Genomic DNA, 56254 nt, shown 5'->3' on the forward strand with positions numbered 1-56254 from the left:
CCCCCTAAGTGCACCCACACCCACCGGTCGTCACCCTCGGGTCTCCGCCCGAGGGCCGCCCCGTATGGGTTGCCCCTTCAGTGTACCCACACCCACTGGTCGTCACCCTCGGCCTTGAGCCGAGGGCCCTACACTTTGCCCCACCGCGCCAGCCAAAGACCCCTCGGGTCTTCGCCCGAGGGTGACGGCCGGAGGAGAAGAGTATTGCCCCGCACAGTTCCGCTCTCGGGCCCGACCCGAGAGCCACCCGCCACCCGCCCCAAAACAAAAACCCCGGCACATGGCCGGGGCTCTTTCACATCAGGGCATCTATCGCCGCTCAGTAGCCGTCGGCATTGTTGCCGACCAGAATCTCGCGCTTGCCGGCGTGGTTGGGGCCGCTGATGACCCCTTCGCGTTCCATGCGCTCGATCAGTGTCGCGGCCTTGTTGTAGCCGATGGCCAGGCGCCGCTGCACATAGGAGGTTGAAGCCTTCTTGTCGGTCATGACGATATGGACCGCCTTGTCGTAAAGCTCATCCCCCGAGCCAGCATAGCTGTCGCCGCCGGCATCGCCGCCCATCTCGCCGCCCTCTTCGTCTTCCTCGGTGATATTGTCGAGATAGTCCGGAGAGCCCTGGCTCTTGAGGTGGGCCACGACCGACTCGACTTCGTTGTCGGAGACGAAAGCGCCATGCAGGCGTTTGGTGCGGCCGCCAGAGGCCATGTAGAGCATGTCGCCATTGCCCAGGAGTTGCTCGGCGCCCTGCTCGCCCAGAATGGTGCGCGAGTCGATTTTCGAGGTCACCATGAAGGAGATGCGGGTCGGGAAGTTGGCCTTGATGGTACCTGTGATCACGTCGACAGACGGGCGCTGCGTTGCGGTGACCATATGGATGCCGGCGGCACGGGCCATCTGGGCGAGGCGCTGGATGGCGCCTTCGATGTCCTTGCCGGCCACCATCATCAGGTCGGCCATTTCGTCGACGATGATGACGATATAGGGCAAGGGCTCGAGATCGAACTCTTCGCTTTCAAAGATCGCCTCGCCGGTTTCGCGATCGAAGCCGGTCTGCACCGTGCGGGTAATGGTCTTGCCTTCGGCCGCAGCTTCGGACACGCGCTGGTTGAAGCCGTCGATGTTGCGCACACCGATCTTGCTCATCTTGCGATAGCGGTCTTCCATCTCGCGCACCGCCCATTTGAGTGCCACCACCGCCTTGTTGGGGTCGGTGACCACGGGGGTGAGCAGATGCGGGATGCCGTCATAGATCGACAGTTCCAGCATTTTGGGATCGATCATGATCATGCGGCACTGCTCGGGCGTCATCTGGTAGAGCAGGCTGAGGATGAAGGTATTGATACCGACCGACTTGCCCGAGCCCGTGGTGCCAGCGATGAGCAGGTGCGGCATGCGCGCCAGATCGGCAATCACCGGCTCGCCACCAATGGTCTTGCCCAGGCAGATCGGCAGCTTGCCCTTCATCTTCTCGAAGTCGGAGCTGGCCAGCATTTCGCGGAAGAACACGGTCTCGCGTACCTGGTTGGGCAGCTCGATACCGATGGCATTGCGGCCCGGCACCACGGCGACGCGGGCGGAGATAGCGCTCATCGAGCGGGCGATATCGTCGGCCAGCGAAATGACCCTGGACGACTTGATGCCGGGGGCCGGTTCGAGTTCGAACAGGGTGACCACCGGGCCGGGACGCACATTGATGATGTCGCCCTTGACGCCGAAATCGCCCAGCACCTCCTCGAGGCGACGCGCCATGGCTTCGAGACGCTCTGGCGCGTGCTCGGGCGAGGGCCCCTTGTGCTTGGGTTCGGCCAGGAGGCTGAGCGCCGGCAGCTCGAAACCATGCGGTTCATCCAGCAGCGAGCCCTGGGCTTCGCGGAACACGCGCTGGCCCTGGACCGGACGCGGAGCAGGTGCGGCCACGGCGACACGCGGCGCCGAATGATCGACCGGATGGAAGCGCGAATCGCCACGCATTGTCTGGGTCGGCGCCGGCATGTCGGGCACGAAGGGGATATCGTCCTCGGGCTCGTCGGGATAGTCGATTTCGGTATCGTCGTAATTGGGCTGCGCCAGGATGCGCGCGGATGGCTCGAAACTGGGTTCGAAGCTCGGTTCGATCGCCGGCTCGACCGGAGCGTGAATCCGCCGCTGCGGCGCCGCCATGATCGGCTCGCGCGGAATGGACACTTCGGGCGTTAAGGTTTCGTTCATATCGCGGTCAGACTCGGCGCCGAACTGGGGTTCAGGCGCCTCGGCCTCGCGGCGGGTCTGATACTCGGCGCGGGCGCGGCGGAAGGCGGTGCGCAGCGAATAGCCCATATGCACCACCGCGCCGATAGCCACTTCCACCAGCGGATTGGGCTCGCGCTCGTCCATGGCCTCTTCGGCTACGCCCTTGCGGCCATTGACCTTTTTCGGCACGGCCCGCACGGCGGTGCCCAGGCCCATGGCGATCCAGAACAGCGCCAGCGCCGGCGCGGCCAGAATAACGGCGAACAATGTTGCAGTCACCGGCTGCGGATCGGCCCCGACGATCATGTTCGCCAAAGTCACGAATCCCATGCCCACGATTCCCCCCAAACCGGTCGGCAAGGGCCAGGTTTCGGGCATGGGGATAAACGAAAAAACCCCGCAAAACAAAAGACTTGCGCCGATCCAGGCCAGCGCGCGCAGCGGCATGCGTGTCGGCTGGTAACGCCGGACCATGGCCCAGCCCCAGAGCGCCATCGGCACCACCATCACCAGACCGGCGAGCCCCAGGAACTGGAAAACCAGGTCGGCAATTACCGCGCCGGGATAGCCGAGCCAGTTGGCCGCGACCTTGTCGGTGGCAAAGGACAAGGACGGATCATCCACCGACCACGAGGCCATGGCCGCCAGCAAAATCGCCGAAAAGCCCAGCAAAATCAGTCCCGCAACGCGCAACGGGATGCGAATGGCGATCGCCGGCGGGGGCGTTGGCACACTGGCTTTGCTGCTCGGAGCCCGAGCACGCGGGGGCACGGGGCGGACATCGTCTAGCGTCGGAACGGGATGGCTGGGCATGGGCACGCATACTCGTTGCCGGGTCCAGGAGGAGCGGACCCGATGTGCCGCCATGCTAATTGCCTGTGGTTAATCGCAGGCTAACCAATTCCATTTGCGGTTCATTTGCCAGTTTTACCGGCAGTTGTCCGGGGTGTGCGGCCCATGCGATTTGCGAGTGGGAAGCCTCTGTGGCGGGCCAAGAGGACATGGGCCGCACGCCGCGGACAACGGGGAAGCGGCGCCGAAGCGCCACTTCCAGGATTGCATCAGTTATAGGCACGCTCGCCATGCGAGGAGAGGTCGAGGCCGTCGCTTTCGCCGGCTTCCGACACGCGCAGGCCACCGAACAGGGCCTTGACGATCAACAGCGCCACGAAGGTCACGACTGCCGACCAGACGATTGCAACGACGACGGCAAGGATCTGGGTGACCAGCTGGCCGCCCATGGCGTAACCCTCGGCACCGAAGCCACCCAGGGCCGGATCGGCGACGATGGCGGTGCCGATGGCGCCGACAATGCCGCCAATGCCATGGATGCCGAACACGTCGAGGCTGTCGTCATATTTCAGCATCGGCTTGAGGCTGACCACGGCCCAGAGACAGACCAGGCTTGCTACGGCACCGAGCACGATGGCACCGAACGTACCCGCAAAACCTGCAGCCGGGGTGATGGCGACGAGGCCGGCGACGGCGCCGGAGAAGGCACCCAGGGCCGAGGCATGGCCACGGGTGATCTTTTCGCCCAGGGCCCAGGCCAGAGCCGCGGCAGCGGGAGCAGTGATGGTATTGAGGAAGGCCTGCGAAGCGACGCCGTTGGCGGCAAGGGCAGAACCAGCATTGAACCCGAACCAACCAACCCAGAGCAGGGAGGCGCCGATAAAGACGAAGACCAGGTTATGCGGCGCAATCGGCTCCTTCATATAGCCAAGGCGCGGCCCGAGTACGATTGCGGCGACGAGAGCGGCAACACCCGAATTGATGTGCACCACGGTGCCGCCGGCAAAGTCGAGAGCGCCCATGTTGAAGAACAGGCCCGCACCCGACCAGACCATGTGGGCGATCGGCAGGTAGGAGAAGGTGAACCAGATGGCCAGGAAGGCCATTACGGCGCCGAACTTCATGCGCTCGGCGATACCGCCGACGATGAGGGTGGCGGTGATGCAGGCGAAGCTCAGCTGGAACACCACGAAGACGAGTTCCGGAATGCTGCCGGAGACCGAGTCGGGCGTCGTGGCGCCGAGCATGAAATTGGAGAAGTCGCCAATAAAGGCCGAGAGGCCACCTTCGGTTGGGCCGGCAAAGGCCAGCGAGTAGCCATAGGTGACCCAGAGCAGCGCGATAAGGGCGAAACCGGCGAAGACCTGGGTCAGCACCGACAGGATGTTCTTGGAGCGGACGAGGCCACCATAGAACAGGGCCAGGCCCGGAATGGTCATGAGGATGACGAGGATGGTCGAAACGATCATCCAGGCGGTGTCGCCGGTATCGATGGTTGCAACCTCAACCGCTTCGGCCGGCACCGCGTCCTGACCGAGAGCCGGCAGGGCCAGCAACAGGGAGGCCAGGGCGGCACTTCCCAATATCTTTGATGTCTTGCTTGACATGAGTGAGCTCCGAACAGAACGGGTTCTTAGAGGGCGGAAGCGCCGGTTTCGCCGGTGCGGATGCGGGTGACGGCCAGAAGATCGAGCACGAAGATCTTGCCATCGCCGATGCGGCCGGTCTGGGCGGCGTCGCGAATGGCGGTGCTCACGGCGTCGGCGAGCGCGTCATCGACCGCGATCTCCACCTTGAGCTTGGGCAGGAAATGCACCGCATATTCGGTGCCGCGATAAATCTCGGAATGGCCCTTCTGCCGACCATACCCCTTCACTTCGGTGACGGTCATGCCGTGCACGTCGAGCGAATTGAGCGCCTGCCGGACTTCTTCGAGCCGGGACGGCTTGATGATGGCAACCACCAGTTTCATATGACCCCCTTGGCGCCGACCTGGCGCGTGCTGGACTGCCCTCCTAGACTCAAGCCGCGTGCCAAATGCATACCCAACAAAATACTCTTTATTTTCAGCATGTTAGAAAGGAAGTGCAAAACCCGCCTCGCGATGACACAAAATTGAGCGCATTTTCTGTGCAGGCAGGGCCGTTCGTGGCTAAAAATTAATCAGCACTGATGCGGGCGAGCATTCTGCGCGATTTTCGCGCAGCGTGGGCTGTGACTTGCCCTGGAGAGCGGCAGGCGAAGGATGGCCGCGCCGAAGCGCGACCATCCGTTGTGTCACTTGAACTCTGGATAGGCCTCGACGCCGACTTCCACCACGTCGAGCCCCAGATCCTCGTCTTCCTCGCTCGGGCGCAGGCCCATTGTGGCCTTGAGGATGAGCCACACCACCAGGCTGATGACGAAGACGAAGACGCCAACGGCAAATATGGCGAGAAGCTGCACGCCGATATTGGCGTCGGGGTTGGAGAGAACCACGGCGATGGTGCCCCAGATGCCGGCGAGCAGGTGCACGGGAATGGCGCCCACCACATCATCGATCTTGAAGCGGTCGAGCAGCGGCACGGAGAAGACCACGATGGCGCCGCCGACGGCACCAATCAGTGATGCCATGCCAAGTCCCGGCGTCAACGGCTCGGCGGTAACCGAGACCAGGCCGGCCAGGGCGCCATTGATCACGAAGGTCAAGTCGACCTTCTTGTACATCACGGCGGTCAGCACCGCAGCAGCAAGAGCCCCGCCAATGGCACCGGCATTGGTATTGGCCATGACACGGCCGACATCGGCGATGTCGCCCACCGTGCCCATGGCCAGCTGGGAGGCGCCGTTAAAGCCGTACCAACCCATCCAGAGGATGAACATGCCGAGCACTGCCAGCGGCATGTTGGAGCCGGGAATGGCGCGGACAGTGCCATCCGGATTGTACTTGCCCTTGCGTGCGCCCAGAACGAGGGCGCCAGCCAGCGCCGCCCAGCCGCCGACCGAGTGAACGACGGTGGAGCCGGCAAAGTCGAGGAAGCCCATCTGGTCGAGGAAGCCACCGCCCCACTTCCATGATGCCTGGATGGGGTAGACGAGCGCAGTTAGCACCGCCACGAAGATCAGGAACGGCAGCAGCTTGATGCGTTCGGCCACGGTGCCCGAGACGATTGAGGCGGCAGTGGCGCAGAACATCACCTGGAAGAAGAAGTCCGAGCTGACCGTGGCATAGGTGAGGTCGGCGGCCTCGGCCGCAAGACCCACCGGCTCGAGAACGGCAATGCCGATAGCCCCGAACACACCATCGATCAGCCAGCCATCACCGGGATACATGATCATGTAGCCGATCAGGTAATAGGCGAAGCAGGCCAGCGAATACATGGTGATATTCTTGAGCAGCTGCATGGAGACATTCTTGGTCCGAACGAAGCCGGCTTCGAGCATGGCGAAGCCCGCCGCCATCCAGAACACCAGAATGCCGCCGAACAGCATCAGGAAGGAGTTGAGGATGTATTGGGTCTGGGCGGAGGCTTCGCCGCCAGCCGTGACCTCGACGACGGCTTCGGCCGGCGCATCCTGACCCAGGGCAGGCAGCGCTAGAAGCAGCGAGGTCAGCGCAATGCCGCCGGCGATCTTTAGGGGAGTGTTGAACCCTGTCATTGTGTTGTGTCTCCTGATGTCGGGGGCGTCAGAGCGCGGAAGCGCCGGTTTCACCGGTGCGGATGCGGGTGACGGCGAGCAGGTCGAGGATAAAAATCTTGCCGTCTCCGATGCGGCCGGTCTGGGCAGCATCGCGAATGGCCGTGCCCACCGCGTCGGCGAGCGCATCGTCCACGGCAATTTCGACTTTCAACTTGGGCAGGAAATGCACCGCATATTCGGTGCCGCGATAGATTTCGGAATGGCCCTTCTGGCGGCCATAGCCCTTCACTTCAGTGACGGTCATGCCGTGCACGTCGAGCGAGTTGAGAGCCTGCCTCACCTCTTCGAGCCGTGACGGCTTGATGATTGCAACCACCAATTTCATGGATGCCCCTTTCTGTTCCTTGCGCTTTCAACAGCCACCAAGGACTCAAGAGGTGTGCCAAACTGGCTTGGCAGCACAAAAATTGCTGAAAACTAACGGCTTTTCCGGCGAGCACGGGACAAGAACGCATTGTGGCAAGTTCGTGGCTTCACAAGAATTGTGCAATAGATGTGCAGATTTTCGCACATGCCCACCGATTGATCATAAGGGCCGCGGCATTGCCGACACTTGCAGTCGGGATTGGCGAGGCAGACAATAGAGACCCAAGGAGCCGGCCATGAACGAGCACATTCAGCATCAATTCGACATCATCATCGTGGGTGGTGGGCCGGTGGGGCTGACGCTGGGCCTGGCGCTGGCGCAATCGGCTCCAGGCATTCGGCTGGCGCTGTTGGATCGGCGCCCGCTCAGCGTGCCGCGCGACAATCGAGCTTCGGCCATCGCCGCCGGCGTGCGCCGGATTTTCGAGGCATTGGGGGTATGGGACGACATGGCCAGCCAGTCGCAGGCCATGACCGCCATGCGCATCACCGATTCGGGGACTGGCGACATTGCGAGGCCAGTCTTTCTCAACTTCGAAGGCGATGTCGCTCCGGGCGAAGCCTTTGCCCATATGGTGCCCAATCAGGCGAGCGCCGCGGCACTGATGCGGGTGGCCGAACAGATCACGATCATCGCCCCTACGGAGATTGCCGACTGGTCCGCGAACAGCGTCCATGCACAACTGACATTGGCCGACGGCCGCATTTTGCGCGCACCGCTGATCGTCGCCGCCGACGGCGCGCAGTCAGCGCTGCGGCAGCGTGCCGGCATCGGCGTCATCCAGCACGACTATCGCCAGACTGGGCTGGTGGCGACCATTGCTCACGAACTGCCCCATGACGGCGTCGCCTATGAGCACTTCCGGCCCGCCGGTCCTTTTGCCAGCCTGCCCTTGCCCGGCAATCGCTCGTCCCTGGTTTGGACGGAAAGCCCGGAGGAGGCCACGCGCCTTCTGGCGCTCGCCAATGAGGCGCTGGCACTGGAAATCGAAGCGGCGATGGGCTCGACGCTCGGGCTCGTCAGCGTCGAGGACAAGCTCATGGGCTTCCCGCTGCGTCTGCAACTGGCTCACAGCTTCATCGGCCCGCGACTGGCACTTGTCGGCGACGCCGCCCATGTGGTGCACCCGATTGCCGGCCAAGGGCTCAATCTCGGCCTCAAGGACGTGGCGGCGCTGGCCGAGGTGGTGGTGGACGCCATGCGGCTGGGGCTCGATCATGGCGGCGAGGACGTGCTGGGGCGTTACCAGGCCTGGCGACGGCTCGACACCGCCTCGATGGCGCTGGTTACCGATGGCATGAACCGGCTGTTTTCCAACGACGTCGCCCCGATCCGGGCGCTGCGCGACTTCGGCCTGGGTCTGGTGGATCGGGCCGCACCGGTCAAGTCGGCTCTGATCCGGGCCGCTTCGGGGCTCGGCAATACCGGCCCCAAGCTGCTGAGCGGGCTGCCCCTTTAGGGAAATGATCAGTCGAGGTCTGGATGGTGCCGCATCGCTTGCAGCTCCTCCGGCTCGACATTGCGGGCCTCTTCAAGGCTGAGCAGGGGCACGCCCCGCGTGATCGGAAAGGCGAGGCGCGCCGCCATGGAAATGAGCTCGCCCCGATCCGCCGACAGCACCAGCCGCGTCTTGGTCAGCGGGCAGACCAGCATTTCCAGCGCCTTGGGATCGAGCCGGTGCCGCGGGTTGGTGTCCGGCTCGACCATCAGTTGAGCGGCGCGGCGGTGCCGCCGCCCTTGGCCATTTCGTACTCGGTCATGGCGATCAGGGTTTCGGCGCGCTCATTGAGCGTCTGGGCTTCAAGCAGCACCTGCTTCTCGGCCGCACCATAGGGTGAAACCATGCAGCAGAAATTGACGAGATCGGCCGTGCCGGTGCGCTCGATTTCTTCCCAGTTGAGATCGACATTGGCGAACTCGGCATAGTCGCGCATCATCCGCACGAAGCGCACACGATCCACCTGATCCTCGCCATGGCTGCGCTCGAAATCGGCGGCAAAGCCTTCGCCGGAGATCTCGAACATGCGATAGGGCCGCTCGGTCGTCACCTCGCGCAGCGCGCGGAACCGGCACACACCCTCGAGAATGATGAAGTAGCGGCCATCGCCGTTTTCCTCGAAATGGGTGATGCGGCCCAGGCAACCCACCCTCTGCAGCGGCGCCTGCCCCTTGGGGCTTTCCTCGCTCGGGTCTTCGGGCTGAATCAGCCCGATCAACCGGTCCGCCCGCAGGGCATCGTCCACCATATCTATGTAGCGCTGCTCAAAGACATTGAGCGGGCGATGTGAGAAGGGCAGCAACAAGGCCCCGCTCAAGGGAAAGACCGGGACAGCACCGGGCAGATCTGCAGGCGCGGCAGGACGCTTGGGCATAGGCGCCGCCTCAGGAAAACAGAGCTGCGGACAAAAGCCGGCGCCCCTTGAGCGTTGCCGGTTCCTTCGGACCCCAGGCCTCGAAGAATTCGAGGAGCTTCTTGCGGGCACCATCGTCGTTCCAGGTCCGATCGCGCTTGAAAATGGCAATCAAAGCCTCGGCCGCCTCCAGACGCTTGCCCTCTGCATTGAGCACCACGGCAAGATCGAAACGCGCCTGCAGGTTGTCCGGATCGGCGGATATGGCCGCCTCGAGTGTTGCCGCTTCGGAGAGGCCCGAGGCTTCTTCGCGCAGGCGGATCGAATTGATGAGTGCGCTATAGTCTTCGCCGCTGCGCTGGTCTTCGGCCAGCATGTCGAGCGTCGCCTTGGCCTGCTCGACTTCATCGGCAGACAGATAGATGCCGGCAAGACCGATCAGGGCTTCGGCATTGTCGGGGGCATGCTGGAGAATCATGCCAAAAATCTGCGCGCCCTGCCCAAGATCACCAGCGGCAACCGCAGCTTTGGCCGCTTCAAGGGCGGCCGAGATCTGGGCTTCGAGCGAATCGGGAGCCGGACCCGATTCCGGACCGGCGGCGATGACGCGCTCGGCAAAGCGGCGCACTTCGCCCTCAGGCATGGCCCCCATGAAGCCGTCGATCGGCCGCCCGCCGGCAAAGGCGAACACTGCGGGGATGGATTGCACGCCGAGCTGCCCGGCCACCATCGGGTGCTCGTCGATATTGATTTTCACCAGGCGGATCTTGCCGGCCTTCTCGGCGATCACCTTTTCGAGCGCAGGAGTCAGCTGCCGGCAAGGGCCGCACCAGGGCGCCCAGAAATCGACCAGAACCGGCACCTCGCGGGAGGCATCGATGACGTCGGCCTTGAACGCTGCATCGCTCGATTCGCGAACAAGATCAGCGGTGGCCGGCGCAGCAGTGGGGGCACCATCAAAAGAAAGGGTCATGGATTTAAGCTCTTTGGCTCAGCGATACAGCAGCGTTCCCGGCCTTTTTGCACAAGCCGGGACCCTTGTGGCAAGTCCCGTTTCCCACAGGCTACGCACAAGTTCATCGAACTGCAAAATAGTGGGTTGCAATCGGTCATGTCATTGGGCATATAGGCGCTCGTCGACGCGCTGCAAGGCGCCGGCGACACGGAGCGCGGGTGTAGCTCAGGGGTAGAGCATAACCTTGCCAAGGTTAGGGTCGTGGGTTCGAATCCCATCGCCCGCTCCAGTTTCCCGAAAGGGAAAAGCAGAAAAGCGGTCCTTCGGGGCCGCTTTTGCTTTTTCAGGCTTTTGCATCTCCAGGCGTCACTCCACACCACGGGACTACGGGCAGCCGAGTGTCCTCGCCTGCCCGCTGGATCGATCAATAGGCGTAGTGAACCTGAGTCTTGCTCAGGCTGGGCTTTTCGATCTCGTCGACGATCGCCAGGGCAAAGTCGGCACCGCTGATGGCGGATTTGCCGGCCGCATCGAACAAAGCCACATCCTTGCCGACGCGATAGGTGCCGAGCGCTTCGCCGGGAGCATAGGCGCCGAATTCGCCACCCGGGCTGACGAAAAGCCAGTCGGCCGTCGTGGCACCGGCCTCGAGCTGTTCGAGAATCGCATTCATTTCCTTGGCCTCGGCGGCATAGGCTTCCGGAATGCCATCGCCTTCAGCAAAGCGGGGTGCGTCCGGCGCCGGGCGCGTGGAGCTGAAGCCGCCCACGGCGATAAAGCGTGCGCCGGCAGCAGCAGACTGATCGGCCAGCTGCAGGTAGATCGGCCCGAGCGTGCCAGCACTGTCACCGCGCGGCGAAAGCGTTGCGACCACCACGTCGGCGCCCTTGATGGCGTCGGCAGCCTGATCGGCGGGGGCGGAAACATAGCGGACCCCCTCAATGGGGGCTGCGGGCTTGTTGCGGCTGACCACGGTCACTTCATGGCCGCGCGACTGGGCCTGGTGGGCGATAGCCGCCCCAGCGTAGCCGGTGCCACCAAATACGGTAATCTTTGCCATGTCGTTCTCCTGTCCAGTTGGCGAGATGTCACGACACATAATCGCGCCGCTCACTATTGGTAAGGAGGCACCTTTTGGTGAGTACTATCGGCAGCCTGTGGCAGCGACATAGACAAGATAGACCGAGCTGGTGGCCGTGATGAACAGTCGGTTCCGACGCGGGCCGCCAAAGGTGAGGTTTGAGACGCGCTGCGGAACCCTGATCTTGCCGAGCAATTCGCCCTGCGGCGAAAACACATGCACGCCATCTCCGGCGCTCGACCAGACATTGCCATTGGTGTCGCAACGAATGCCGTCCGGGATGCCGCTGTCGAGGGTGCAGAAGACGCTGCCGCCCGAGACCGTGTCGCCATGGACATCGAAGACGCGGATCACGGAAGGCACCGTGGCGTCATGACTGCCGCCGCTCTCGGCGACATAGAGACGGCTTTCATCGGGCGAAAAACACAGACCATTCGGCTGGGTGAAGTCACTGATCACGGCGCTTAACTGGCCGCTCTGCGGATCAAGGCGGAACACATTGCGCGCCGCTTGCTCCGGCTCGGCACGAAAACCCTCATAGTCCGACAGAATCCCGTAGGTGGGGTCGGAGAACCACACCGAGCCATCGGATTTGACCACGACGTCATTGGGGGAATTGAGGCGTTTGCCCTCGAAGCTGTCGGCCAAGACGGTGACCGACCCGTCCGGCTCGGTGCGGGTCACGCGGCGCGTGCCATGTTCGCAGGATACCAGCCGACCCTGCCGATCCCTCGTATGACCATTGGCGAAATTCGAGGGCGCGCGGAAGGCACTGACCCCCTGCCCCGGGAGCCAGCGCAGGATGCGCTCGTTGGGGATGTCGGAAAAAAGCAGGAGATTATGTTCGGCGAACCAGACGGGCCCTTCGGTCCAGCGACAATTGTCAGCGATTTCCTCAAGGCCCGCCGATGTGACCACGCAATCGAGAAAACGGGGGTCACGGATGTCGTAGAGATGCTCAGCCATAGCCCAGGCTCCTGAAATTGGCGACGCGTCAAAGCTATTGAGCATTGAAATCCCGCCAAAGCAAAGGTGCGGCGGACCAAGACAGGCAATCGATTGCGGACGACGCGAACCAATTGCTGCAAAGCGCAAGCAATCCTGGGTCAGGATCGTAACCCAATATTGACGAAGCCGACCGGTCATGCGGGCGTGTCAACTTCCCATAAACAAGTCCAACCCAGATTTGAGCGAGGCGCGCCCAGCTTTAACACGATCTCAGCGCCAAAAACTGCCGATCTCGCTGCGAAAATGAGGTCGCAAACTCTCAGAAGAGGCGAGAAAAGCGATGTTTGGCAGAAAAATCTCAATCCAGACCGCGCTTATACTGATCATCATCAGCGTGTTTATACCCATTTTGGGCGTCATTGGCATGGCGATCCTCAATGCCGGAGCGTCATACCGCGAGGCGTCGACCCAGCAATTGCTGGAAACCGCGCAAGTGGTCTCGCAGGCGGTGGACAGCGAACTCGATGCCACGGCGCGGCTGATGCACGGCGTTGCCGAACTGCGCCGCCTCGAGATCGCGCAGAACCAGACCGCTGGCGACGGCGCGGCCCTGCTTGGTGGCAGTTTCGCGCTCGTCACCGTGCAAGAGGGTCAGGCTGTCGCCGCAGGCCCAGGTGAGATTGGCACTATTGCGCTGGAGGCGGCGCGAAGCGGTCAACCCAGCCTTTCCAACATCATCGCGCAGGGGCTTGATGGCGACGAAGGTCCCCATTTGGTGCTTGCCGTGCCGCACAGCTCCGGCGAAGGCCGCGAGGAGATTGCCGTATTGGTGGCGTCGCCCGCCGAATTGATCCGGTCTCTGGCCCGGACCGCCCATACGAGTGGCAATGCAATACTGGCCATTACCGATGGCAGCGGCCGGATCATCGGTCGGTCGGTGGATGGCGAGCGGTTCGTCGGCCGGCCGGTGCCGGACTGGGAAACGCTGCGCGCCCTGGGCACCGACAGGGGCTGGTTCCGGGCAACGACCATCGAGGGCAATCAGATCGTCTTCGCCTTTAGCGCAATTCCCGGCACGCCGGGCTGGATGGCGGTGGTAGGGGAGCCGGCCGCCAGCTTCGATGCCCGCTGGCAGGGCCCGATCATGACCATGGTCATCGCCTCGGCCATTACCGTGCTCCTGGCAATCGTCATGGCGATCCTGCTGGCGCGTCAGGTGCTGCGCCCCATCAGTGGCCTCGTCAAACGCGCCCAGGCCATCGTGGCCGACGACTCCGCCAATCCAGGACGGCCCGACATTGCCGTGCCACCTTCTTTCGTCAGCGAATTCGAGACCTTGCGCACCAGCCTCGATCAGGCCGATGCGGTGTTGCATCGCAGCCTTGATGAAAGCCGCGCCGCCGAACACGCTGCCCTGCAGAGTGCCCAGGCAATGCGCGAAGCCGAGCGACTGGCCCGTATCGGCAGCTGGACTCTTGATCTGGCGACCCACGAATTCGTCTGCTCGGACATGCTCTATGAGCTCAATGGTGCCGATCCCGATGGTCCCCCTCTTACGGTGGCCGATCTCCAGCGGTTCATGACGCGCGACAGCCTGCGCGACATGCAGCGCGCCATGGATCGCTGCATTGCCACGGGCGAACCCTATGGCATCGAGGTGGAGCACTTGCGCAAGGACGGGCGCCACTTCCAGGCGTTCATCCAGGGGCAGCGCATTTGCGATGAGCATGGCAAGGCCATCAAGCTGAGCGGCACGGTGCAGGACGTCAGTGAACGCAACGAGGAGCGCAAGCGGCTGGCGGCTCTGGCCGATAACCTGCCCAGCGGCGTCATCTTCCGGCTCGAGCGCGGCAGCGGCACCGCGATGCGCGCCAGCTATGTGAGTGCCGGCATCGAAGATCTGGTTGGCCTGTCTCCTGCTGAAATAGTGGACGATCTCGCGCGCTTCGTGGCCCTGGTCGATCCGGAGGACCAGCCGGGCCTCGACACGCTGTTCGACTCCAGCCTGCAGCCTGGCCAGGTGTTCGATCACGCCGTACGCGTCAACACTGGCCCACGCGGCACCATCTGGATGCATATTCGCGCCGCGCTGCGCCTGCAGGCCAATGGCAGCTTCGTCTGGGACGGTATCGCTCGCGACATCACCAGCGAGCGGGAAGTCGCCGATGCGCTGCGTGCGGCCAAGGACGCTGCGGAAGCCGCAGAGAGTGCCAAGAGCGATTTCCTCGCCACCATGAGCCATGAAATCCGCACGCCGATGAACACGGTGATCGGCATGACGCGGCTGGCGCTGCAGACCGACCTCGATGCCCGGCAACGCAACTATCTCGAGAAAATCAACGGCTCGGCCACGGCGCTGCTCGGGATCATCAACGACATTCTGGACTTCTCGAAGATCGAAGCGGGCGGGATGACGCTGGAAGGCGCAGTGTTTTCACTGGAATCGGTGCTCGAAGGCGTTTCGGCCGTGACCGCACTGCGCGCCGAGGAGAAGGGGCTGGAGCTGGCCTTCGCCGTCGACCCGTCCATACCCTCACACCTACAGGGGGATGCGCTAAGGCTCGGCCAGGTGCTGACCAATCTGGTCAGCAATGCGGTCAAATTCACCGACCAGGGCGAAATCGTCGTCTCCGTGCGCCCTGCCGGCATAATGACAGGCGACGCCATCCGACTGGAATTTTCGGTCAAGGACACCGGCATCGGACTGACCGAGCACGAAATGGCCGGACTTTTCCGTCCGTTTACCCAGGCGGCCAGCGACACCTCGCGCCGCTATGGCGGCACCGGGCTGGGGCTGGCCATCTGCCGCCGCCTGGTCGAAATGATGGATGGCGAAATCGGTGTTCAGAGCGAGCCGGGCCTCGGCAGCACGTTTAGCTTTAGCGCGCGCTTCGAGCGGGTGCGCGATGCCGAAATCCCGGCGGTGGCCATCAAGACCTCGGGCCAGATTCGCGGACGGCGGGCGCTGATCGTCGATGACAATCAGAGCGCGCGCGAAGCCTTGGCCGAAATGGTGGGCGGCTTTGGCATGTCGGTGGAGACGGTGGCCTCCGGCAAGAAGGCGATCGCCCTGTTGCGCGAGCAGGCCGCCTTGAGCACCCCTTTCGACATCGTGTTGCTGGATTGGCGCATGCCGGAGCAGGACGGTCTTGAAACCGCACGTCTCATTCGCGCCGACCAGGGCCTCCCCGATATGCCGGCGGTGCTGATGGTCACCGCTTATGGTCATGAAGTGGTGATGCAGGCGGTCGATGAAATCGGGCTGCAGGGGGTATTGCTGAAGCCGGTGACCCAGTCGCTGATGTTCAACACTATTCTGGGCGCTCTGGCGCCCGCCAAAGGCGCGCTTGAGGATGGGGCTGCCCGATCGCGGACACCGGCCAATAGTGGGGCGGACCTGGCGGCGCTGGCCGGACGGCGGGTGCTGGTGGTGGATGACAATGCGCTCAACCGCGAAGTGGCTACCGATTTCCTCGAACTGGTTGGCGTCAAGGTGGAGACGGCCGTCAACGGCGTCGATGCTCTCGCCAAGATCGCGGCGCAGCGTTTCGACGTGGTGCTGATGGACATGCACATGCCGGTGATGAATGGGCTCGATGCGGTACGCGAAATTCGCAAGCGCCCCGAATGGGCCAACCTTCCGGTCGTCGCGCTGACGGCCCAGGCGCGGGTCGAGGACCATCGCGCCAGTATCGAAGCCGGCATGACGGCCCATCTGACCAAGCCGATCGACGAAAAGGCGCTTTATGGCACCTTGATGGAGGTGCTCGGCCTTTCAGGAGATGATGGCGCTGGCCACGAGGCCGCACCGGATATTTCGAATGAGGAGATCGACCTCGTGGCCATTCGCAGCCGGTTTGGCGGCGATGACAAGCGCACCGAGCGGGTAATGCGCGGTTTCCTGCGCGACTTTTCGGCCGCGCCGACGCAGCTGGAGAGCCTGCTGGCAACCCAAGATTGGGAGGGCCTCGCTGAGCTCGTGCACCAGATCAAGGGTGGGGCAGGCTATGTCGCCTCCGCAGGGCTGGTCGACAGTGCCGAAGCGCTGGAGCGCGCGGCACGGCGCCATGACATGGCGAGCGTTTTGCCGCTAGCGGCCCCATTCATCGCCAACCTGCGCAAAAGTCTCGCCGCTCTCGAAAACGCCCTTGCCGCAGTCGCGACGCCCACCGCAACGCCCGGCACGGCGTTTGACAGCCTTGCGGCGCTGGATCTGGTCGAGCGGGCCCTGCCGCTGGTGCAGAAGGGCGAATTCGCCGCCAACGCCTTGCTCGAACAGCTCAGCCGCACTTTGGGTGCAAACGCTCTTCAGGCCGACAGCGTCCATATCCAGGACCTGTTCGACGAGCTCGAAATCGAGGCGGCGGTGTCGGCCTTGCGCGCATTGCGCGCGCAGCTTGCAGAATCGGCGCCGGAAAGGGAGGCAGCCCGATGAGCCAGCAACCCACGGTCCTGATCGTTGATGATGACCGGCTCAACCGCGCACTATTGGCCGAATTGCTCAAGGACGATTGCCGACTGCTGCTGGCCAAGGACGGTTTGTCGGGCCTCGACATCGCCCAGCGCGAGGATGTGAGCCTCATCCTGCTGGACGTGTCCATGCCCGGCATGGATGGCTACGAGGTCATGCGCCGCCTGCGCGCCAATCCCGAGACTGCCGATATCGGTGTCATCTTCATCACCGGCATGGCCGAGGAAGAGGACGAGGAAAAGGGCCTGATGCTGGGCGCGGCCGATTATGTGCAAAAGCCGATCCGCCCTGCCATCGTCAAGGCACGGGTCAAGGTCCATCTCAAGCTCGCGGCGCAACGCCGGGAATTGGAGCGGCTGTCCCTTCAGGACGGGCTGACCGGCATCGCCAATCGCCGCTATTTCGACGACGCCTTCGAGCGCTGCCTGCGACGCGCCGCCCGGCAAGGCGAAGCCATGGGCGTGGCCATTTTCGATGTCGACCACTTCAAGCAGTACAACGACTTTTACGGCCACGGCGCCGGCGATGAGGCGCTGCGTCAGGTCGCGGCGGTGTTCAGCCACTTCACTCGCAGACCGGGCGATGTGGCCGCACGCTATGGCGGCGAAGAATTTGTGCTGCTGATGCCCCAGGCGAGCAATTTCGCCGATATTGCCGAGGAGTTGCGCCAGGCCATCGTCGCGCGGAGCATCGCCCATGCACGCTCGCCGACATCAGCCGTCCTGACGCTCAGCGGCGGCGGCGTTATTGTCACCCAGTCGCAGGGACTGACCACGACGCAATTGCTCGCCCAGGCCGACACCTTGCTCTACCGCTCCAAAAACGAGGGGCGAAACCGGGTCTTTATCGACCATTTTTCCGCCTAGGGCGGCCTTGTCCTGCCGGAAACGGCCGAGGACGGGATTTATATTCGCTCATTGTAATATGTCTGGTTTGGTGGCAGGACAGTCGCGGTCTTGTGACCTCGACATCTCCCCATTCCCGGACTCCGATATGAGCCAGCCGATCACGCGCAACAAGAATGTCATGGTGCTGACCGCGGCGCAGGCATTGGGCGGTGCCAGCCCGCCGATCGTGATCGCGCTGGGCGGCCTGGTAGGGCAGCAGCTCTCATCCGATCCGGCTCTGGTGACGCTGCCGGTCAGCATGCTGAATTTGGGGCTGGCCCTGGGCACGCTGCCATCGGCCTATGTCACGCGACGCTTTGGGCGGCGGCGGGGTTATGTGTTCGGTGCCAGCATCGGCGTCGTTGCCGGCATCGTTGCGGCTTTCGGCATCTACCTGGCATCGTTTGCTGTTTTTTGCGCCGGCACACTGATCGCGGGCTTCTATGCGGCCTATGTACAGAGCTATCGCTTTGCTGCGGCGGACGCGGTCGAAGGGCCGGACAAGGCCAGGGCCATTTCCTGGGTGATGATTGGTGGCCTCGTGGCTGCGATCATCGGCCCGCAACTGGTCATCTGGACGCGCGACCTGTTTCCCGGCACGCCTTTTGTCGGCAGCTTCCTGAGCCAGGCCGTCCTGGCGCTGCTGGCCATTCCGGTGCTGCTGCTGCTCGCGGCCAAGCCTGCCAACACCAAGGCCCAAAGCAGTGCCGCGCCCACCCGCACACTCATGCAGATCATGCTGATGCCGCGCTACATGCTGGCCGTGGCCGCAGGGACCGTGTCCTACGGGCTCATGGTCTTCGTCATGACTGCCGCGCCTATCGCCATGGTTGGGCACGGTCACTCGGTGGACCATGCAGCGCTCGGCATTCAATGGCACGTGCTGGCCATGTTCGCGCCGAGCTTTTTCACCGGCAGGCTGATGGCCCGGTTCGGCAAGGAACGCGTGACGGCCGTGGGCCTCCTGCTCATCGGCATTTCGGCCGGCTTTGCCCTGGCGGGTCTGGAGCTGTTCAATTTCTGGGTGTCACTGATCCTGCTGGGGATCGGCTGGAATTTCGGTTTCATTGGCGCCACAGCCATGGTCACCGATTGCCATACGCCCGAAGAGCGCGGCATGGCCCAGGGCGCCAATGATTTCCTGGTGTTCGGCACCGTCGCTGTCGCCTCGTTCTTCGCCGGGGCGCTGTTGCACGCCTCGGGCTGGCAGACCATCAATTGGCTGGTTTTTCCGGCGGTGGCATTGGTGCTGGTGCCACTGGTCTGGCAGGCTGGTCGCAAGGGCTGACCGGGCGCCTCAGCAGGCGCAGTAGATATTGTAGAGAGTGGAGAGAACTTGGCGCACCTCGCTCGAGGCCAACGAGTAGTTGATCTGCGGACCATCGCGACGAGTCTTTACCAGCCCCCAGGCGCGCAGCTTCGACAGATGCTGGGACAGCGGTGATTGTCCCAGCTCGACACGCTCGGCCAGCTGCCCGACATTGAGCTCCTGGTCGAGCAGATTGCACAGGATCAACAGGCGCTTGGGGTTGGCCATGGCCGTCAGGAGCTCGGATGCCTTCTCGGCATTCTGCTCCATCTTCTCCAGTTCCATATTGATCATATTAGAAATCTCGTATATGAGAATAATCGTTAGTTCACTATCGCTGTTTCGGAACCGGTTTTCAAGGAGTTTGGAGATGTCCGTCAATGTCGGCCCTGCCGATCGTCTGATCCGCCTCATCGCCGGCGTCGTGCTGGTTGCGCTGGCGCTTACCGGCCTGTTGCCGCACCCCGCCCTGTTCTGGATCAGCCTGGTCGCGGGCGTGATCATGATCGCTACCGCGGCTTTGCGTTTTTGCCCCCTTTATCGGCTTATCGGCCTCTCTACCTCCAAGGTTTCCAACCCATGACTGAATTTACGCCCGTGGCGTCGCTGCTTGGCGGCGCGCTGATTGGCCTGTCGGCCGTGTTGCTCATGGCGTTTCATGGCCGCATTGCCGGCATGACGGGAATTCTCTCAGGGCTCTTGCCGCCCTTCTCGAGCGATTGGGCCTGGCGCGCAGCGTTTATCGCCGGCGCCATCGTCGCCCCGCTGCTGGTCATGGCCGTGTCCGGCTTCACCGTCGATTATTCCAGCCCGGTGCCAATGCCGTGGATCATTGCCAGCGGACTCGTCGTCGGGGTCGGGGTGTATTTCGGCTCGGGCTGCACCTCGGGTCATGGGGTGTGCGGCATCGCGCGGCTTTCCCCACGCTCCATCGTCGCCACCGCGGTTTTCCTCGGCGTTGCCATGCTGACCGTCTTCGTCATTCGTCACGTGCTGGGAGGCTTCTGATGCAGCGCACCATTCTTGCGGGCCTGATCGGCATCGTCTTCGGTACCGGCATTGCCGTTTCCGGCATGGCCAACCCGGCCAAGGTGCTTAATTTCTTCGACGTGGCCGGCACTTGGGACCCGTCGCTGCTGCTGGTCATGGCCTCAGCCCTCCTGGTCACGTCCATCGGTTATCGTTTCGTGCTGAGGCGGCCCAAGCCGGTGCTCGAAGCCAGGTTCCACCTGCCCACCAACCGCCGGATCGACATGCCATTGATCGCCGGCGCGGCCGTGTTCGGGATCGGCTGGGGCATATCCGGGTTCTGCCCGGGTGGCGCCATTCCAGCCCTCGGCCTGGGGGAAGTAACGGCCTGGGCCTTTGTGGGCGCAATGATGGCCGGCATCTTCGCCGCTCGCACCCTGCGCCAATCGCTCGCCCAGCGCGCCACGCAATCCGCCTGACCCTTACCAAAGGAGCTTTTCATGGCCAGTCTTGCTTTCACCCCCGACCTTTCGGTGAAGCCGGAAGTGACCGCTTTCTTCGACGCGCCAACCAACACCATTTCCTATGTGGTCAAGGACCCGAACTCCGAGGCCTGCGCGGTGATCGATTCGGTGATGGATATCGACTATGCCGCCGGGCGTATCACCTATGACGGCGCCGACCGGATCATCGCCTTCATTCGTGACAACGGGCTCAAGGTGGAATGGCTGATCGAGACGCATGTGCATGCCGATCACCTTTCGGGCGCGCCCTATATCCAGTCCAAAACCGGCGGCAAGCTGGCGATCGGGGAGAACATCACCATCGTCCAGGACACGTTTGGCAAGATCTTCAACGAAGGCACCGAATTTCAGCGCGATGGCTCGCAATTCGACCGCCTGCTCAAGGATGGCGACAGCTACCAGATTGGCTCACTGACCGCCCATACCATGCACACGCCTGGCCATACCCCCGCCTGCATGACCCATGTCATCGGTGACGCCGCCTTTGTCGGGGACACGCTATTCATGCCCGATGGCGGCTCGGCCCGCGCCGACTTTCCCGGTGGGGATGCGCGCACGCTTTACCGCTCCATCCAACGGGTCCTTCAACTGCCGCGGCAGATGCGGCTCTTCATGTGCCACGACTACGGTCCAAACGGCCGTGATATCCAGTGGGAAACCACGGTCGGCGACGAAATCGACCACAATATCCATGTCGGCAAAGGCACCAGCGAGGACAGCTTTGTCAGCATGCGCGAAGCGCGCGACGCGACACTGGCCATGCCCAAGCTGATCATCCCGTCACTGCAGGTCAATATGCGCGCCGGTCAGCTGCCGCCCAAGGACAAGGATGGCAAGACCTTCCTCAAGGTGCCGGTCAACGGCCTCTAGCACGCGACCGCCCAAACCATGTTCTCCTTCTTCAAGCCCAAGAGCAAATCGATGACTATCCGCAAGATCAGCGACGACTTCTCGGCCACCGGCCAGATCACGCCCGACCAGGTCAAGGCCACGGCCGAAGCCGGCTTCAAATCCATCCTCTGTGCCCGCCCTGATGACGAAGAACCCGGCCAGCCCAGTTTCGCCGACGTGGCCAAGGCGGCCGAGGAGCAAGGGATCGCCATCGTGCATGTCCCGGTCTCGGGCATGCTGGGCGAAGGCCAGATCATCCGCTTCCATGATGCCTGGGCGAGCATGCCCAAGCCGATGCTGGGCTATTGCCGCTCCGGTGCCCGGGCCGGCAGCCTCTATGCCACACTGAACCAATAGCCCCATGCCCGACCACAGGCCCATTGTGGTGCACAGACAGAGTATCGAGCGGTGCGCTTGCAGTCCTATTTCCCCATCCTTACTTGGGGCCGCAGCTATAACAGGCAGACGCTGACCAGCGATCTGATAGCGGCGGTGATCGTCACCATCATGCTGATCCCGCAATCGCTGGCCTATGCGCTGCTGGCCGGCCTGCCGCCGGAAGTGGGTTTATACGCCTCGATCCTGCCGCTGCTGGCCTATGCGGTTTTCGGCACGTCGTCGGCACTCGCAGTGGGTCCGGTGGCGGTGGTATCGCTGATGACCGCCAGCGCGGTCGGCCGCATCGCCGCAGAAGGCAGCGTGGATTATGCCAGCGCCGCCATCATGCTGGCCCTGCTCTCTGGGGTCATGCTGACCATGATGGGCCTGTTCAGGCTCGGCTTTGTCGCCAATTTTCTATCCCATCCGGTGATCTCCGGCTTCATCACCGCATCGGGCATCATCATCGCCACCAGCCAGATAGGAGGCCTCTTCGGTATCAAGACCGAGGGCCACACCCTCCCCGAGCTTGTCATCTCCATCTGGACCAATCTGGGCGCTATAAATCTCTGGACCCTGGCCGTGGGCGCCGTCGCGCTGGCACTGCTGCTATGGATCCGGCTCGATCTCAAGAACTGGCTGGCTCGCCTGGGCATTCCCAAAAGTGTCGCGACCGTCCTGGTGCGCGCCGGGCCAGTCCTGGTGGTTTTTCTCACCATGGCCTGGTCGGTTGGCATGGATCTGGGCGCAAAGGGTGTGGCGCTGGTGGGCGATGTCCCGCAGGGTCTGCCGATGCTGAGCATGCCCAACCTTGATCTCGGCGTGATCAACCAGCTCGCACTGCCCGCACTCATCATTTCCATCGTCGGCTTTGTCGAATCCATCTCCGTGGCGCAGACGCTCGCCGCCAAGCGGCGGGAGCGCATAGCGCCCAATCAGGAACTGATCGGCCTCGGCGCCTCCAATATCGCCGCAGCACTTGGTGGCGGCTATCCGGTGACCGGCGGCTTCGCGCGCTCGGTGGTCAATTTCGACGCCGGCGCCGCGACGCCGGCGGCCGGCGCCTTCACCGCCATCGGCATTGCCTTGGCCACCCTGCTGTTGACGCCGTTCCTCGCCATCCTGCCCAAGGCGACCCTGGCCGCAACCATCGTCATTGCGGTTTTGACGTTAGTGGATTTCTCTATCCTCAAGCGCGCCTGGACCTATTCGCGCGCGGACTTTGCCGCTGTCGCCATCACCATGGTCGGCACACTGCTGCTGGGCGTAGAAACCGGCATCGCTTTGGGCGTTGGCGCCTCGATCCTGGTGTTTCTCTACCGTTCCTCGGTGCCGCATGCCGCCATTGTCGGGCAGGTGCCGGGAACCGAGCACTATCGCAACGTCAAGCGCCACAAGGTGGACACCGTCCCCGGCGTCATTTCCATTCGCGTCGACGAAAGCCTCTACTTCGCCAATGCCCGCTATCTGGAGGATCTGGTGCTGCAACAGGTTGCGGACCATCCCGGCATCACCGACATTGTGCTGATGTGCTCGGCGGTGAACACTATCGACATGTCGGCACTCGAAAGCCTCGAGGCCATCGCGCATCGGCTGCACGACATCGGCATTGCACTGCACCTGTCGGAAGTGAAGGGGCCGGTGATGGATAAGCTGGAGCGCACGGACTTTATCGCCCATCTTGCCGGGGTTCATCTCAGCCAGCATCAGGCCATGCAAGCGATTGCCGCGCACCGCCTGCGTACAACAGGTGAAGAAGGGGAAGCGGCATGACCAATATCGTCTGCTCGGCCTGTGGGGCCACCAACCGCATTGGCGTTGACAAAGCGATGGCGCGCGGCAAATGCGGGCGCTGCGGCAAGGCGCTGTTCTCGGGCACTCCGGCCGACGTGCCAGCCGCCATTCTCGAAAAGCAAATCGCCAAATCCGACATTCCAGTGGTGGTCGACGTCTGGGCGCCCTGGTGCGGACCATGCCGTGTCATGGGACCGCAATTCGAAGCGGCAGCGCGTGCGGCAGAGCCGGAGATGCGCTTCGTCAAGCTCAATTCCGACGACAATCAGGCGCTTGCAGGTCAGCTTGGTATTCGGGGCATCCCGACCATGATCCTGTTCAAGAACGGCAAGGAAGCGGGCCGCGTCTCCGGCGCCATGTCGAGCACCGACATTGTGAACTGGGCCCGCCAGACAGCGCGTTAAGGCGCTGCACCCGAGCGCCTGATCACGGCACCAACCAGGCGCATTTTTGAACTAGACTCAAAATCATTGGGTCAAACAGCAAGATATTTTTGCGCCGTATCAGGATAAGTACGTATAGCGGACAAAATCGCCGCTGACGACGCAGTTCACGACAAGCAAAGGATATGTCGACAAAACGAATTGATTTGCGCAAAAACGATGCAACATTCGATTCTCAATTTGAACAAAGCAGCCGATCCTCATGGCCTGGCCTCCCCTGAACTGCGAAGCGCCGTCCCATTTCTGTCTCATCGCATTTGGGCGTGCAGGGTCGTGACGAGGACCTGAAATGGCCATCGAAGTCACCCTATCGCCGGACCTTGAGAAGGCGACAGCCGCTATGCTGAATGCCATCGGCATGCGTATTCGTGCGGCGCGGCGGACGCGCAAGCTGACCCTGCAGGCGCTTTCGGCGACATCGGGCCTCAGCACCTCCATGCTCAGCCTCGTCGAACGCGGCCGTGCGTCCCCCTCCATTGCCTCGCTGATGGTGATCGCCAGCGCGCTCGAACTGACCGTGCCGGACCTGCTGGTGGCCGACCCGAACGGCGAGGAAACAATTGTCACACGCGCCGGCAAGGGCCGCCATGTCGAGACGCCCGAGCACATGGTCACGCAATTGCTCAAGCAGGACCGTGCCAGCGGCGTTTCGGTCTCGCTGACCCATTTTGCCGCACGCGGCGGCGGCAACGAGTCGCCAGCGTCGCATGACGGTTTTGAATATGGTTACGTGCTCGACGGCGTTCTATCCGTCGAAGTGGATGGCGCCGTTCACGACCTGGGCCCCGGTGACCTCATTGCCTATCAGGCGCGCCGGATGCACAGGATCTGGAACCCAGGCGACGTTGAAACACGCGCACTTTGGTTCAATCTCGAGCACGAATAGCGCCAGCCTCTGCCTGGCGGAGCTTTCAACCCCATCGACAGTCATGGCCCATACTAGGCTCGGTCGCGGTCAGCGCGTCGCCATAGAGCCTGGTGTTGGCCGGACGCTGCACTTGCCGCGTGGTACGGAGCCGAAAGCGTGCGCGAAACCATGGGCAAAAGGCTGAAGAACGTGCTTCGCCAGACCTTCAAAACCCTCTATCAAACACCGGCCAGCTCGGCCAAGGGAGGACAATCATGAGCAATTCCGAACGCATCGAACAGCTTCTGGCCAGCATGACGCTGGAGGAGAAGGTGTCCATCCTCTCGGGCGAAGATTTCTGGAGCGTGCCTGCCGTCGATCGATTGGGTATCGGCAAGCTGCGGGTGACCGACGGCCCCAATGGGGCGCGCGGCGGCGGCTCCCTGGTTGGCGGGGTGAAGTCCGCCAGTTTCCCGGTCGGCATCGCGCTGGGATCGACCTGGAATGTGGCGCTGCTCGAAGAGATCGGCGCCGCACTGGCCGAGGAAGTCAAATCCAAGAACGCTCATATGCTTTTGGCGCCCACCGTCAACATCCACCGTTCGGTGACCAATGGGCGCAATTTCGAATGCTATTCGGAAGACCCGTTCCTCACCGCCGAACTGGCCGTGGGCTATATCAAGGGGCTGCAGGATCGGGGAATTGGCGCCACCATCAAGCATTTTGTCGGCAATGAAAGCGAGATCGAGCGTACCACGATCTCAAGCGAAATCGACGAACGGGCGCTGCGCGAAATCTACCTTTTGCCGTTCGAGGCAGCCGTCAAGAAAGCCGGCACTTGGGGCGTCATGAGCTCTTATAACCGGCTCAACGGCACCTTCACCTCCGAGCACAACTGGCTCCTCGGCACTGTGCTGCGCGACGAATGGGGTTATGACGGCATCGTCATGTCCGATTGGTTCGGCAGCCACTCGACCGCCGAAACCGTCATTGCCGGACTCGACCTTGAAATGCCGGGGCCAACGCGTGACCGCGGGCAGAAGCTGGTCGATGCCGTCAAGGCCGGAACGGTCAACCAGGACATTCTCGATCGGCGTGTGCTGGCCATGCTGCGCCTGATGGACCGCGTCGGCTCGCTCGACGATCATCGTCCCCATGCCGAACGCGCCGACGACCGGCCGGAGACGCGCGCCTTGATCCGCCGCGCCGGTGCCGAGGCCGCCGTACTCCTCAAGAACGAGGGCGTACTGCCTCTCGCCGGCACCGGCACGATCGCGGTGATCGGCCCCAATGCCAAGACCGCACAGATCATGGGCGGCGGCAGCGCCCAACTCAATGCCCATTACCGCATCTCGCCCTGGCAGGGCCTGGTCTCGGCGGTCGGCGAAAACCGGCTCCGCTACGCGCCCGGCTGCACCAATGACCGCTTCCAGCCGGTGCTGCGCGGTCCATTTGATGCCGAGTATTTCGACAATGAGACGCTCAGCGGCACGCCTGTTTATGTCGGCACACAGGAAGACGCGCAGACCTTCTGGATCGGCCGCGTCGCCGAGGGCAAGGTAGACCCGCTGCACTTCTCGGTCCGATTGACCGGCCACTTCAAGCCCGAGCACAGCGGCGCGCACAATCTGGGCATTTATGCTGCGGGCTTTGCCAAGGCCTATGTGGACGGCAAGCTCATCGCCGATGCTTGGACCAACTGGAGCAAGGGCCGCACCTTCTTCGAGGAAGGCTGCGATGAGGTGGTCGGGTCGGTGATGCTGGAGGCCGGTCGCGCCCATGAGGTGGTGATCGAATTCGCCACCAAGGATTTCTCGACCCTTGGCCTCGCCGCATTGGCCTGTGGCATCGGCTATCCGCTGGGCGATGCGGCGATTGCCGAAGCAGTAGGGGCCGCCAGCGGTGCTGAAGTCGCCATCCTCTTTGTCGGCCGCAATGGCGAATGGGACACCGAGGGCAGCGACCTGCAGTCGATCACCCTGCCCGGGCGGCAGGATGAGCTGGTGGCGGCCGTCGCCAAGGCCAATCCCCGCACCATCGTCGTGCTGCAGACCGGTGGGCCGGTGGAAATGCCCTGGATTGGCTCGGTGGCCGCCGTGCTCGAAGCCTGGTATCCCGGCCAGGAGGCCGGCAATGCCATCGCGGACGTGCTGACCGGCGCGGCAGAGCCCAGCGGTCGCCTGCCACAGACCTTTCCGGTGCGCTGGTCCGACAATCCCGCCCATAGCCAGGACCGCGAGGTCTATCCGGGCCTCGAGGGCAAGGTGCGCTACGAAGAAGGCATTTTCGTCGGCTATCGCCATTATGACAAGCTGGGTCTGACCCCGCTCTACCCCTTCGGCTTCGGCCTCGGCTACACTCAATTCGCCCTGTCGGATCTCGTGGTCGATGACAGTGACTTCGAGAGCGACGGCGTGGTCAATGTTGCGGTCAGGCTGACCAATACCGGGGCGCGCGAGGGCTCAAGCGTGGTGCAGCTTTACGTCAGCGACGCTGAAGCCTCGGCGCCGCGTCCGGCCAAGGAGCTCAAGGCGTTTGCCAAGATCAAGCTGGAGGCCGGCGCCTCCACAACTGTCTCGCTGGCGCTCGATGCCCGCAGCTTCGCGTTCTTCGACACCCATGCCAAAGTCTGGCTGGTCGAGGCGGGTGCATTCACCATTCATGTAGGCCTGTGCTCGACCGACCTGCCATTGCAGCAGCAGATCACCCGCAAGAGCGCGCTGACACTGCCGCTCTAAAACGCGGAGAAACACAACGGCCGTGGCCTGGGATTTTCCCATGCCACGGCCACTTCATTTTCAGCTGACGGGATAAGTCCGTCAGTTTAGGCGTTGCCCGTGGGCGCTAAACAGATGCACCTCGTCGGTCGCAAAGCCGAGGGTTACCGTGCCGCCGACCTCCAGCGCGCTTTGCCCAAGCAGGGCGGCGGTGATTTCCTGGCCATCGCCCAACCGCGCGCGAATGACTGTCTCATTGCCAAGCCGCTCGACCAATTGCACCGCGCCCTTAAAGGGACCCGAAGGATCAAGATGCAGCGCATGGGGGCGCAGGCCAAGGGTGACGCTGTCACCGGCCTTGGCATCGCTACGACCGGGGACCTGCACTTCGGAACCGGCCGTCGCGAGCCGCAGGGCGCCGCCATCGGCACTGACGATTTTGGCCGGCAGCAGATTCATCTTGGGCGAGCCGATAAAGCCGGCGACGAAGAGATTGGCCGGCTTGTTGTAGAGATCGAGCGGGCTGCCCACCTGCTGCACCACACCGCCATCGAGCACCACGATCTTGTCGGCCAGGGTCATGGCCTCGACCTGATCATGGGTCACATAGATCATGGTGGCGTCGAGATCATTGTGCAGGCGCGCCAGCTCCATGCGCATGTCGCCGCGCAGCGCTGCATCGAGATTGCTCAGAGGCTCGTCGAAGAGGAACACGTCGGGCTGGCGCACAATGGCCCGTCCGATGGCAACGCGCTGACGCTGACCACCGGACAACTGGGCCGGGCGGCGATCAAGCAGATGCTCCATCTGCAAGACCTTGGCGGCGTCACGGATCTTCCTGTCGCGCACATCCTTGGGCGTGCCGGCCAACTTCAGTCCGAAACCGACATTGTCGTAGACGGTCATGTGCGGATAGAGCGCATAGGACTGGAATACCATGGCGACACCGCGATCGCGCGGCTCCACATCGTTGACCACGCGGTCGCCAATGGTGATTTCGCCATCGGTGATGTCCTCGAGGCCCGCGATCATGCGCAGCAAGGTGGACTTGCCGCAGCCCGACGGCCCGACGAAAACCACGAACTCGCCATGGGCAATGTCGAGATCGACACCCTTGATGACGGGCACTTCGCCATAATTCTTGTGAACGGAACGGAGGGTCAGCCCTGCCATTTCGGAAACTCCTGTTAGCCCTTCACCGCGCCCTGCATCAGGGCGGCGACGAATTGGCGCTGGAAGAGAAGGAAGAGTGCGATGGTGGGCGCGAGGATCAGCAGCGCGCCGGCGCAGAGCAGCGGAATGTCAGTGCCCCACTGCCCCTGGAAGGCGCCGAGGGCGCCGGCCATGGTGCGTTGCATCGGGTCCTGCACCAAGACGACGGGCAGCAGGAACTGGTTCCAGGTCCACAGGAACAGCAGGATGGTCAGCGACATGATGGCGGGACGCGCCAGCGGCACCTGCACCATCCAGAATTCCTTCCAGCGGGTGGCGCCGTCGAGCTGCGCGGCCTCGGTCAGGTCATGCGGCACGTTGAGGAAGTGGGCGCGCATCCAGTAGACACCGAAGGGCATATAGAGCCCGATCAGCGGTAGGATGATCGCGAAGCGCGTATTGAGCAGGCCCAGCGCCCGCACTTCGTAATAGAGGGGTGTGATCACAGCCTCGAAGGGCAACGTCAGCCCGAAGACAAAGAGCAGGTAGAGCCACTTGTATTTATTGGTGGTGAGCTTGGCCAGGCCATAGCCCGCCATGGTGGCGATCAGCACCGAGATCGGCACCACGCCCAGCACGATCAGCACGCTGGAGAGCAGCAGCTGGTCCATCTTGGAGACTTCGAAGGCGCGAACGAAATTGCCCCATTGCGGATCGGCGGGCCATTGCAAGCCATTGGGATAAGTCCCCTGCGGCGCCAAAGCGGCAGAGAGCATGGCGAGGAAGGGCAGCAGGGTGATGACCATCAACAGGACGATCAGCCCGCGCGCCACCAGCGTATTGGAATGCGTCGTCTTCATTTCTTTTCCCGGGCAAACCACTGGATCGGCGTGATCGAGATCAGCACCAGCACCATGAGCACAATGGCCAAGGCCGAGGCGAGGCCGACCTGGCGGTGGGCGAAGGCAAGTCTGTAGATTTCGAGCCCCGGCACGGTGGTGGTGATGCCCGGCCCGCCCAGGGTGGAGATATAGACGATGTCGAAGCTCGCCAGCGCCGAGATGACGGTCAGCGTCACGCAGACGGCGATTTCCTGGCGCAGGCCCGGCAGGGTGATGTAACGGAATTCATGCCATGGCCGCGCGCCGTCGAGACGGGCGGCCTCGTAAAGGCTCGGGTCGATCTTGGTGATGCCGGTGACCAGCAGCATGGTGCAGAGCCCGAGCAGCACCCAGGCGCCGATCATGCCGACAGCGGGCAGTGCCCAGACGAAATCGCCCAGCCAGCCGCGCGCCCAGTCGGACAGACCAATCGCGCGCAGGCCCTGATTGACGACGCCGGTCGAGGCAAACATCCAGCTCCAGGCGATGCCGGCGGCAACCAGCGGAATGACCTGGGGCAGGAACAGAATGGTGCGTGTGGCAGTGCCGAAGGCGCCTGCCATGTGGCCACGAATGACCGAGGCGACGGCAAGACCCAATACAACCGGTATGATGGTGAAATAGCCCACCAGCTGGAAGGCGTTGCCGATGATCTGCAACAGCTTGGGGTCGGTCAGGACGGTGATGTAATTGGTCAGCCCGTGGAAGCGCGCTTCCCCGATGCCGTCCCAGCGCAGGAACGAATAGTAGAAGCTCATGGCCAGAGGCACGAGCACGAAGGCAGCATAGGCGATGGCGGCGGGCGCGATGAACAGCCAGGCCGTCATGACGGCCTTGCGATTGCCCTTGGCGGGCGCCCGCCGCTTTGTGTCTTGCCGCTGCGCGGCCGGTGTCGATGTCATATGTCTTTCACCATCGCTGTGGCTCGAGTGCCCCTAGGGCCTCTGTCATAGCAAGAACTGGATCAGGCCACTCCCTGGGAGAGTGACCTGATCCGGGTCGGCAGCGGCTCGAAATCCTCAGCGGGACAACTGGGTTTCGTATTCGCGCTGCACGGCTTCGAGCAGGCCGGTGGCGTTCTGCTGACCGCCAACCATCTTCTGCAGTTCGGGGGTCCAGCCAGCGGCAAAGATGGCGCCGGTGGCGTTGGCGATAAAGTCCATGGCGCCATTGTCCTTGGCCAGGGTCGCGCCGGCAGCGAGCGACTGCTCGGTCACCGAACCCGGCTCAACGGCGGGCAGCGGCAGATCGGTCGGGCCGCCGGGGTTGGAACCTCCGACTTCCACATTGATGGCGCGAGCCTGTTCGTTGCGAGCCACCCAATCAAGGAAGAAGGCGGCGCATTCCGGATTGGCGGCCTTGGCCCCAATGCCATAGGTCAGGGGCGAGGACATGGAGGCGTGGCGACCGCCATCTTCCAGGCTCGGCATGATGAAGAAGCCGAACTTGTCCTTGGCATTGGTGTCGAGATTGCCCGACTCCCAGTCGCCGTTGAACATGAACAGACCTTCGCCGCCGATATAGCGGCTCATCATCTGGAAATATTCGATGGCATTGGCATCGGAGGGGAAATAGCCAGCCTTGATCCAGCCATCGAGATGCTCGGCAGCCTTGAGATTGTCGGGCGTGTTAATGGTGGCGCCGTCCTTCTGGAAGATCCAGTCGTTGATCGGCTCGGGCGCGCCGTAGGCACCCATCAGGTTCTGCAGCGGGAAGGCGAGGCCTGCCGTGCCCTTGTTCCACTGCATGACGGGCAGAATACCGGCTTCCTTGGCCTTGGCCATGGCGGCGTCAAGTTCGGCCAGCGACTTCGGCGGCTCGGTCATGCCGATCTTGGCGGCCAGTTCCTTGTTATAGAACACGCCGGTCATCGAGTAGTTGAGGCCCATGCCGTAGAGCGAGCCGGTACCACGCGGACGGCCGCCCTCTTCGACGCGCAGCTGCACCAGCTGGCCCGCGGGGAACTGGTCCCAGCCCAGCGCGGTGAAATCGTCGTCGAGATTGCGCAACAGGTTGTTGGCAACCAGATCGGTGATCGAGGGCACGCGGATCAGGTCCGGCGCATTGTCTTCGGACAGAATGCGCGGGGAGTTCTCCATCATATTGGCGAACTGGTCTTCCTTGATGTCGAAGGTGACATTGGGGAACTGCTTGGTGAACTCTTCGGCCAGGCGCGTGGGCAGCGGGAAGCCGGTTTCGAAATAGGAATTGAGCACGACCGGGTCGGTGCCGCAGGTGGGCGCGGCCATTGCGGTGCCGGCCGTTGCGGCCACCGACAGGGTCAGCGCGGCGATACGAAGTGCGTGGCGGGACTGATTTCTCAAGACGACCTCCTCCAGGGTAAAGGCAGTGGATATTTCCGTCTGCTAAATGGATTTAGCGCATGGAGCCGGAGGAGAGTCAATATGTCCCTCCTGCCGATGCGCAGCGACTATACCAGCTTGCGCAAAGCCTCGATGACGGTCGTTGCGCGCCGGTCTTCCGGCCCCATCATCCAGTTGGTGACGAAGCCGAAACCGATCCGGCGCCGGGGATCGGCAAAGCCGACCTGTCCACCTGCGCCGTCATGCCCGAAGCAGCCGTCGCCGAGATAGCGCCGCGCTTCGGAATCGAGCTGGAAGCCGTAGCCCCAGCGAGAAAATGGAGGCTCCCCGCCAAACACCGGCTCGCCCTGGCTTTGCGGACGCGTCGCCTCGGCGATGACCGCATCGTCGAGCAGCCGGACACCTTCTGTGGGCGTTACGACAGCCGACCAGATGGTGGCGAGAGCCTCGGCCGAGGCAATGCCGCCGGCGCCCGGGATTTCGGCGGCACGAATACGGTGCTTGTTGAAGCCGCCGGTCTCGCTGACGAGGTCGACGGGCAAGGCGTGCCCCAGCGTCATGGCCTTGTATGGCCAGTTCGGCTGCGGCTTCTTGCTTTCCTCGGCCCAAAGATCGATCAGCGGCTGGCTGACGCGGATATGGGCGGGCCGATCGGCCAGCGCATCGGGAAGGCCGATCCAGGCGTCGGCGCCCAGAGGGGCAGTGATCAGTTCACTGAAATACTGGCCCACGGACATGCCGGTGACGCGGCGGATGATTTCGCCGGCGAGCCAGCCATGGGTCAGGGCATGATATTGATAGCCCGTGCCCAGCGGCCAGAGCGGTTCCTGCGCAGCCAGAATGGCGGTGATGCGATCCCAATCGACGATATCGTCTTCGCTGAGATCGGCGCGCGGCGCGGACAGCCCCGCCTGATGCGCCAAGGCCTGGCCCACGGTGACCTTGTCCTTGCCAGCCACGGCGAATTCGGGCCAGTACTGGCTGACCGGGGCGTCGTAGTCAAGCCGACCATCCTGAACCAGGCGCGCCGCCAGAACCGAAACCAGACCCTTGGTGCAGGAAAAGACCGTGGTGGGCGTGTCCTTGGTCCAGACACGCCCGCTGCGCGCATCGGCAACCCCACCCCAGAGGTCGACGACGGTCTTGCCGTCCACGCGGACATGCAGCCCTGCGCCCATTTGCGGACGATCGGCAAAGCCAAGCGCGAAGGCGTCGGCCAGGGGTTCGAAACCGGGTTCGACCGAACCGTTGATATCCACGCTCATGCCCTAAGCCTCCACGACCAGATAATTGTCAGCTCCGACGACCAGGGGCAGCGGATCGGAAATGCCGCCGCGGAAGTCGCCGTTCTCAGTGACATTGTTGAACGCCAGCAGATGCGGCTTGCCCGCACGATCCAGGGCGACACGACCGGCATAGAGCCGCTCGTCGACCAGAAGCCGCGCCTTGGAGAAATCGACCTGACCGGGCATCTCGCCCACCGGCAGGGTCCAGACACCGCCGGTCTGCCCGGCGCGCGGGCCACAGAGTTTTGCCGTGTCGCAGCAGAAGACGATGTGGTTCTGCCCGGCGATGGCGATCAGTTGGAACACTTCGAGATGAGCAAAGCCGGAACCGGCTGCGCTGAGCGCCGGCTGCACTGTCCAATTGTTGAGATCGGATGAGGTCGCATGAGCCATGACGCCGCGATCGGGCTCGAGACCATCCTTGCCGCGGGCGGTCACCAGCATGTGCCAGAGCCCTGCGGCATCTCGGAACACCCATGGGTCGCGCCAGGCCTCTTCCGGCCAGCTCGATGTCCCCAGCGTTTCGTAGAGCGAGGGGTCAGGGACGACGACCGGGCCGGGCTGCTTGGTCCAGGCGAACAGATCCGGCGAAGTCGCCAGGCCAACGGTTTCGATATTGGCAAAGCTGTCGGGCGAGAGGAAGCGCGAGCCGGTATAGAACATGCGCCAGAGGCCGACATCGTCGCGCACGATCGAGCCGGTCCAGGTGGCGCTGCCATCAAAGCTGCCTTCGGGGCCGGCATCGAACACGAGGCCATGATCGGTCCAGGACACGAGATCGGGCGACGTGGCATGGCCGATACGGGCATTGCGATGGCGCAGGTCGGGATTGCCGAGCGCGCGCGGGGCATGCAGGTAGAATAGGTGAAACTGGGCGCCATCGTCGGCGAACCAGAAATCCCAAACCCAGTGATCGGGAAGGTTGAAAGACATGCAAGGCCCCTGCTAAAACCATTTAGCAAATGCTACGCGGCGGGAGAGTTGTCAAGCGTCCGCTGCATGGCTATCCAGTCGAAAATGCATGGCGCTGATTTCGCCGGCATCAACAGGGGCATAGGGCTTGCCGAAAAAGCGTGTGACATTGGCCGATGTGGCCCGGCTTGCCGGGCTTTCGACCACAGCGGCATCGATGATCCTGACGGGCAGGCCGGATACGCGCCTATCGGCCGACGCCCATGCCAAGGTGCATGAGGCCGCAACCACGCTCGGCTATCGTCCCAATGTTGCCGCCCGCGCGCTGCGCACCGATAAATCGCGCTCCATCGCCTTCATTTCCGACTATGTGGCGACAACGCGTTTCGCCAGCGGCCTTATTCGCGGCGCGCTGGCCGGTGCCGAGGACGCCAAGCATGTCATGCTGGTGCTCGAAACCGGCGGCGAGCCGGCGCGCGAGATTCAGGCGGTGGAAGCGGCGCTCGATCGGCAGGTCGACGGGCTGATCTTCGCCGCCATGCGGGCGCGCGAAGTGTTCGTGCCCGATATCGCCATCAATGTGCCGACGGTGATGCTCAACAGCACCAGCGCGCGCTTTCCCCTGTCGGTGCTGCCGGACGAATATGAAGGTGGCCGCACGGCGGTTAGACTTCTGGTCGAGGCAGGGGTGAGCGAGAGCGTTGTGCTTGTTGGCCACAATGCGGAAGAAGAGGCAGGGCTGTTTCGCTCGGAAAGCATTTCCCGGCGCTTTGCCGGCATTCGCGACGAGATGGGGGCGCGTGGCCTGCGGTTCGACGCCGAGCTCAGTTGCTGGAACTGGGAGCCGGACCAGGGCTACGCTCTCACTAAGGCGCAGTTGCAGAAAGGCACACCGCGCGGCCTGCTCTGCCTCAATGACCGGCTGGCCTTCGGCGCCTACCAGGCCCTGACGGAAGCCGGGCTCGCCATTCCCGACGACGTGGCGCTGGTCTCGTTCGACAATGACGAGCTCGCCTCCTATCTCCGGCCGGGTCTGACCACGATCGGCCTGCCCCACCAGGAAATGGGGCGCCGCGCGGTGAACCTGCTCTTTGCCGGTCAGAAGGCCAAGCCACAGATGGTGCCCATGCCCACGCTCATCCGCGGCTCCCTGCCCGCTGCGCACTAGCGGCAGAGGCAAGGCCTGTCCGGCCTCCATCAACCCCACGCGCTATGGGCAGGCGCGGTTCGTCAATCGGTGCATTTCGCCCCGCCGCTCCGTCTTGTTAGCGTATTGTTAACCATGACGGCAGCTGATGGGCAGCACGGGATCTCTGCTGATTTGGAGTTCGAAATGGCCCAGGGCGGCACGCATGTCATTGTGGTCGGCAACGAAAAAGGTGGCTCGGGCAAATCCACCACCGCGCTGCATCTGGCGGTCTATCTGCTGCATCTGGGGCACAGGGTCGCCACCATTGACGTCGATAGCCGCCAGCAGACCCTGACCCGCTACGTCCGCAATCGCCGCGCCTCGGCCGAGGCCAGCGGCCGCGATGTGTTGATGCCCAAGCATGTGCACCTGCCGACCGCCTGGGGCGACTCCATCCGCGAAAACCAGCAGGTCGAGTTGGGAATCTTCACGCGCGCCATGGATGGCCTGCGCGGCCAGGTGGATTTCGTCGTCATCGACACGCCCGGCTTTGACGGCAACCTCGCCAGGCTTGCCCATGGCGCGGCCGATACACTGGTCACCCCCATCAATGACAGCATGATCGATCTCGACGTGCTGGCCCGCATCGATCCCAAGACCGGTGCGCCGCTCGAGGCCAGCCCCTATTCGCGCAATGTGCAGAAGGCGCGCGCCGAGCGTCAGGCCGAGAACGGGGGCGCCATCGACTGGGTGCTGGTGCGCAATCGCATTTCCAATCTCGGCTCGCACAATGCCAGCCGCGTGCAGGAGACGGTAGAGCGCCTCGCCGAAGGATTGGGCTGCCGGGTTGCCGACGGCATTGCCGACCGCGTGATCTTCCGCTCGCTTTTCCTCACCGGCATGACCGTGTTCGACCCGCTGGAGGCCGACCTGCTCGGCGGCGCACCGACCATGTCGCATATCAACGCCCGCCACGAATATCGCTCGCTGGTGACGGCCCTGCGCCTGCCTCAAGCACAGGACCTGCGGGCCTCGGCATAGCCAGGCATTTCGCGCCGCGGGCAAAGCGTGACCGCGCCGAGCGGAACTCACCGCCCTGCCGGACATTGGCCTCCCAACCACGGAGGACCAAATGACCGACCGCTTCACCATGCAGGACCCGCGCCATCAATATCCAGCGCCGCCCTTTCCCCGCCAGCCGCAATCCCAGCCGGGCATTGTCGGCAAGATGACGCCGCCGCCGGACCACGGCGAAGAAAGCTATGCCGGTTTCGGCCGCCTTCTCGGCCGCAAGGCGTTGATCACCGGCGGCGATTCCGGCATTGGCCGCGCTGCCGCCATTGCCTTTGCGCGCGAAGGCGCCGATGTCGCCATCAACTTCCTGCCTGACGAGATCGACGACGCCAATGAGGTGATCGGCTATATCGAAAAGGCCGGGACCAGGGGCTATGCCTTGCCCGGCGATATATCCGAGGAAAAGACTTGCCGCTCTATTGTCGAGCAAGCCATCAAGCAGCTGGGTGGCCTCGACATTCTCGTCATCAATGCTGCGCGGCAGCAGGCGCGGGAATCGGTGGAAGAAGTCTCGAGCGAGGACTTCGACCGCACCATGAAAACCAATCTCTACGCGCTGCATTGGATGACGCAGGCCGCCGTGCCGCATTTGCCGCCCGGCGCGTCGATCATCACCACCGCCTCGATCCAGGCCTATGAACCCTCGGCGCATCTGCTCGACTATGCCACCACCAAGGCGGGGATCGTCGCCTATACCAAGGCCCTGGCGGAGCAGATGATCGAGCGCGGCATTCGCGTCAACGCCGTGGCGCCCGGCCCGTTCTGGACGGTGCTGCAGCCCAGCGGCGGACAATTTCCGGAGAAGGTCGAGACGTTCGGAGGGAATAGTGCCTTCGGGCGGCCGGGGCAGCCGGTGGAACTGGCGCCCATCTACGTGCTGCTCGCCTCCCAGGAGGGCAGCTATATTACCGGGGAAGTGTTCGGGGTGACCGGTGGCAAGGGCGTCGCCTGATCCCAAAAACAGAAAGGGCGGGACCCTTGGGTTCCCGCCCTCTTTCGTTTGGCCTAGAGCAAAGCCTGCTCGTTGCGTCCCATCAGCCGGAAGGCGATGTAGACGGCGATACCGCTCAGCACCAGAAGGATGGTGGACATGGCCGCTGCCGTGCCGAAATCACCGTCGAGGATCAGCAGGTAGATGCGGACCGGCATGGTGATGGTCGAGCCGACATAGAGCACCAGCGAGGAGGACAGCTCGTTGATCGCCGTGACGAAGCTCAGCATACCGCCGGCGATAATGCCGGGAACGATGAGCGGCACGGTGATGCGCAGGAAGGCCTGGAAGGGGCTGTAGCCAAGGGAAACCGCAGCCTCCTCCAGACTGGGGGATATCTGCCGCAAGGCCGATGAGGTGGTACGCACCGTATAGGGCAGGCGGCGGATAAAGATCGACAACACGATGATCGAGGCCGTGCCGGTCAGCACCAGCGGACCGGTATTGAAGGCCGCGATATAGGCGATGCCGATGACGATCCCCGGCATGACATAGGGGATCATGAAGGCGCCATCGAGCAGCGAGGTGTTGAGCGTGGTACGCCGGGCAACCAGCACGCCCACAATGGTGCCAACGATGACGATCATCACCACGGCGCTGGCCGAGAAGGTCAGCGAATTGCGCACCACGTCGCCGAGATTGAACAGAATACGCTCATAGCTCTGCAGCGCGAAGCCGTCCTGGAACACCGGCCCATTGGTGCGACGCAGCGAGTAGATAACCGAAATGATCACCGGCATGGCGCCGCACAACCCGATGAAATAGACGGCGAAATGCGCCAGCACATTGCGCCAGCCCTTGAGCTGGATCTTGGTGGGCTTGTTGATCATGTTGCCGTGGTAGACGTTCCGGCGCGACATGAAGCGCTGCATCATCACGAAGACCATGGAGACGACGATGAGCACCACGCTGATGGTGGTGGCCATCGACATGTTGGAGCCCACTTCGGCCGAATAGAGCGTATAGGCTTCGGTCGCCAGCACATTATAGCCGCGCCCGAGCAGACGGGGCGTGCCGAAGTCGGCAATGGACTGGATCAGCGCCAGAAGTCCACCAGCGGTCAGAGCCGGAAACACCATCGGGAACGAGATCTTGAAGGTACGCTGCAGCGGCGTGAGCCCCAGCCCTTCGGCCGCTTCCTCGAGTGAGCGGTTGACGTTGGAGAGCGCCCCCGAAACCATCAGATAGACGAAAGGATAGAATTTGAGCGCGAAGACGATGAGGATGCCGCCGACGCCATAGATCGGCGGCATGGTGATGCCGAAATCGCGCAGCCACGCACGAACGACGCCGCCGGCGCCGAACAGCACGATCCAGGAATAGGCGCCGATAAAGGGCGGCGACACCAGGGCCAGGATGGCGAGGAGCGAGACGAAGCGGCTGCCCTTGATCTGGAAGCGCGAAATGCAGAAGGCCATGATCGAGCCGAGCAGCAAGGCGCCGAACAGCCCGCCGAAGCCGACGACAAGCGTATTAAAGAAGGCGCGCTGGAATCGCGGCTCGCCGAAGAACCGCAGATAGTTTTCGACGGTCGCATTGCCGGCCGTGTCGAAAAAGCTCGAGAGCAGAACCGAGCCGACGGGGATGAAGAGGAGCAGGAGCAGAATGCCCCAGGTTCCCAGCATCACCAGCGTCCAGAAATCGAATTTGCGCAACATCGACTAGCCCTCCAGCGAGAGGCGCTTGCCATCGGCATCGAATGCCATCAAGGCGTTGCGCTCGAAGAGAACCGAGACCGTGTCGCCCGGATTCCGTACCGCGCCAAGGGCGGGGTTGGAGACCTGAACCACCACCGGGCCGGCCGCGGTATCGACCAGAACATGGGCCTCGCGACCCAGATAGGTGAACTTGTTGACGGTCCCCGACACCACGACTGCACCGACAGGAGCCGTTGCACCGCTTTCGACCAGTGACAGGCGTTCGGGGCGCACCGTCCAGTGCGCAGCGGCACGGCCGAGGCCGAGATCGGCGAGCAGGCGGGAGAGCCCTTCGCCTGCAACCAGCGTATTGAGCGTGCCCACGAAATTGGCGACGAACAGGGTCTGGGGATCGCCATAGATCTGCTGCGGGGTGCCGATCTGCTCGATATGGCCGGCGCTCATCACGCAGATGCGGTCGGAAATGGCCAGCGCCTCTTCCTGATCATGCGTCACATAGATGGTGGCGATATCGACGCGTTTCTGGATGTCGCGAATCTCTTCGCGCAGTTCGATGCGCAGCTTGGCGTCGAGATTGGAGAGCGGCTCGTCCATCAACAGCAATTGCGGATTGATGACCATGGCACGTGCGAGGCCGATACGCTGCTGTTGTCCGCCGGACATGGCAGCGGGGAGACGCTCGGCCAGGGCTTGCAGATGCACGGCCGACAGCGCCTCGGCGACGCGGGTCTTGATCTGTTCGGCCGGCACCTTGCGTGGCTTGAGGCCGAAAGCGACGTTGTCGAAGACGCTGAGATGGGGAAACACGGCATAGTCCTGGAAGACCATGCCGATATCGCGTTTGTGCGGCGGGATGGCGCGCAAATCCTTGCCGTCCAGCATGATGCTGCCGGAGCTGAGGTCGTTGAAGCCGGCAATGGCGCGCAGAAGCGTGGTCTTGCCGCAGCCCGACGGCCCCAGCAGCGTGAAGAACTCCCCGCGTTCCACCGCAATGGACACTCCATTCAGCGCCCGGAACGTCGCGAACTGCTTCACACCGTCATTAACAGTCAGATAGGCCATACGAGCCCTCCCTAGCCCTTAGGTCGATTTTCTAAAACGTAAACACGATTTTCGTCTTGCAACAAGTGAAATGTCGTTTCATGATCGCAACCGATCAAAAACTGATCATGGGAGTACAGGAGGAAATTATGCGTGTTGCAAAACGAACATTCATCGGCATGGCTCTCGCACTTGCCGCCACGACGGCCTTGAGCCCGGCGATCCTGGCCCAGGACGCGTCCGTGGTCATCTACACCGCCCACAAGTCCTCGATCGTCGATCGCCTGCTGCCGGTCTTCGAACAGGAAACCGGACTCAAGGCCGAAGTCGTGCAGCTTGGTTCGGGCGATGTCGCCCGCCGCGCCCGCGCCGAAGCCAATGCCCCGGCCGCCGACGTGATCTGGTCGATCTCCGGTAGCCAGCTGACCGAACTGGCCGACATTCTCGAGCCCTATAGCCCGCCCGAATTCGACCAGATCGATCCCCAGTTCGTCGCCAATGACGCCTGGACCCCCTATACCGCCGTTGTCTATGTGCTGGCGGTCAACACCGACCTGCTCTCGCTCGAAGACGCCCCCAAGAGCTGGGCCGACCTGGCCGATCCCAAGTGGCAGGGCCAGATCGCCTCGGCCCGTGCCGATGGTTCCGGTTCGGCCATGCAGCAGCTGCAGGCCGTGCTCACCCTGTTCGGTGACAAGGGCTGGGAAGAATATGCGGAGATCGCCAAGAACTTCGTGTTCACCGACAGCTCCGGCGCCGTGCCGCGCTTCGTTGCCGATGGCGAGACCTCCATGGGCCTCACCCTCGAAGACAATGCGCTCGAATATGTGCAGGGCGGCGCCCCGATCGGGGTGATCCTGCTCAGCGACGGCACCGTGGCCACGCCGGACGGTATTGGCCTGGTCAAGGGCGGACCCAATCCCGATGGCGGCAAGGCCTTCATCGATTGGGCCCTGTCCAAGTCGACCCAGGAACTGCTGGCCAATGATATCGGCCGCCGCTCGGTTCGTCTCGACGTCGCACCGCCTCCGGGCACGCCGAACCTGGCCGACGCCAATGTGCTCAAGATCAAGCCGCTGAGCGAGCTTGGCGGGGCCGAGGCCGTGCTGGCCGAGTGGCGCACGGCCATCGGCGAATAAGAACAAAACCAAGCACGTGATGACGGGACTATTCTGAATGCAGCACATGGAAGCCTTCTCGCTGGGCAAGAAGTTCAGCGCTCCAGGAGCCAATGAGGACAGTCTCGTCATCATGCCCAATCGTGGTTACGCCGTCATCGATGGCGTAACCGACCGCAATGGCACCAGCTATGACGGCATGTTGTCGGGGCAGTTCGCCTCCCGTGTCGTGCAGGGCGCCATCGAGAAATTCATTTTGGCGCAGGGCGATGCCAGCCAGCCCGAATTGCAATTCGCCGGCGGCCAGCATTTCGTAGACTATCTCGGCCGCGCCATCCGCGCCCGCTATGTGGCCAATGGCGTGCTCGACGCTGTTACCGCCGACTGGAAATTGCGCGGCGGCTGCACCGTCATGGCGACGCTGATTATCGGCGACCAGCTGGAAGTGGTCGCTGTGGGCGATAGCGGGTTGCGCATCAATGGTAACGACGTGCTGCAGGTGCTCAAGCCGCTGGACGACGTGACCGCCATCATGCGGCGCGAAACCTGGCGCTATTTCGAAGCCCTTGGCCGCAGCACCGCCGATTGCGACCGCCTCTCCGCCCTCATCACCTGGCAGGGCACGCGCCACCAACCGTCAGGCGCGGAAACAGCTGACGCCGGTGTTATTGCCGAAATCGAAAGCCGCTCGCTCGCCGCCTGCAAGGCGCATCTACCGAATGTGCCCGTCGCCGAGATCGAGACGCTCGTGCATGGCGGCATCTGCTACGGACAAGGCGACTTCCAGAACGTCACTGACAAGGTGCTCGGCTATGGCGGTCTCGACGGATTTGCCGTGCCGGAACGATATGTGGAGACCCGCTCCTACGCTCTGGCCGATATCGATACAATCGAGCTATTCTCCGATGGCTATTTCAAGCTGGGGGAAGGCTTTGGCGTCGCGGCCTGGGAACAGGGGTTCCGCGATGTCGAAGCCGAGGATTTGCACAAGATCGGCCGCTATATGAGCACCAAGGGCACCACCGATATCGCCTTGACCGACGACCGCACCTATATGGGCGTGCGCCTGAAATGAGCGGCCATGCGCGGATGGACCTACCCCGTTCCGCGCCTGATCTGGCTGGTTCCAGTCCTGCTGACTTGAACCAGCGCCAGGCCCAGATCCTGGAGGCCGTGCGCGCCAATGGCGCCGCTGCCGTTTCCGAACTGGCCGCTCAGTTCTCGGTCACCACCCAGACCATTCGCCGCGATCTCAAGGTGCTGGGTGACCGGGGCCTGTTGGTCAAGGGTTTTGGTGGCGCCTTCGCCGCGCCGGGTGTCGCCCGCTACACCTATAGCGAACGCCACAACACCGAAGTCGAAATCAAGCGGCAGCTGATCGAAGCCCTGCGTCCTTTCCTCTTCAACGGCGCCACCATTTTCGTGGGTCTGGGCACCACTTTCCATACGCTGCACACGGTCCTGGCCGAATTTCCGGGCGTATTGGTGGCCAGCCCCAATCTCGAAGTCATCTACAATTGCGCCCTGCATACCGATGCGACGGTCTATGCCTATGGCGGCTATGTGCGGAACAAGGACACCTCCATCCTCACCATCAGCGGTGCGGCCCGTCAGCAGTTCAAGTTTGACATTGCTCTGATCGGCGCCAGCGCCATTGACCGGGACGGCGCCGTGCTCGAATTCGACCCGCTCGAAGTCGAGCTGACACGCGAGATCCTGACGCAGAGCCGTCAGGTCATCCTGCTGGCCCATGAAGGCAAGTTCGAAAAGAAGGCGCCACACCTGGTGACGGAAATGTCAAAAGTCGACGTGCTGATCACCAATGGCACGCCGCACGAGCATTTCGACCAGGCCGATGCGCTTGCCGGCGTCACGCTGGTGCAGATCTAGCGCTCACCCACCCCAGACCACCGCGCTTTCATGGCGCTTGATGACGTGGCGCAAATTCTCGAACACGGTGATGAGATGCAAGGCGAACCGGTCGGCAGCCGGGACGCGCTGGGTATCGACGCGGCGCAATATGCCCAGCGATCGATCCGGCTGCGGGATGGCATAGGGCACCAGCGTCACCCGGTTCTCCTTGCGCAACGCGAACAGCACTGAAAAGGGCAGCACGGCCAGAGCGTCGGACTCGGCGAGGAAATTGACCACGCTCATCAGCGAGCCGCCGGCATAGCGGATATTGAGATCGGAAACGCCGATGCTCATCAGGATCATCTGCAGATCCGACATCAGCGGCGATCCCGGCAGCGGCGCGATCCAAGGATAGGCGGCCAGATCATTGGCCTTGGGCACGCGCCGCCGCAGGAGCGGATGCCCGACCCGGCAGGCCACCACATTGCGGCCCGGCAGCAGTTCGGTGAAGTCATAGTGCGAGCCGGGATGGGTGGAGCCGATGGGCACGATCCCGAGATCGATCAGGTGCGCATCGAGCGCCGATACCAGTTCGGGCAGGTTGCCATAGCTCTGGTGCACAGTGACCTCGGGCTCTTCGCGATGGAACTCGGCGATCATCTGGCTGACCAGCGCATCCATGAAGAAGGGCACCCCGCCCACCCGCACCACGCCGCTCGTGCCCTTGAGATGGCCCTGCACCGCATCGGTGGCGCGGCGGGAAGCGGTGAGAATGGCGCGGCCATGAATGGCCAGCTGATTGCCCAACGCCGTCGGCTGAAGAGGCCGGCGCCCGGACACGAACAGCGCCTCGCCCACCCGTGCCTCGAGCATGGACAGCGAGCGGCTGACGGCGGATTGGGTCATGCCCAGCAGCGCCGCCCCTTCCGAGACACCTCCGGCATCAATGACAGCGGCCAGCTGCATGAGATGGCGTTCGTTCAGCTTCATAGCAAACTGCTATATTATGAATACCATAACTCATCAATCCGGCGGTCGGGACATGCCAGATTATGCCTCGGGAAAGGGAGGTCCCGTCGATGGATTCTGGCCAGGGCGACATGCTGGCTGCGCGCGATACGGCGCCTGCTGACGCCTTGCTGGCGCGGCTGGCTCAGGCCGACCCGTCCCGGCTGGCCGATATGATCGCGGTCATCGGCGCGCGCCTGCATGAGCTGGTTGCCACAATCCGCCCGACCCAGTCCGAATTGCGGCTAGTACTCGATTTCCTCGCCGAGGTCGGCCACTACACCGATAGCCGCCGCCATGAATTCCTGTTGCTGGCCGATGTGCTGGGACTATCGAGTGCGGTGGACGATATCAACCTCGCCCTTCCGCCTGGGGCCACGCCCAATGCCCGGACCGGCCCGTTCTATCGGCCCGACGCGCCGCTGATCGCGATGGATGGTACGCTGTCGCGCGATGGCAAGGGGGCTCCCCTCGCCGTCTCCGGGCAAGTCCTGGGCCTCGATGGCCGCGCGGTTGGCGGAGCCGCTATCGAAATCTGGCATGCCAATCACGATGGGCTCTACGAAAACCAGGAGCCGGACCGGCAGCCCGAATTCAACCTGCGCGGCCGCATAGTGGCCGATGGTCAGGGGCGGTTCCGGTTCAGAACGATCAAGCCAGGCGGCTACCGCATTCCCAATGGCGGGCCGGTGGCCGCGCTTCTCACCCGTCTGGGCCTGTCGCTCGATCGCCCGGCCCATATCAGTTTCCGCGTCACGGCCAAGGGCTACAGGACGCTGACCACCCACATCTTCGACCGGGCTCACCCTGCCATCGGTCGGGATGCAATCTTCGGGGTCAAACCCGAACTATTGGCCGAGTTCCGCGCCGTCGCCCCCGAGAATGGGCGCGCGGGCCATGCGCTCGACTTCACGCTCGTGCTCTGCCCGGAGGAGGGCAGCACGCCACCACATCAAGGAAGGAGCATCTCACCATGAGCAAGATCAGTGGTTATCACCACCTGACGCTGTCCACCGACGGCGCGCAGGAGGATTTCGACTTCTACACCAAGACGCTGGGCCTGCATTCGGTCAAGCGCACCGTGCTGTTCGACGGCGTGATCCCGGTCTATCACCTCTATTATGGCTCGCCCAATGGCGATGCCTCCACCATCATCACCACCTTCCCGTTCCGCAAGCCCGGCGTTTATGGCCGGCGCGGCACCAACCAGTCGCGCGCCATCCTGCAGGCCATTCCAGTGGGCGCCGCCGATTTCTGGGTGGATCGTCTCAACGGTCGCGGCATCGAAGCCAAGAAAGTGACCCGCTTCGGCACCGATCGCGTGATCTTCGCCCATCCCTGCGGCATTCCCCATGAGCTCGTGGAAAGCGACAGCGACAAGCGCGAGCCGATCACCAATGCCAGCCAGGGCATCGGCAAGGATCACGGCATCAAGGGCATTTACGGCAGCGTCGTCGCGGTGACCGACAAGACCGCCATGAACGACTTCCTCACCATCGCCCTGCCGCTGGAACTCGAATCCAGCACCGATGACGGCGATGTCTATCGCGTTCCCGATTCCTCGGGCGTGATCCAGCGCGTCGAGGTGATCACCGACCGCCAGAGCCCGCAGGGCACCTGGACGCTGTCCGGCGGCACCATTCACCACCTGGCGCTCAATACCGGCGACGAGGAAAGCCAGCTGAAACTGCGCGCCCATATCGAGGGCCTCGGCTTCACCGATATTTCCGAACAGAAGGACCGCAACTACTTCAAGTCCTGCTATGTCCGCTCGCCCGGCGGCGCGCTGTTCGAACTGGCCTGGACCACGCCGGAAGGCTGGACCAAGGACGAGCCGGCCGGCTCGATCGGCAAGACGCTGGTGTTCCCGCCCTGGTTCAAGGACCGCGAAGACGAGCTGCGCGAGGGCCTCGAACAGGCGGACTTCGTCTAATGGCAGCAGCGACCGGCCTCCGGCGCGGAGCCAGTGGTTCCGCGGTCAAGGCGCTGTGCGTCTTCGTCCATGGTCGCGGCCAGTCGCCCGAGGAAATGGAAAGCCACGTTCTCAAGCGCCTCTGGGCGACGAATGTGGCCTTCACCCTGCCCCGGGCGCCACGTGGCGCCTGGTACGATGCCAAGGCGGTGGATCCCATCAGCAGCACGACACGGGCTCAGCTCGAGGAGGCGCTGGGCCTGCTCGGCGACGAGATCGCCGCCTTGCGGGCAGATTATCCGGGGCTGCCGCTCCTGTTGGCGGGCTTTTCTCAAGGCGCCTGTCTTTCGCTCGAATATGTCTGTCGCGGCCAAGACGCGCCTGACGCACTGGCTGCTTTGACGGGCTGCCGGGTGGGGACCACCAGCTGCGATCGCCCGCTGGCAGCGCCGGCCGACCTACCGGTCTATTTGAGCGGCAGCGACGCCGACCCATGGATTCCGGTCACCGCCTCTGCCGAGGCGATGCTGGAGCTCGGGCGCCAGAAGCTGCAGCTGCGCACCGACCTCTTCCCCGGCCGTGGACACGAGGTATCGCCGCCCGAAATCGCCATGCTCGAAACCATGCTGACCGATCTCGGAAATGGGCATAAACCGCGGTTCAACGCCACGCGCTGAACCCCAGATCGCAGAAAAGCCCGGCCCAACAGCCGGGCTTTTCCGTCTTTGCCGACCAAACCGGCGCGAATAGACAGAAACATGCAGTCTCCTGGCACGGAAGTGCAGGCGCGCCTTGCCCCGCTTGGGCAGGCTAGACGACACATGCGGCACAATGGCAAACAAGGCCGGGCCCGAAGGCCGACTGCGTGCAAGGGAACGGAACATGCGCAAGATATCGCTGGGACTTGGCCTGCCCATGGCCTTTCTGCTGCTCACCACGCAGGCCCATGCGCATCATGCCTTGGGTGGCAAGTTGCCGATCGGCTTCGGCGAGGGCCTGCTTTCAGGGCTGGCGCATCCGGTCATCGAAGTCGACCATCTGGCCTTCGTCCTGGCCGTGGGTGTCCTCACCGCCGTCGCCCAGGGCGGCTTCTGGCTGCCGGTGTGGTTCGTGGGTGGTACCGTATTCGGTTGCCTGCTCAATGCAGGCAGTCTGCAGTTGCAACCCGCCGAATGGATGGTGCCACTCAGCGCCCTGCTGATTGGCGGCTATCTGGCCTGGGGCAGAGACGATGCTGATGGCCGCTGGCACAAATGGCTGTTCCTCGTCGCGGGCGCCCTGCATGGCCTTGCCTATTCTCAGGCGATTATCGGCAGCGAGAACAATTCCTTGCAGGGTTATCTGCTGGGCTTTGCCATCATACAGACCATGGTCGCCTGGACGGCGATGCTGGCCGCCTATTGGTTCTGGCGCGGCGATCGGCTCTATGCCAATGCGCGGGTGTTTGGGGGTGTCCTGGCCGGGGTGGGACTGACGGCACTCTACCAGGCCGGCGTTGCGAGCCTCCTGCCTATCGTATAGGTGTGGATGTCAGGAGGGGCTGTGTCGTATGCGCCTGACCAAGCAAAGCAATTATGCAGTGCGGGCGCTGATGTATTGTGCGGCCAACCGCACTGGCCTTAGCCGCATACGCGATATCGGCGACGCCTTTGGCGTGTCCGAAATGTTCCTGTTCAAGATCCTCGTCCCCGTCGGCCGCAGCGGCCTGCTCGAAACCATTCGTGGACGCAATGGCGGTGTGCGGCTGGGTGCGCCGGCCGATAAAATCAGCATCATGGACGTCTTGCGCGTCACCGAGGAAGATTTCGACCTCACCGAATGCGGACGGGAAAAGTGCGCCCATTGTCCACTCGGCGGCACCTGCGTCTATGAGAGCGCCCTGGGCGAGGCCATGCGTGCCTTTGCGCAGGTGCTTGAAAGCTACACCATTGCCGATCTTGTCGCCGATACCGAGGGCGTCGCGACAGCGCTCGGCCTGCACAAGGTGGCCCCCCGCGCCTCCAATCCCGGCTGGACGCCCAAGCCCGCCATCTCCCGCTCGGAGAGCTGAGACAGTCCGCTCCGAATCGCAGTGGTAAAAACTGGCTGCATTTGTGCAGGATTTCGCCGTGCCCTCGGGTGTCTTGTGAGCGCGTATCACCCGGATATCGGAGGCAGGGATGTTGAGACCCCCATTGTTGTCAGCTCTCGTGGTTATTTGCCTTGGCACCGGCCTGGTGCTGGCGGAGGCGCCGAACAATGCGGTGGGCGACACCATCGCCGCGCGCCGCGGCTTGATGAACCAGCTGGCCACGCTGCAGACGCTGGTCGATGCGCGGGTGAGCAGTGGCGGCTATTCCCCCGAACTCTACGATCTCGGCCAGGCCGCTGCGGCCTCGCTCGATGCCTTCGCCGTCCTCCTGCCGCCGCAGAGCAATCTTTTGGGTGGCGCGCCTGCCATCGAGGGCGTCGATACCACGGCTGCGGCCGCGATCTGGGACGACCTTCCGGCTTTCCGGCAGCTGCTGCGCGACACCGCTGCGCATGCCCGCGCTGCCTCGGAAGCCGCTGATCTCGCGGGCTTCCAGGCCGAATGGGACAAGGTGGCGCAATCCTGCTCGTCCTGCCACGAGAGTTACGTGGTCTTCGATCCGTTCGCCGCCTTCAACTGATCGCTTCCGGCCGGCGCGCATGCCCAAATCTGCGGTAATCCTGCAAGGAACGTGCAGGATTTGGGTGCTTTTGCCGCCCATCTTCCCTGATAAGAGATCAGGCATGCCCAAGCCTGTGTCCGGGGAGGAGATCAATGAGTACCCACACGCATGCTGGCCATGCCCATGGCCACCACCATGACGATCATGACCACCACGGACATGATCACGATCATCACCATCACCACGAGCATGGTCATGACCACCCTCATGACGACGACGATCATGGGCACCACCACAGCCACGCTTTCGGCCCGACCGAGGTGTTTCGCATTGCCCTGACCGGCCTTTGCGCCCTGGCCGTGTGGCTGGGATTTCCCGATCATTCCTACATAAGCTTTGCCGACCAATTCTATCTCAACTTCTCCTGGTACGCGCTGATCGGCTTGGTCATCGGCGGCTGGCCCCTGTTCGAGGAGGCCTGGGAAAGCATCCGCAAGCGCCGCATGACCATGGAATTATCGATGGGCATTGCGGTGCTGGCGGCAGCCTATACCGGCTATTTCTTCGTCGCCTTGATCATCACCTTCTTCGTCCTGATCGCCGAAGTGCTCGAAGGCATGACGCTGGAACGCGGGCGCCGCGCCATTCGCGACCTGATGGCCCTCTTGCCCAGCGAGGTGCAGTTGCGCCGCGATGGCCAGGTGGTTACCGCAGGCATTGGCGAGGTCACACCGGGCACGCTCGTCGTCGTGGCGCCGGGGGCACGCGTGCCAGTGGACGGGCCCGTGGTTTCGGGCAATTCGTTCGTCGATGAATCCCGCATTACCGGGGAATCCATGCCGGTCGAGAAGATCGCCGGCAGCTACGCCTATGCCGGCACCGTCAACCAGTCCGGCGCCATCGAAATCCGCGCCGAACGCGTCGGCCGCGCCACCAGCTACGGACAAATTCTCGAAACGGTGGAAGAAGCAGAGCGATCGCGCGCGCCGGTGCAGCGTCTGGCGGATCGGCTGGCGGGCTATATCGTCTATGTGGCCTTGGGCTTTGCCGCCTTCGAGTACTGGATCACCGGCGGCGACGTGAACTCAACGATTGCCGTCATCGTCGTCGCCGGTGCCTGTGGCGTCGCCGCCGGTACGCCGCTGGCCATTCTGGGTGGCATTGGCAGGGCCGCGCAGATGGGTGCGATCATCAAGGGCGGGGTGCATCTCGAAACCCTGGGCAAGGTCGATACGGTTGTGCTCGACAAGACCGGCACGCTGACCTTCGGGCGCCCTGAAGTCAGCCATGTCCTTCCGGCCGAGGGCATTACCGCCGATGAGTTGCTGCGGGCCGCCGCCACCGCCGAGGCATTGTCCGAGCACCCGCTGGGCAAGGCCATCATCGCCGAGGCGGCCAGCCATGGCGTTACGCCCCTGCCCGTCAGCGGCTTCAGCTACGAGCCCGGGCGCGGTATCAAGGCCAGCGATGCGGAAGGGGCCATCTATGTCGGCAATGCCGCCTGGATGACGGCAAATGGCGTGGGCGCCGTGCCAGAGGAAGGCGCCTTTGTCGGCACACGAGTGTTTATCGCCCGCGAGGGGCGCCTGCTTGGCCATGTCGTCGTCGAAGACAAGGTCCGGCCCGAGGCCCGCCAGGCGGTGGAAAAGCTGCGTGGCATGAACATCGATGTGCAACTGCTGACCGGCGACACGGCGCAGGTGGCCCGGCGGGTCGCGGCCGATCTCGGCATCACCGCAGTCGAAGCGGGACTGTTGCCTACCGAAAAACTCCAGCGAATCAAGGCTATAAAGGCGAGCGGCCGCACCGTGGCCATGGTGGGCGATGGGGTCAACGATGCACCGGCGCTGGCGACCGCCTCGGTGGGCATCGCCATGGGTTCTGGTACCGAAGTCGCCCGCGAAAAGGCCGATATCGTGCTTTTGGGCAATGATCTCATGCGCTTTGCCGAGACGGTGCATCTGGCGCGCCGGACCCGCAAGATCATCTGGTTCAACTTCGCCGGCACTGTCACCGTGGACATTCTGGGCATTGCTGCGGCGATGGCCGGCTGGATCGGCCCGGTGGAAGCGGCGATGATCCATACCGGGTCGGAGCTGGCCTTCATTCTTAATTCGGCGCGACTGGTGCCGGGCCAGACCATGGCTAACGGCTTCAAATCCTTCGGAAAATCGATACAGGGCTGGGGCTCCGGCAGTGGCGCCGGACTGGCGTCGAAACGGCCTGCAGCCGAGCACGGACCGCATTGATGCCGGCCTGAGGGTTGCATCCTCTAGCACATGAAAAGAGCCGGCGATGCCCCAACATCGCCGGCTTATTCTTGTGGCCCCTGCCACCGGTAGAACTCCCGAGGAGAGAGAATGGGAGCGGAAAGCTGCGCTTTCCTGAGGATTACTATGCGCCCGCCCCCTTATCAAAACCTGCACCAATCGAGCAGGTTTTAACATAAACCTGCTAATCGTTGCAGGTTTTATCGGTCCACAAAATGACTCTAGGTGACCGCATTATGAACGAAGTATGAACAAAACGCCGCATGGCTGGCGGTCGTGACGACAGCCAGCCATGCCAAAAGCGATCCGCCGGTGTTTGAGGCTCAGGACGCGGCTGCGGCGGGGCGCAGGCCGAAGGTATGATCGAGCGACTTATGGGCGCCGATACGCTCGCCGGACGCATTCCATCCAGCTTCTTCGTCGGTGAGGTTGACGATCAGCTGCTCCTTGACGCCGAACACGGCATCGCTGTGCAGATAGTCGTCGCCGGCGATGAAGAGATGGGTGACGAGCGTGTCATAGCCATCCTTGCCGATCATGAAATGGATATGGGCGGGGCGATAGGGATGGCGGCCCACCGCCTCGAGCATCTTGCCGACCGGACCGTCATGGGGGATGGGGTAGAAGGTCGGGACGATCGACCAGAAGGACAGCCGGCCTTCGGCATCGGTGCGGAAGCGGGCGCGCAGGTTTTCCTCCTGCCCGGGCTTTTGCACATCGTAATAGCCGTCGTCATCGGACTGCCAGACATCGACCCAGGCATCGGCAATCGGCTTGCCGTCGGGGGTCAGCACCTGGGCACTCACATGCAGCGGCGTGCCTTGGCTGGCGCCGGCAATGTCGCTGCCATGCGGCCGTTCCTTGAGCGGCGGGACATAGAAGGGCCCCAGCACCGTCGTCTCGGTCGTGCCTTCCATGCTGCGGTGATTGATGGCATCGACCAGCATGGAAAAGCCCAGCGTGTCGGAGAGCAGGATGAATTCCTGCCGTTTGTCATCGCACATATGCCCGGTCTGGGTGAGGAAGCCGATGGCGGTTTCCCATTCGGACATGGAGAGGTTCACATCGAGGGCGAAGGCATGCAGATGGCGGACCAACGATTGCAGCACTTCGCGCAGGCGCGGATTTTCGGCATTGGCGAAGCTGGCCACGACCTCTTCGGTCAGCGCATTGGCATCGCTCTTGAGGGTCTGGGCGGTCATTTTTTCTGCTCCTTGGCAGAGCCGATATCCAGGCGTCGCCGCGTCGGGAACAGGTGGATGCCGGTAAATTGGGAGAAATTGCCCCAGATACCCTTGGGCGCGAGCAGCATCACCGCGATGCCCAGCGCACCGAGCACGATGAGATACCAGGGGCCGTAACCGGACAGGGCATTGCGCAGCAGCACGAAGAGGATGGCGCCGATGATCGGCCCTTCGATGGTGGCGAGGCCGCCGATGACAACGATGAAGATGATGTAAGCGGTCCAGTCGAGCAGCGAGAAGGCGGCGTCGGGCGAGATGCGCGAGGTCTGGAGGAAGTAGATGGCGCCGACCAGGCCGGCACAGAAGGCGGCAAAGACATAGATGGCGAACTTGATTCGCGTGGTGCTGACGCCAACGCTCTGGGCCGCCACTTCACCATCCTTGATGGCGCGCAAAGCCAGGCCCACACGCGAGCGCAAGAGGTAGTAGCAGCCGCCGACCACCAGCACGATGGTGAAGAGCGCAGCCCAATAGATGATGATCTCGCGGGCGGCGGCGCTGCGCACGCCAAACAGCTCGCTGACGAATTCGAGGCCAAACATGTCACCGGTGGCCGAGCGCGGCAACGAGGTGCCGGTGCCGCCACCCAGCTCGCGCCACTGGGCGAGCAGCAGGCGGAAGACTTCGGCCACCACCCAGGTGACCACGGCGAAATAGGCGCCCTGCATGCGGAAGACCAGCGAGCCCACCGGAATGGAGAGCAGCGCCACGATGATGGCCGCGACGGGGATGGAGAGGAGCGGATCAAAACCGCCGACAATAATCAGTGCGAAGAGCGCATAACCACCCAGACCCACAAAGGCCTGCTGGCCGACCGAGATCAGGCCGGCATAGCCGGCCATGAGGTTCCAGCACAGCGCCAGCGAGGCAAGCAGGAAAACCAGGATCAGATCCTGCAGCATCGGGCGGGAGGCGAAGGCCGGGGCAAAGACCAGCACGGCGACCAGCGCCAGGGCGATGACGGTAAAGATACGCGAGGTGCGGGTGGCGACGCGGACGGTGTAGCCGCCTGCGACGGGCTCGGGGGCGGCGGTAGGGATGGGTTGGGACATGTCTCTACTGCTTCGGGAACAGGCCACGCGGGCGGAAGATGATGAACACCAGGAAGACCAGGTGTCCGGCCAGGATCTGCCATTCGGGATTGATACGGGCGCCGATGGCCTGGGCCACGCCGAGGATGACGCCGCCGGCTAGGGTACCCCAGAGGCTGCCGAGGCCACCGATCACCACCGCCTCGAAGGCGTAGAGCAGGCGCGCCGGGCCGACGCTGGGGTCGAAATTGGAGCGGATGCCCATGAAGAAGGCGGCAATGGTCAGCACCACGAAGGAAATGCCCATGGCAATGGCGAAGACGATGCGCGGATTGACACCCATGAGCTGCACCACTTCGGTCGAGTCCGAGGTGGCGCGCAGGCGGCGGCCGAGTCCGGTGCCATAGAAGATGTAGCTGAGGACGCCGAGCACCACCACGGCGACGGCGAAGGTGATCAGCGGAACCACGCCAAGCGAAAGACCCAGAATATTGACCGACTGGGTTTCTATGGGGCCCAGCGACAGCTTGCGACTATCGGCGCTGAAGGCGACCAGAAGCCCGTTCTGAATGAGAATTTGCAGGCCGAAGGTGACCAGCAGCGGCAGGAGGATATCGTCGCCCAGGGTGCGGTTGAGCAGATAACGCTGCAGAGCCCAGCCCAGCGCGAAGGCGAAGGGCAAAAGAATGAGCAGCGCGATCGGCAGCGGCAGGCCCAAGGCGGTGACCATGGCCAGAAGCACGAAGGCGGCCAGGACGATGAGATCGCCATGGGCCAGGTTGATGAGGCGCATGACGCCGAAGATCAGGGACAGGCCCGCGGCATAGAGGGCATAGAGCCCGCCCAGCAGGACGCCTTGTACAATGGTGTTGAGGTATTCCATCCCTAACTTCCGAAATAGGCCGCGAGGATCTGCGAACGATCGAATTCATCCGCACGACCAGCCAGGCTGACCTTGCCCTCGAGGAAACAATAAATGCGGTCGGCAGCGCTCAAGGCAGCGTTGAGGTCCTGCTCGACGATGACGATGGTGGTGCCGCGCTTCTTGATCTCGGCGATGGCGGCATAGACGTCCTTGACGGCGGCGGGCGAGAGGCCAAGGCTGATCTCGTCGCACAAGAGAACGCGCGGATTGGAGATCAGCGCCCGGCCGATAGCCACCATCTGCTGCTGCCCGCCCGAAAGGGTGGGGGCCAGCTGATCGGCGCGTTCGCGCAATATGGGGAAGAGATCGCAGATGGTCTCGTAGTTCCAGCCGCGATCGCCGCTCTTGCCGTTTTCACCCATGCGCAGATTGTCGCCAACCGACATGGACGGGAAAAGCCGGCGCCCTTCGGGCACGAGGGCAATGCCGGATTTCACCATGTCGAAGGCGGGCTTGCCGCCAACCGGCTTGCCATCGAGCAGAATGCCGTCGGGCCGGCTTTTGACCAGGCCGGAAAGCGCCTTGAGGAAAGACGATTTGCCGGCGCCATTGGCACCGATAATGGCGACGGTCTCGCCTTCATTGACGTGAAAATCCACGCCGAACACGGCCTGGAAGTCGCCATAAAAGACTTCCAGGTTCTTGGTCTCGAGCAAGGCCATCATGCTGCGACCTCGTCATCGATGCCGAGATAGGACCGGCGGACCTGAGGATCGGCCATGACGGCGTGGGGCTCGCCGTCGGCGATCTTGCGGCCGAATTCCAGGACCATGAGACGGGAGACCACCGACATGAGCGCGTGCACGACGTGCTCGATCCAGACGATGGTGACGCCCTGCTGGTTGACCTGCTTGATGAACTCGACGAGTTCGTGGCACTCGGCCTCGGTGAGGCCGCCGGCGATTTCGTCGAGCAGCACGATATTGGGCTCGGTGGCCAAAGCGCGCGCCATTTCCAGACGCTTGCGGTTGAGTAGCGTGAGCTTGCCAGCCAGGGTATTGGCGTGCGGCGCAAGGCCCGTGCGCTCCAGAATGGAGCCGCAGAGTTCGTTGGCGCCGCGGTGGCCATGCTCGCGGCCATATTCGGCGGCGACCAGAAGGTTCTCGAAGACGGTCAGGCTCTCAAAAGGTCGCGGGATCTGGAAAGACCGCCCAATGCCCGCCACGCAGCGATTGCGCAGCGACACATTGGTGACGTCCTTTCCAGCCAGGGTCACCGTACCGGCATCGGGGGTGATGACGCCGGTAATGAGGTTGAACAGGCTCGACTTGCCGGCGCCATTGGCGCCGATTATGCCGAGGGCTTCTCCGTGGGCCACTTCGAGGTCGATATTATCGGCCACGACAACAGCGCCAAAGCGCTTGGATACGCCGGCAAGTCTCAGGATCATTTGACTACTCGATAGCTTCCATCTTGCCGCCCAGCGGAATTTCCGGATGGGCAGCGTTTTCGACGATCACCAGCTCGAAGCTGCCATCGTCCTGAATGCGCCACTGGCCACCGACCAGCGGGGTCTTGGAGACGTTGGCGGCAACCACGGGCGGCAGGCCTTCCTGGCCGAACTGGACATGGCCAACGATGGTGTCGAGGTTGATCGCCGCAATGGATTCAGCCAGCGAATCCGGATCGAAGGGATCGTCGGCGCGCTTGATGGAGTCGATCGCAACCTCGAACAGGCCATGGGCAAAGCCGATCGGCTGGGTCCAGGGACGACCGGTGGCGGCGGTGAAGCCTTCAGCCAATTCGCCCGCACTCTGGCCAGTCAGCGAGGACTTGAAGGGGTGCGAGGCCGACCACCACACTTCGCTCGACAGGTTGTTGCCGATGGGGCCAAGGGCTTCCACGGCGATCGGGAACAGGATGGCCTTGGCGACCGACACCACCTTGGGCTTGAAACCCTGCTGGTTGGCCTGGGTCCAGAAGGTGGTCAGATCGGGCGGGATGACCACGCCGGTGACGATCTCGGCATTGGCAGCCTTGAACGCATTGATCTGGGCGGTGAAGTCGTCCGACAGGTTCTGGAAGCGACCCGGATCGGTGACGGTGTAACCACCGGCGGCCAGAGCCGGGGGAAGACCGACATCGGGATTGCCCCAGGCATTGCCGTCGGCGTCGTTGGGGAACAGGCCACCGACCTGCTTGTTGGTCTCGAGCTGGTTCCACATGCCCTGATAGG

53 protein-coding genes and 1 tRNA gene (1 of these 54 cut by a window edge) are annotated in these 56254 nt (G+C 63.2%); 27 read left to right on the plus strand and 27 right to left on the minus strand.

The features are described 5' to 3' along the window. Positions 1 to 319: 319 nt before the first annotated feature. From DEVEQU_RS04410 to DEVEQU_RS04430, 5 genes are all read right to left on the minus strand, one after another. The gene (locus tag DEVEQU_RS04410) at positions 320 to 3043 is read right to left on the minus strand and encodes a DNA translocase FtsK (protein ID WP_126149366.1); all 2724 of its coding nucleotides are present in this window, start codon (positions 3041 to 3043) and stop codon (positions 320 to 322) included. A 248-nt stretch (positions 3044 to 3291) separates the two neighbouring features. After that, the gene (locus DEVEQU_RS04415) at positions 3292 to 4629 is read right to left on the minus strand and encodes an ammonium transporter (protein WP_126149367.1); all 1338 of its coding nucleotides are present in this window, start codon (positions 4627 to 4629) and stop codon (positions 3292 to 3294) included. A 26-nt stretch (positions 4630 to 4655) separates the two neighbouring features. After that, positions 4656 to 4994, minus strand: coding sequence for a P-II family nitrogen regulator (locus tag DEVEQU_RS04420; protein ID WP_126149368.1), 339 nt, complete (start codon positions 4992 to 4994; stop codon positions 4656 to 4658). A gap of 305 nt (positions 4995 to 5299) precedes the next feature. Further along, positions 5300 to 6661, minus strand: coding sequence for an ammonium transporter family protein (locus tag DEVEQU_RS04425; RefSeq protein WP_126149369.1), 1362 nt, complete (start codon positions 6659 to 6661; stop codon positions 5300 to 5302). Between the two features lie 28 nt (positions 6662 to 6689). After that, complete coding sequence (locus DEVEQU_RS04430; protein WP_126149370.1) at positions 6690 to 7028, minus strand: P-II family nitrogen regulator; 339 nt, start codon at positions 7026 to 7028, stop codon at positions 6690 to 6692. 277 nt (positions 7029 to 7305) lie between these two features. On the opposite strand from DEVEQU_RS04430, the gene DEVEQU_RS04435 reads away from it, so the two are divergent. Continuing rightward, on the plus strand, positions 7306 to 8529 hold the full coding sequence (locus DEVEQU_RS04435; protein WP_126149371.1) for an FAD-dependent monooxygenase: 1224 nt from the start codon (positions 7306 to 7308) through the stop codon (positions 8527 to 8529). An 8-nt stretch (positions 8530 to 8537) separates the two neighbouring features. On the opposite strand, the gene DEVEQU_RS04440 is transcribed toward DEVEQU_RS04435, so the two are convergent. The 3 genes from DEVEQU_RS04440 to DEVEQU_RS04450 are packed head-to-tail and all read right to left on the minus strand — an operon-like array spanning position 8538 to position 10394. Further along, complete coding sequence (locus DEVEQU_RS04440) at positions 8538 to 8777, minus strand: Trm112 family protein (protein WP_126149372.1); 240 nt, start codon at positions 8775 to 8777, stop codon at positions 8538 to 8540. Further along, positions 8777 to 9442 carry an LON peptidase substrate-binding domain-containing protein gene (locus tag DEVEQU_RS04445; RefSeq protein WP_126149373.1) on the minus strand — a complete coding sequence of 222 codons (666 nt, stop codon included), beginning with the start codon at positions 9440 to 9442 and terminating at the stop codon, positions 8777 to 8779. Before DEVEQU_RS04445 ends, DEVEQU_RS04440 begins: the two co-directional genes overlap by 1 nt. A gap of 10 nt (positions 9443 to 9452) precedes the next feature. Next, positions 9453 to 10394, minus strand: coding sequence for a thioredoxin family protein (locus DEVEQU_RS04450; protein ID WP_126149374.1), 942 nt, complete (start codon positions 10392 to 10394; stop codon positions 9453 to 9455). Between the two features lie 196 nt (positions 10395 to 10590). Between DEVEQU_RS04450 and DEVEQU_RS04455 the strand changes: the two genes are divergently transcribed. Further along, positions 10591 to 10665, plus strand: a tRNA-Gly gene (locus DEVEQU_RS04455). A gap of 135 nt (positions 10666 to 10800) precedes the next feature. On the opposite strand, the gene DEVEQU_RS04460 is transcribed toward DEVEQU_RS04455, so the two are convergent. Together DEVEQU_RS04460 and DEVEQU_RS04465 are read right to left on the minus strand one after the other, a co-directional pair. After that, positions 10801 to 11436, minus strand: a complete 636-nt coding sequence (locus DEVEQU_RS04460) for an NAD(P)-dependent oxidoreductase (RefSeq protein ID WP_126149375.1) — start codon at positions 11434 to 11436, stop codon at positions 10801 to 10803. A gap of 84 nt (positions 11437 to 11520) precedes the next feature. Continuing rightward, complete coding sequence (locus DEVEQU_RS04465; protein WP_126149376.1) at positions 11521 to 12423, minus strand: SMP-30/gluconolactonase/LRE family protein; 903 nt, start codon at positions 12421 to 12423, stop codon at positions 11521 to 11523. A 322-nt stretch (positions 12424 to 12745) separates the two neighbouring features. Here DEVEQU_RS04465 and DEVEQU_RS04470 point away from each other — a divergent pair, with 322 nt between their 5' ends. From DEVEQU_RS04470 to DEVEQU_RS04480, 3 genes are all read left to right on the plus strand, one after another. After that, complete coding sequence (locus tag DEVEQU_RS04470; RefSeq protein ID WP_126149377.1) at positions 12746 to 16840, plus strand: response regulator; 4095 nt, start codon at positions 12746 to 12748, stop codon at positions 16838 to 16840. Continuing rightward, complete coding sequence (locus DEVEQU_RS04475) at positions 16837 to 17742, plus strand: diguanylate cyclase domain-containing protein (RefSeq protein ID WP_126149378.1); 906 nt, start codon at positions 16837 to 16839, stop codon at positions 17740 to 17742. Before DEVEQU_RS04470 ends, DEVEQU_RS04475 begins: the two co-directional genes overlap by 4 nt. A gap of 127 nt (positions 17743 to 17869) precedes the next feature. Next, entirely contained in the window at positions 17870 to 19051 is a 1182-nt protein-coding gene (locus tag DEVEQU_RS04480; protein WP_126149379.1) for an MFS transporter, read from the plus strand. A 9-nt stretch (positions 19052 to 19060) separates the two neighbouring features. On the opposite strand, the gene DEVEQU_RS04485 is transcribed toward DEVEQU_RS04480, so the two are convergent. Continuing rightward, positions 19061 to 19366 (minus strand): ArsR/SmtB family transcription factor, encoded by a 306-nt coding sequence (locus DEVEQU_RS04485; protein WP_126149380.1) that lies wholly within the window; start codon positions 19364 to 19366, stop codon positions 19061 to 19063. Positions 19367 to 19442: 76 nt separating this feature from the next. On the opposite strand from DEVEQU_RS04485, the gene DEVEQU_RS04490 reads away from it, so the two are divergent. The 9 genes from DEVEQU_RS04490 to DEVEQU_RS04530 all read left to right on the plus strand — a co-directional run bounded on the left by DEVEQU_RS04490 (position 19443) and on the right by DEVEQU_RS04530 (position 27656). Beyond that, on the plus strand, positions 19443 to 19655 hold the full coding sequence (locus tag DEVEQU_RS04490; protein WP_126149381.1) for a YgaP family membrane protein: 213 nt from the start codon (positions 19443 to 19445) through the stop codon (positions 19653 to 19655). Beyond that, on the plus strand, positions 19652 to 20080 hold the full coding sequence (locus DEVEQU_RS04495) for a YeeE/YedE family protein (protein ID WP_126149382.1): 429 nt from the start codon (positions 19652 to 19654) through the stop codon (positions 20078 to 20080). Before DEVEQU_RS04490 ends, DEVEQU_RS04495 begins: the two co-directional genes overlap by 4 nt. Continuing rightward, positions 20080 to 20520, plus strand: coding sequence for a DUF6691 family protein (locus DEVEQU_RS04500; RefSeq protein WP_126149383.1), 441 nt, complete (start codon positions 20080 to 20082; stop codon positions 20518 to 20520). Before DEVEQU_RS04495 ends, DEVEQU_RS04500 begins: the two co-directional genes overlap by 1 nt. A gap of 21 nt (positions 20521 to 20541) precedes the next feature. Further along, positions 20542 to 21435 (plus strand): MBL fold metallo-hydrolase, encoded by an 894-nt coding sequence (locus tag DEVEQU_RS04505; RefSeq protein WP_126149384.1) that lies wholly within the window; start codon positions 20542 to 20544, stop codon positions 21433 to 21435. A 51-nt stretch (positions 21436 to 21486) separates the two neighbouring features. After that, on the plus strand, positions 21487 to 21813 hold the full coding sequence (locus tag DEVEQU_RS04510) for a beta-lactamase hydrolase domain-containing protein (RefSeq protein ID WP_126149385.1): 327 nt from the start codon (positions 21487 to 21489) through the stop codon (positions 21811 to 21813). Between the two features lie 51 nt (positions 21814 to 21864). Beyond that, positions 21865 to 23607 carry a SulP family inorganic anion transporter gene (locus DEVEQU_RS04515; protein ID WP_126149386.1) on the plus strand — a complete coding sequence of 581 codons (1743 nt, stop codon included), beginning with the start codon at positions 21865 to 21867 and terminating at the stop codon, positions 23605 to 23607. Then, on the plus strand, positions 23604 to 24032 hold the full coding sequence (trxC, locus tag DEVEQU_RS04520; RefSeq protein ID WP_126149387.1) for a thioredoxin TrxC: 429 nt from the start codon (positions 23604 to 23606) through the stop codon (positions 24030 to 24032). Before DEVEQU_RS04515 ends, trxC begins: the two co-directional genes overlap by 4 nt. A 328-nt stretch (positions 24033 to 24360) precedes the next feature. Continuing rightward, positions 24361 to 24957 (plus strand): helix-turn-helix domain-containing protein, encoded by a 597-nt coding sequence (locus tag DEVEQU_RS04525; RefSeq protein ID WP_126149388.1) that lies wholly within the window; start codon positions 24361 to 24363, stop codon positions 24955 to 24957. A gap of 236 nt (positions 24958 to 25193) precedes the next feature. Further along, on the plus strand, positions 25194 to 27656 hold the full coding sequence (locus DEVEQU_RS04530) for a beta-glucosidase (RefSeq protein ID WP_126149389.1): 2463 nt from the start codon (positions 25194 to 25196) through the stop codon (positions 27654 to 27656). An 81-nt stretch (positions 27657 to 27737) separates the two neighbouring features. On the opposite strand, the gene DEVEQU_RS04535 is transcribed toward DEVEQU_RS04530, so the two are convergent. The 6 genes from DEVEQU_RS04535 to DEVEQU_RS04560 form a co-directional block, all read right to left on the minus strand. After that, entirely contained in the window at positions 27738 to 28808 is a 1071-nt protein-coding gene (locus DEVEQU_RS04535; RefSeq protein WP_126149390.1) for an ABC transporter ATP-binding protein, read from the minus strand. Positions 28809 to 28822: 14 nt separating this feature from the next. Further along, positions 28823 to 29647 (minus strand): carbohydrate ABC transporter permease, encoded by an 825-nt coding sequence (locus DEVEQU_RS04540; protein ID WP_126149391.1) that lies wholly within the window; start codon positions 29645 to 29647, stop codon positions 28823 to 28825. Then, positions 29644 to 30570: a carbohydrate ABC transporter permease gene (locus DEVEQU_RS04545; protein WP_223214103.1), complete on the minus strand. Its 927-nt coding sequence runs from the start codon at positions 30568 to 30570 to the stop codon at positions 29644 to 29646. Before DEVEQU_RS04545 ends, DEVEQU_RS04540 begins: the two co-directional genes overlap by 4 nt. 117 nt (positions 30571 to 30687) lie before the next feature. After that, positions 30688 to 31992, minus strand: coding sequence for an ABC transporter substrate-binding protein (locus DEVEQU_RS04550; RefSeq protein ID WP_206437784.1), 1305 nt, complete (start codon positions 31990 to 31992; stop codon positions 30688 to 30690). A gap of 107 nt (positions 31993 to 32099) precedes the next feature. After that, positions 32100 to 33257 carry a serine hydrolase domain-containing protein gene (locus DEVEQU_RS04555; RefSeq protein WP_126149392.1) on the minus strand — a complete coding sequence of 386 codons (1158 nt, stop codon included), beginning with the start codon at positions 33255 to 33257 and terminating at the stop codon, positions 32100 to 32102. A gap of 3 nt (positions 33258 to 33260) precedes the next feature. After that, positions 33261 to 34211 (minus strand): glycoside hydrolase family protein, encoded by a 951-nt coding sequence (locus DEVEQU_RS04560; RefSeq protein WP_126149393.1) that lies wholly within the window; start codon positions 34209 to 34211, stop codon positions 33261 to 33263. A 127-nt stretch (positions 34212 to 34338) separates the two neighbouring features. On the opposite strand from DEVEQU_RS04560, the gene DEVEQU_RS04565 reads away from it, so the two are divergent. The 3 genes from DEVEQU_RS04565 (at position 34339) to DEVEQU_RS04575 (ending at position 37345) form a co-directional block, all read left to right on the plus strand. Further along, the gene (locus DEVEQU_RS04565; protein ID WP_126149394.1) at positions 34339 to 35358 is read left to right on the plus strand and encodes a LacI family DNA-binding transcriptional regulator; all 1020 of its coding nucleotides are present in this window, start codon (positions 34339 to 34341) and stop codon (positions 35356 to 35358) included. Positions 35359 to 35523: 165 nt separating this feature from the next. Next, positions 35524 to 36360 (plus strand): division plane positioning ATPase MipZ, encoded by an 837-nt coding sequence (locus DEVEQU_RS04570; RefSeq protein WP_223214104.1) that lies wholly within the window; start codon positions 35524 to 35526, stop codon positions 36358 to 36360. Between the two features lie 91 nt (positions 36361 to 36451). Further along, the gene (locus DEVEQU_RS04575) at positions 36452 to 37345 is read left to right on the plus strand and encodes an SDR family oxidoreductase (protein ID WP_126149396.1); all 894 of its coding nucleotides are present in this window, start codon (positions 36452 to 36454) and stop codon (positions 37343 to 37345) included. 53 nt (positions 37346 to 37398) lie between these two features. Here the strand turns inward: DEVEQU_RS04575 and DEVEQU_RS04580 are convergent, their stop codons facing one another. After that, on the minus strand, positions 37399 to 39042 hold the full coding sequence (locus tag DEVEQU_RS04580; RefSeq protein ID WP_126149397.1) for an ABC transporter permease: 1644 nt from the start codon (positions 39040 to 39042) through the stop codon (positions 37399 to 37401). A 3-nt stretch (positions 39043 to 39045) separates the two neighbouring features. Beyond that, positions 39046 to 40104: an ABC transporter ATP-binding protein gene (locus DEVEQU_RS04585; RefSeq protein WP_126149398.1), complete on the minus strand. Its 1059-nt coding sequence runs from the start codon at positions 40102 to 40104 to the stop codon at positions 39046 to 39048. Positions 40105 to 40232: 128 nt separating this feature from the next. On the opposite strand from DEVEQU_RS04585, the gene DEVEQU_RS04590 reads away from it, so the two are divergent. The 3 genes from DEVEQU_RS04590 (at position 40233) to DEVEQU_RS04600 (ending at position 43091) form a co-directional block, all read left to right on the plus strand. After that, entirely contained in the window at positions 40233 to 41222 is a 990-nt protein-coding gene (locus DEVEQU_RS04590) for an extracellular solute-binding protein (RefSeq protein WP_164550243.1), read from the plus strand. A 37-nt stretch (positions 41223 to 41259) separates the two neighbouring features. After that, complete coding sequence (locus tag DEVEQU_RS04595) at positions 41260 to 42276, plus strand: hypothetical protein (protein ID WP_126149400.1); 1017 nt, start codon at positions 41260 to 41262, stop codon at positions 42274 to 42276. A gap of 65 nt (positions 42277 to 42341) precedes the next feature. Further along, positions 42342 to 43091: a DeoR/GlpR family DNA-binding transcription regulator gene (locus DEVEQU_RS04600; protein ID WP_164550244.1), complete on the plus strand. Its 750-nt coding sequence runs from the start codon at positions 42342 to 42344 to the stop codon at positions 43089 to 43091. A gap of 3 nt (positions 43092 to 43094) precedes the next feature. On the opposite strand, the gene DEVEQU_RS04605 is transcribed toward DEVEQU_RS04600, so the two are convergent. Further along, positions 43095 to 44045: a LysR family transcriptional regulator gene (locus DEVEQU_RS04605; RefSeq protein ID WP_126149402.1), complete on the minus strand. Its 951-nt coding sequence runs from the start codon at positions 44043 to 44045 to the stop codon at positions 43095 to 43097. Positions 44046 to 44134: 89 nt separating this feature from the next. Between DEVEQU_RS04605 and DEVEQU_RS04610 the strand changes: the two genes are divergently transcribed. From DEVEQU_RS04610 to DEVEQU_RS04635, 6 genes are all read left to right on the plus strand, one after another. After that, positions 44135 to 45040 carry a dioxygenase family protein gene (locus DEVEQU_RS04610; RefSeq protein WP_126149403.1) on the plus strand — a complete coding sequence of 302 codons (906 nt, stop codon included), beginning with the start codon at positions 44135 to 44137 and terminating at the stop codon, positions 45038 to 45040. Next, the gene (locus DEVEQU_RS04615) at positions 45037 to 45996 is read left to right on the plus strand and encodes a VOC family protein (RefSeq protein ID WP_126149404.1); all 960 of its coding nucleotides are present in this window, start codon (positions 45037 to 45039) and stop codon (positions 45994 to 45996) included. The genes DEVEQU_RS04610 and DEVEQU_RS04615 overlap by 4 nt, the downstream gene beginning before the upstream one ends. Beyond that, entirely contained in the window at positions 45996 to 46652 is a 657-nt protein-coding gene (locus tag DEVEQU_RS04620) for an alpha/beta hydrolase (RefSeq protein WP_126149405.1), read from the plus strand. Before DEVEQU_RS04615 ends, DEVEQU_RS04620 begins: the two co-directional genes overlap by 1 nt. 205 nt (positions 46653 to 46857) lie before the next feature. Further along, entirely contained in the window at positions 46858 to 47496 is a 639-nt protein-coding gene (locus DEVEQU_RS04625) for a HupE/UreJ family protein (RefSeq protein WP_164550245.1), read from the plus strand. Positions 47497 to 47524: 28 nt separating this feature from the next. After that, entirely contained in the window at positions 47525 to 48025 is a 501-nt protein-coding gene (locus tag DEVEQU_RS04630; RefSeq protein WP_126149407.1) for an Rrf2 family transcriptional regulator, read from the plus strand. Between the two features lie 109 nt (positions 48026 to 48134). After that, positions 48135 to 48626 (plus strand): cytochrome c, encoded by a 492-nt coding sequence (locus tag DEVEQU_RS04635; protein WP_126149408.1) that lies wholly within the window; start codon positions 48135 to 48137, stop codon positions 48624 to 48626. 131 nt (positions 48627 to 48757) lie between these two features. Here the strand turns inward: DEVEQU_RS04635 and DEVEQU_RS20215 are convergent, their stop codons facing one another. After that, positions 48758 to 48892, minus strand: a complete 135-nt coding sequence (locus tag DEVEQU_RS20215; RefSeq protein ID WP_268907374.1) for a hypothetical protein — start codon at positions 48890 to 48892, stop codon at positions 48758 to 48760. Positions 48893 to 48928: 36 nt separating this feature from the next. Here DEVEQU_RS20215 and DEVEQU_RS04640 point away from each other — a divergent pair, with 36 nt between their 5' ends. Beyond that, positions 48929 to 50857 (plus strand): heavy metal translocating P-type ATPase, encoded by a 1929-nt coding sequence (locus DEVEQU_RS04640; RefSeq protein WP_223214105.1) that lies wholly within the window; start codon positions 48929 to 48931, stop codon positions 50855 to 50857. A 344-nt stretch (positions 50858 to 51201) separates the two neighbouring features. Here DEVEQU_RS04640 and DEVEQU_RS04645 read toward each other — a convergent pair whose 3' ends face one another. The 6 genes in view from DEVEQU_RS04645 to DEVEQU_RS04670 are tightly spaced (at most 4 nt apart) and all read right to left on the minus strand, a layout consistent with a single transcriptional unit that may run on beyond the window. Continuing rightward, positions 51202 to 52080 (minus strand): intradiol ring-cleavage dioxygenase, encoded by an 879-nt coding sequence (locus DEVEQU_RS04645; RefSeq protein ID WP_126149410.1) that lies wholly within the window; start codon positions 52078 to 52080, stop codon positions 51202 to 51204. Next, positions 52077 to 53174 carry a branched-chain amino acid ABC transporter permease gene (locus DEVEQU_RS04650; RefSeq protein ID WP_126149411.1) on the minus strand — a complete coding sequence of 366 codons (1098 nt, stop codon included), beginning with the start codon at positions 53172 to 53174 and terminating at the stop codon, positions 52077 to 52079. The genes DEVEQU_RS04645 and DEVEQU_RS04650 overlap by 4 nt, the downstream gene beginning before the upstream one ends. A gap of 4 nt (positions 53175 to 53178) precedes the next feature. Further along, a complete protein-coding gene (locus tag DEVEQU_RS04655; RefSeq protein ID WP_126149412.1) occupies positions 53179 to 54036 on the minus strand; it encodes a branched-chain amino acid ABC transporter permease in 858 nt (285 codons plus the stop codon). Between the two features lie 2 nt (positions 54037 to 54038). Beyond that, positions 54039 to 54743, minus strand: coding sequence for an ABC transporter ATP-binding protein (locus DEVEQU_RS04660; RefSeq protein WP_206437785.1), 705 nt, complete (start codon positions 54741 to 54743; stop codon positions 54039 to 54041). Beyond that, positions 54740 to 55468, minus strand: a complete 729-nt coding sequence (locus tag DEVEQU_RS04665) for an ABC transporter ATP-binding protein (RefSeq protein WP_126149413.1) — start codon at positions 55466 to 55468, stop codon at positions 54740 to 54742. The genes DEVEQU_RS04660 and DEVEQU_RS04665 overlap by 4 nt, the downstream gene beginning before the upstream one ends. A gap of 4 nt (positions 55469 to 55472) precedes the next feature. Continuing rightward, positions 55473 to 56254: the 3' portion of an ABC transporter substrate-binding protein gene (locus DEVEQU_RS04670; RefSeq protein ID WP_223214107.1), read on the minus strand. Its footprint extends 451 nt past the window's final position; 782 of the gene's 1233 nt are visible here — the last part of the coding sequence; the start codon falls outside the window, past its right edge; the stop codon is at positions 55473 to 55475.

The sequence above is a fragment of the Devosia equisanguinis genome (assembly GCF_900631955.1).
In the GTDB taxonomy this organism is placed as follows: domain Bacteria; phylum Pseudomonadota; class Alphaproteobacteria; order Rhizobiales; family Devosiaceae; genus Devosia; species Devosia equisanguinis.

Excerpts from the sequence above, each read along its gene's own strand:
- DEVEQU_RS04410 (WP_126149366.1), bottom strand. The coding sequence starts at position 3,043 with ATGCCCAGCCATCCCGTTCCGACGCTAGACGATGTCCGCCCCGTGCCC.
- DEVEQU_RS04415 (WP_126149367.1), bottom strand. The coding sequence starts at position 4,629 with ATGTCAAGCAAGACATCAAAGATATTGGGAAGTGCCGCCCTGGCCTCC.
- DEVEQU_RS04420 (WP_126149368.1), bottom strand. The coding sequence starts at position 4,994 with ATGAAACTGGTGGTTGCCATCATCAAGCCGTCCCGGCTCGAAGAAGTC.
- DEVEQU_RS04425 (WP_126149369.1), bottom strand. The coding sequence starts at position 6,661 with ATGACAGGGTTCAACACTCCCCTAAAGATCGCCGGCGGCATTGCGCTG.
- DEVEQU_RS04430 (WP_126149370.1), bottom strand. The coding sequence starts at position 7,028 with ATGAAATTGGTGGTTGCAATCATCAAGCCGTCACGGCTCGAAGAGGTG.
- DEVEQU_RS04435 (WP_126149371.1), top strand. The coding sequence starts at position 7,306 with ATGAACGAGCACATTCAGCATCAATTCGACATCATCATCGTGGGTGGT.
- DEVEQU_RS04440 (WP_126149372.1), bottom strand. The coding sequence starts at position 8,777 with ATGGTCGAGCCGGACACCAACCCGCGGCACCGGCTCGATCCCAAGGCG.
- DEVEQU_RS04445 (WP_126149373.1), bottom strand. The coding sequence starts at position 9,442 with ATGCCCAAGCGTCCTGCCGCGCCTGCAGATCTGCCCGGTGCTGTCCCG.
- DEVEQU_RS04450 (WP_126149374.1), bottom strand. The coding sequence starts at position 10,394 with ATGACCCTTTCTTTTGATGGTGCCCCCACTGCTGCGCCGGCCACCGCT.
- DEVEQU_RS04460 (WP_126149375.1), bottom strand. The coding sequence starts at position 11,436 with ATGGCAAAGATTACCGTATTTGGTGGCACCGGCTACGCTGGGGCGGCT.
- DEVEQU_RS04465 (WP_126149376.1), bottom strand. The coding sequence starts at position 12,423 with ATGGCTGAGCATCTCTACGACATCCGTGACCCCCGTTTTCTCGATTGC.
- DEVEQU_RS04470 (WP_126149377.1), top strand. The coding sequence starts at position 12,746 with ATGTTTGGCAGAAAAATCTCAATCCAGACCGCGCTTATACTGATCATC.
- DEVEQU_RS04475 (WP_126149378.1), top strand. The coding sequence starts at position 16,837 with ATGAGCCAGCAACCCACGGTCCTGATCGTTGATGATGACCGGCTCAAC.
- DEVEQU_RS04480 (WP_126149379.1), top strand. The coding sequence starts at position 17,870 with ATGAGCCAGCCGATCACGCGCAACAAGAATGTCATGGTGCTGACCGCG.
- DEVEQU_RS04485 (WP_126149380.1), bottom strand. The coding sequence starts at position 19,366 with ATGATCAATATGGAACTGGAGAAGATGGAGCAGAATGCCGAGAAGGCA.
- DEVEQU_RS04490 (WP_126149381.1), top strand. The coding sequence starts at position 19,443 with ATGTCCGTCAATGTCGGCCCTGCCGATCGTCTGATCCGCCTCATCGCC.
- DEVEQU_RS04495 (WP_126149382.1), top strand. The coding sequence starts at position 19,652 with ATGACTGAATTTACGCCCGTGGCGTCGCTGCTTGGCGGCGCGCTGATT.
- DEVEQU_RS04500 (WP_126149383.1), top strand. The coding sequence starts at position 20,080 with ATGCAGCGCACCATTCTTGCGGGCCTGATCGGCATCGTCTTCGGTACC.
- DEVEQU_RS04505 (WP_126149384.1), top strand. The coding sequence starts at position 20,542 with ATGGCCAGTCTTGCTTTCACCCCCGACCTTTCGGTGAAGCCGGAAGTG.
- DEVEQU_RS04510 (WP_126149385.1), top strand. The coding sequence starts at position 21,487 with ATGACTATCCGCAAGATCAGCGACGACTTCTCGGCCACCGGCCAGATC.
- trxC (WP_126149387.1), top strand. The coding sequence starts at position 23,604 with ATGACCAATATCGTCTGCTCGGCCTGTGGGGCCACCAACCGCATTGGC.
- DEVEQU_RS04525 (WP_126149388.1), top strand. The coding sequence starts at position 24,361 with ATGGCCATCGAAGTCACCCTATCGCCGGACCTTGAGAAGGCGACAGCC.
- DEVEQU_RS04530 (WP_126149389.1), top strand. The coding sequence starts at position 25,194 with ATGAGCAATTCCGAACGCATCGAACAGCTTCTGGCCAGCATGACGCTG.
- DEVEQU_RS04535 (WP_126149390.1), bottom strand. The coding sequence starts at position 28,808 with ATGGCAGGGCTGACCCTCCGTTCCGTTCACAAGAATTATGGCGAAGTG.
- DEVEQU_RS04540 (WP_126149391.1), bottom strand. The coding sequence starts at position 29,647 with ATGAAGACGACGCATTCCAATACGCTGGTGGCGCGCGGGCTGATCGTC.
- DEVEQU_RS04545 (WP_223214103.1), bottom strand. The coding sequence starts at position 30,570 with ATGACATCGACACCGGCCGCGCAGCGGCAAGACACAAAGCGGCGGGCG.
- DEVEQU_RS04555 (WP_126149392.1), bottom strand. The coding sequence starts at position 33,257 with ATGAGCGTGGATATCAACGGTTCGGTCGAACCCGGTTTCGAACCCCTG.
- DEVEQU_RS04560 (WP_126149393.1), bottom strand. The coding sequence starts at position 34,211 with ATGTCTTTCAACCTTCCCGATCACTGGGTTTGGGATTTCTGGTTCGCC.
- DEVEQU_RS04570 (WP_223214104.1), top strand. The coding sequence starts at position 35,524 with ATGGCCCAGGGCGGCACGCATGTCATTGTGGTCGGCAACGAAAAAGGT.
- DEVEQU_RS04575 (WP_126149396.1), top strand. The coding sequence starts at position 36,452 with ATGACCGACCGCTTCACCATGCAGGACCCGCGCCATCAATATCCAGCG.
- DEVEQU_RS04580 (WP_126149397.1), bottom strand. The coding sequence starts at position 39,042 with ATGTTGCGCAAATTCGATTTCTGGACGCTGGTGATGCTGGGAACCTGG.
- DEVEQU_RS04585 (WP_126149398.1), bottom strand. The coding sequence starts at position 40,104 with ATGGCCTATCTGACTGTTAATGACGGTGTGAAGCAGTTCGCGACGTTC.
- DEVEQU_RS04590 (WP_164550243.1), top strand. The coding sequence starts at position 40,233 with ATGCGTGTTGCAAAACGAACATTCATCGGCATGGCTCTCGCACTTGCC.
- DEVEQU_RS04595 (WP_126149400.1), top strand. The coding sequence starts at position 41,260 with ATGCAGCACATGGAAGCCTTCTCGCTGGGCAAGAAGTTCAGCGCTCCA.
- DEVEQU_RS04605 (WP_126149402.1), bottom strand. The coding sequence starts at position 44,045 with ATGAAGCTGAACGAACGCCATCTCATGCAGCTGGCCGCTGTCATTGAT.
- DEVEQU_RS04610 (WP_126149403.1), top strand. The coding sequence starts at position 44,135 with ATGGATTCTGGCCAGGGCGACATGCTGGCTGCGCGCGATACGGCGCCT.
- DEVEQU_RS04615 (WP_126149404.1), top strand. The coding sequence starts at position 45,037 with ATGAGCAAGATCAGTGGTTATCACCACCTGACGCTGTCCACCGACGGC.
- DEVEQU_RS04620 (WP_126149405.1), top strand. The coding sequence starts at position 45,996 with ATGGCAGCAGCGACCGGCCTCCGGCGCGGAGCCAGTGGTTCCGCGGTC.
- DEVEQU_RS04625 (WP_164550245.1), top strand. The coding sequence starts at position 46,858 with ATGCGCAAGATATCGCTGGGACTTGGCCTGCCCATGGCCTTTCTGCTG.
- DEVEQU_RS04630 (WP_126149407.1), top strand. The coding sequence starts at position 47,525 with ATGCGCCTGACCAAGCAAAGCAATTATGCAGTGCGGGCGCTGATGTAT.
- DEVEQU_RS04635 (WP_126149408.1), top strand. The coding sequence starts at position 48,135 with ATGTTGAGACCCCCATTGTTGTCAGCTCTCGTGGTTATTTGCCTTGGC.
- DEVEQU_RS20215 (WP_268907374.1), bottom strand. The coding sequence starts at position 48,892 with ATGATCGTCGTCGTCATGAGGGTGGTCATGACCATGCTCGTGGTGATG.
- DEVEQU_RS04645 (WP_126149410.1), bottom strand. The coding sequence starts at position 52,080 with ATGACCGCCCAGACCCTCAAGAGCGATGCCAATGCGCTGACCGAAGAG.
- DEVEQU_RS04650 (WP_126149411.1), bottom strand. The coding sequence starts at position 53,174 with ATGTCCCAACCCATCCCTACCGCCGCCCCCGAGCCCGTCGCAGGCGGC.
- DEVEQU_RS04655 (WP_126149412.1), bottom strand. The coding sequence starts at position 54,036 with ATGGAATACCTCAACACCATTGTACAAGGCGTCCTGCTGGGCGGGCTC.
- DEVEQU_RS04660 (WP_206437785.1), bottom strand. The coding sequence starts at position 54,743 with ATGATGGCCTTGCTCGAGACCAAGAACCTGGAAGTCTTTTATGGCGAC.
- DEVEQU_RS04665 (WP_126149413.1), bottom strand. The coding sequence starts at position 55,468 with ATGATCCTGAGACTTGCCGGCGTATCCAAGCGCTTTGGCGCTGTTGTC.